General features: G+C 36.3%; 54 protein-coding genes and 1 pseudogene (1 of these 55 running past the window's edge). 33 read left to right on the forward strand and 22 right to left on the reverse strand.

Translation table 11 applies throughout. From position 1 onward, the window contains the following. Positions 1-68: 68 nt before the first annotated feature. The 3 genes from degS to V6255_RS06315 form a co-directional block, all read right to left on the reverse strand. On the reverse strand, positions 69-1133 hold the full coding sequence (gene degS / locus V6255_RS06305) for an outer membrane-stress sensor serine endopeptidase DegS (protein ID WP_341627394.1): 1065 nt from the start codon (positions 1131-1133) through the stop codon (positions 69-71). A 188-nt stretch (positions 1134-1321) separates the two neighbouring features. Then, entirely contained in the window at positions 1322-2731 is a 1410-nt protein-coding gene (gene pykF / locus V6255_RS06310) for a pyruvate kinase PykF (RefSeq protein WP_341627395.1), read from the reverse strand. A 184-nt stretch (positions 2732-2915) separates the two neighbouring features. Next, entirely contained in the window at positions 2916-4271 is a 1356-nt protein-coding gene (locus V6255_RS06315) for a Do family serine endopeptidase (protein WP_341627396.1), read from the reverse strand. A 228-nt stretch (positions 4272-4499) separates the two neighbouring features. On the opposite strand from V6255_RS06315, the gene zapE reads away from it, so the two are divergent. From zapE to V6255_RS06360, 9 genes are all read left to right on the forward strand, one after another. Next, the gene (gene zapE / locus V6255_RS06320) at positions 4500-5609 is read left to right on the forward strand and encodes a cell division protein ZapE (RefSeq protein ID WP_341627397.1); all 1110 of its coding nucleotides are present in this window, start codon (positions 4500-4502) and stop codon (positions 5607-5609) included. A gap of 300 nt (positions 5610-5909) precedes the next feature. Beyond that, positions 5910-6338, forward strand: a complete 429-nt coding sequence (gene rplM / locus V6255_RS06325) for a 50S ribosomal protein L13 (protein WP_025565146.1) — start codon at positions 5910-5912, stop codon at positions 6336-6338. A 15-nt stretch (positions 6339-6353) separates the two neighbouring features. Further along, positions 6354-6743, forward strand: a complete 390-nt coding sequence (rpsI, locus tag V6255_RS06330; RefSeq protein ID WP_025565144.1) for a 30S ribosomal protein S9 — start codon at positions 6354-6356, stop codon at positions 6741-6743. A gap of 111 nt (positions 6744-6854) precedes the next feature. Further along, the gene (gene ftnA / locus V6255_RS06335) at positions 6855-7379 is read left to right on the forward strand and encodes a non-heme ferritin (protein WP_341627398.1); all 525 of its coding nucleotides are present in this window, start codon (positions 6855-6857) and stop codon (positions 7377-7379) included. Positions 7380-7627: 248 nt separating this feature from the next. After that, positions 7628-8218: a ubiquinol-cytochrome c reductase iron-sulfur subunit gene (gene petA, locus V6255_RS06340; RefSeq protein WP_341627399.1), complete on the forward strand. Its 591-nt coding sequence runs from the start codon at positions 7628-7630 to the stop codon at positions 8216-8218. Beyond that, positions 8218-9495 (forward strand): cytochrome b, encoded by a 1278-nt coding sequence (locus V6255_RS06345; protein ID WP_201288002.1) that lies wholly within the window; start codon positions 8218-8220, stop codon positions 9493-9495. The genes petA and V6255_RS06345 overlap by 1 nt, the downstream gene beginning before the upstream one ends. Further along, complete coding sequence (locus tag V6255_RS06350; protein WP_341627400.1) at positions 9495-10232, forward strand: cytochrome c1; 738 nt, start codon at positions 9495-9497, stop codon at positions 10230-10232. Before V6255_RS06345 ends, V6255_RS06350 begins: the two co-directional genes overlap by 1 nt. A 102-nt stretch (positions 10233-10334) precedes the next feature. Continuing rightward, positions 10335-10970 (forward strand): stringent starvation protein SspA, encoded by a 636-nt coding sequence (gene sspA, locus V6255_RS06355; protein WP_025565139.1) that lies wholly within the window; start codon positions 10335-10337, stop codon positions 10968-10970. A 34-nt stretch (positions 10971-11004) separates the two neighbouring features. Next, entirely contained in the window at positions 11005-11421 is a 417-nt protein-coding gene (locus tag V6255_RS06360) for a ClpXP protease specificity-enhancing factor (protein WP_025565138.1), read from the forward strand. A gap of 980 nt (positions 11422-12401) precedes the next feature. Here V6255_RS06360 and V6255_RS06365 read toward each other — a convergent pair. The 9 genes from V6255_RS06365 to miaB all read right to left on the reverse strand — a co-directional run bounded on the left by V6255_RS06365 (position 12402) and on the right by miaB (position 22710). Continuing rightward, entirely contained in the window at positions 12402-13373 is a 972-nt protein-coding gene (locus tag V6255_RS06365) for an alpha-L-glutamate ligase-like protein (RefSeq protein ID WP_137297961.1), read from the reverse strand. Between the two features lie 2 nt (positions 13374-13375). Further along, positions 13376-14914 (reverse strand): inactive transglutaminase family protein, encoded by a 1539-nt coding sequence (locus V6255_RS06370; protein WP_341627401.1) that lies wholly within the window; start codon positions 14912-14914, stop codon positions 13376-13378. Between the two features lie 9 nt (positions 14915-14923). Next, entirely contained in the window at positions 14924-15700 is a 777-nt protein-coding gene (locus V6255_RS06375) for a RimK/LysX family protein (RefSeq protein WP_341627402.1), read from the reverse strand. A 114-nt stretch (positions 15701-15814) separates the two neighbouring features. Then, positions 15815-17185: an MATE family efflux transporter gene (locus V6255_RS06380; protein ID WP_341627403.1), complete on the reverse strand. Its 1371-nt coding sequence runs from the start codon at positions 17183-17185 to the stop codon at positions 15815-15817. A 66-nt stretch (positions 17186-17251) separates the two neighbouring features. Next, on the reverse strand, positions 17252-18853 hold the full coding sequence (gene lnt, locus V6255_RS06385) for an apolipoprotein N-acyltransferase (protein ID WP_341627404.1): 1602 nt from the start codon (positions 18851-18853) through the stop codon (positions 17252-17254). After that, positions 18850-19722, reverse strand: a complete 873-nt coding sequence (gene corC / locus V6255_RS06390; RefSeq protein ID WP_025565077.1) for a CNNM family magnesium/cobalt transport protein CorC — start codon at positions 19720-19722, stop codon at positions 18850-18852. The genes lnt and corC overlap by 4 nt, the downstream gene beginning before the upstream one ends. 9 nt (positions 19723-19731) lie before the next feature. Continuing rightward, positions 19732-20208, reverse strand: coding sequence for an rRNA maturation RNase YbeY (ybeY, locus tag V6255_RS06395; protein ID WP_341627405.1), 477 nt, complete (start codon positions 20206-20208; stop codon positions 19732-19734). Beyond that, positions 20208-21242 (reverse strand): PhoH family protein, encoded by a 1035-nt coding sequence (locus tag V6255_RS06400; protein ID WP_341627406.1) that lies wholly within the window; start codon positions 21240-21242, stop codon positions 20208-20210. The genes ybeY and V6255_RS06400 overlap by 1 nt, the downstream gene beginning before the upstream one ends. Before the next feature lie 46 nt (positions 21243-21288). Next, positions 21289-22710, reverse strand: a complete 1422-nt coding sequence (miaB, locus tag V6255_RS06405) for a tRNA (N6-isopentenyl adenosine(37)-C2)-methylthiotransferase MiaB (RefSeq protein ID WP_025565074.1) — start codon at positions 22708-22710, stop codon at positions 21289-21291. A gap of 225 nt (positions 22711-22935) precedes the next feature. Between miaB and V6255_RS06410 the strand changes: the two genes are divergently transcribed. Then, complete coding sequence (locus tag V6255_RS06410; protein ID WP_341627407.1) at positions 22936-24096, forward strand: FAD-dependent monooxygenase; 1161 nt, start codon at positions 22936-22938, stop codon at positions 24094-24096. Positions 24097-24280: 184 nt separating this feature from the next. On the opposite strand, the gene V6255_RS06415 is transcribed toward V6255_RS06410, so the two are convergent. Beyond that, complete coding sequence (locus V6255_RS06415; RefSeq protein WP_341627469.1) at positions 24281-25966, reverse strand: NAD-dependent malic enzyme; 1686 nt, start codon at positions 25964-25966, stop codon at positions 24281-24283. Positions 25967-26171: 205 nt separating this feature from the next. Continuing rightward, positions 26172-27080 (reverse strand): LysR family transcriptional regulator, encoded by a 909-nt coding sequence (locus V6255_RS06420; RefSeq protein WP_341627408.1) that lies wholly within the window; start codon positions 27078-27080, stop codon positions 26172-26174. Between the two features lie 232 nt (positions 27081-27312). Here V6255_RS06420 and V6255_RS06425 point away from each other — a divergent pair, with 232 nt between their 5' ends. After that, complete coding sequence (locus V6255_RS06425) at positions 27313-27999, forward strand: type 1 glutamine amidotransferase domain-containing protein (protein WP_341627409.1); 687 nt, start codon at positions 27313-27315, stop codon at positions 27997-27999. 205 nt (positions 28000-28204) lie between these two features. Here the strand turns inward: V6255_RS06425 and V6255_RS06430 are convergent, their stop codons facing one another. Continuing rightward, entirely contained in the window at positions 28205-28393 is a 189-nt protein-coding gene (locus tag V6255_RS06430; RefSeq protein ID WP_025565068.1) for a CPXCG motif-containing cysteine-rich protein, read from the reverse strand. Between the two features lie 219 nt (positions 28394-28612). Here V6255_RS06430 and V6255_RS06435 point away from each other — a divergent pair, with 219 nt between their 5' ends. Continuing rightward, the gene (locus V6255_RS06435; protein WP_341627410.1) at positions 28613-29248 is read left to right on the forward strand and encodes a LysE family translocator; all 636 of its coding nucleotides are present in this window, start codon (positions 28613-28615) and stop codon (positions 29246-29248) included. Between the two features lie 801 nt (positions 29249-30049). Then, positions 30050-31351, forward strand: coding sequence for a cellulase family glycosylhydrolase (locus V6255_RS06440; protein ID WP_341627411.1), 1302 nt, complete (start codon positions 30050-30052; stop codon positions 31349-31351). A gap of 146 nt (positions 31352-31497) precedes the next feature. On the opposite strand, the gene V6255_RS06445 is transcribed toward V6255_RS06440, so the two are convergent. Continuing rightward, entirely contained in the window at positions 31498-32130 is a 633-nt protein-coding gene (locus tag V6255_RS06445; protein ID WP_341627412.1) for a putative quinol monooxygenase, read from the reverse strand. A 345-nt stretch (positions 32131-32475) separates the two neighbouring features. On the opposite strand from V6255_RS06445, the gene V6255_RS06450 reads away from it, so the two are divergent. The 11 genes from V6255_RS06450 to thiQ all read left to right on the forward strand — a co-directional run bounded on the left by V6255_RS06450 (position 32476) and on the right by thiQ (position 40136). Then, the gene (locus V6255_RS06450; protein WP_341627413.1) at positions 32476-32838 is read left to right on the forward strand and encodes a DUF1304 domain-containing protein; all 363 of its coding nucleotides are present in this window, start codon (positions 32476-32478) and stop codon (positions 32836-32838) included. An 82-nt stretch (positions 32839-32920) separates the two neighbouring features. Next, positions 32921-33388: a DUF3465 domain-containing protein gene (locus V6255_RS06455; RefSeq protein ID WP_341627414.1), complete on the forward strand. Its 468-nt coding sequence runs from the start codon at positions 32921-32923 to the stop codon at positions 33386-33388. Between the two features lie 97 nt (positions 33389-33485). Further along, on the forward strand, positions 33486-33878 hold the full coding sequence (locus V6255_RS06460; protein ID WP_341627415.1) for a VOC family protein: 393 nt from the start codon (positions 33486-33488) through the stop codon (positions 33876-33878). Positions 33879-33908: 30 nt separating this feature from the next. Continuing rightward, on the forward strand, positions 33909-34313 hold the full coding sequence (locus V6255_RS06465) for a GFA family protein (RefSeq protein ID WP_341627416.1): 405 nt from the start codon (positions 33909-33911) through the stop codon (positions 34311-34313). A 424-nt stretch (positions 34314-34737) separates the two neighbouring features. Beyond that, complete coding sequence (locus V6255_RS06470) at positions 34738-35187, forward strand: hypothetical protein (protein ID WP_341627417.1); 450 nt, start codon at positions 34738-34740, stop codon at positions 35185-35187. A gap of 99 nt (positions 35188-35286) precedes the next feature. Next, positions 35287-35508, forward strand: coding sequence for a hypothetical protein (locus V6255_RS06475; protein WP_341627418.1), 222 nt, complete (start codon positions 35287-35289; stop codon positions 35506-35508). Positions 35509-35510: 2 nt separating this feature from the next. Continuing rightward, positions 35511-36014, forward strand: coding sequence for a superoxide dismutase, Ni (sodN, locus tag V6255_RS06480; protein ID WP_341627419.1), 504 nt, complete (start codon positions 35511-35513; stop codon positions 36012-36014). Between the two features lie 74 nt (positions 36015-36088). After that, a complete protein-coding gene (locus tag V6255_RS06485) occupies positions 36089-36460 on the forward strand; it encodes a S24/S26 family peptidase (RefSeq protein ID WP_341627420.1) in 372 nt (123 codons plus the stop codon). A gap of 301 nt (positions 36461-36761) precedes the next feature. Continuing rightward, positions 36762-37766 (forward strand): thiamine ABC transporter substrate binding subunit, encoded by a 1005-nt coding sequence (gene thiB, locus V6255_RS06490; protein ID WP_341627421.1) that lies wholly within the window; start codon positions 36762-36764, stop codon positions 37764-37766. A 30-nt stretch (positions 37767-37796) separates the two neighbouring features. Then, the gene (gene thiP, locus V6255_RS06495) at positions 37797-39407 is read left to right on the forward strand and encodes a thiamine/thiamine pyrophosphate ABC transporter permease (RefSeq protein WP_341627470.1); all 1611 of its coding nucleotides are present in this window, start codon (positions 37797-37799) and stop codon (positions 39405-39407) included. Between the two features lie 3 nt (positions 39408-39410). Then, positions 39411-40136: a thiamine ABC transporter ATP-binding protein gene (gene thiQ, locus V6255_RS06500; protein ID WP_341627422.1), complete on the forward strand. Its 726-nt coding sequence runs from the start codon at positions 39411-39413 to the stop codon at positions 40134-40136. Positions 40137-40217: 81 nt separating this feature from the next. Here thiQ and cra read toward each other — a convergent pair whose 3' ends face one another. Further along, positions 40218-41198 carry a catabolite repressor/activator gene (gene cra, locus V6255_RS06505; protein WP_025565051.1) on the reverse strand — a complete coding sequence of 327 codons (981 nt, stop codon included), beginning with the start codon at positions 41196-41198 and terminating at the stop codon, positions 40218-40220. Between the two features lie 273 nt (positions 41199-41471). Here cra and fruB point away from each other — a divergent pair, with 273 nt between their 5' ends. The 3 genes from fruB to fruA are packed head-to-tail and all read left to right on the forward strand — an operon-like array spanning position 41472 to position 45404. Beyond that, on the forward strand, positions 41472-42602 hold the full coding sequence (gene fruB / locus V6255_RS06510; protein ID WP_341627423.1) for a fused PTS fructose transporter subunit IIA/HPr protein: 1131 nt from the start codon (positions 41472-41474) through the stop codon (positions 42600-42602). Positions 42603-42605: 3 nt separating this feature from the next. Continuing rightward, positions 42606-43613 carry a 1-phosphofructokinase gene (gene pfkB / locus V6255_RS06515; RefSeq protein WP_341627424.1) on the forward strand — a complete coding sequence of 336 codons (1008 nt, stop codon included), beginning with the start codon at positions 42606-42608 and terminating at the stop codon, positions 43611-43613. A gap of 30 nt (positions 43614-43643) precedes the next feature. Then, entirely contained in the window at positions 43644-45404 is a 1761-nt protein-coding gene (fruA, locus tag V6255_RS06520; RefSeq protein WP_341627425.1) for a PTS fructose transporter subunit IIBC, read from the forward strand. Between the two features lie 172 nt (positions 45405-45576). Here the strand turns inward: fruA and proB are convergent, their stop codons facing one another. Then, a complete protein-coding gene (proB, locus tag V6255_RS06525) occupies positions 45577-46689 on the reverse strand; it encodes a glutamate 5-kinase (RefSeq protein ID WP_341627426.1) in 1113 nt (370 codons plus the stop codon). Between the two features lie 823 nt (positions 46690-47512). Here proB and ahpC point away from each other — a divergent pair. The 4 genes from ahpC to V6255_RS06545 all read left to right on the forward strand — a co-directional run bounded on the left by ahpC (position 47513) and on the right by V6255_RS06545 (position 51513). Beyond that, on the forward strand, positions 47513-48070 hold the full coding sequence (ahpC, locus tag V6255_RS06530) for an alkyl hydroperoxide reductase subunit C (protein ID WP_025565046.1): 558 nt from the start codon (positions 47513-47515) through the stop codon (positions 48068-48070). A gap of 210 nt (positions 48071-48280) precedes the next feature. After that, positions 48281-49876: an alkyl hydroperoxide reductase subunit F gene (ahpF, locus tag V6255_RS06535; protein ID WP_341627427.1), complete on the forward strand. Its 1596-nt coding sequence runs from the start codon at positions 48281-48283 to the stop codon at positions 49874-49876. A 277-nt stretch (positions 49877-50153) separates the two neighbouring features. After that, positions 50154-50978, forward strand: a complete 825-nt coding sequence (locus V6255_RS06540; protein ID WP_341627428.1) for a PEP-CTERM sorting domain-containing protein — start codon at positions 50154-50156, stop codon at positions 50976-50978. A 376-nt stretch (positions 50979-51354) separates the two neighbouring features. Further along, on the forward strand, positions 51355-51513 hold the full coding sequence (locus tag V6255_RS06545; protein ID WP_341627429.1) for a YqaE/Pmp3 family membrane protein: 159 nt from the start codon (positions 51355-51357) through the stop codon (positions 51511-51513). Positions 51514-51578: 65 nt separating this feature from the next. Here V6255_RS06545 and V6255_RS06550 read toward each other — a convergent pair whose 3' ends face one another. Continuing rightward, on the reverse strand, positions 51579-51992 hold the full coding sequence (locus V6255_RS06550; RefSeq protein WP_341627430.1) for a hypothetical protein: 414 nt from the start codon (positions 51990-51992) through the stop codon (positions 51579-51581). A 98-nt stretch (positions 51993-52090) separates the two neighbouring features. Then, positions 52091-52501: a hypothetical protein gene (locus tag V6255_RS06555; protein ID WP_341627431.1), complete on the reverse strand. Its 411-nt coding sequence runs from the start codon at positions 52499-52501 to the stop codon at positions 52091-52093. Between the two features lie 567 nt (positions 52502-53068). Between V6255_RS06555 and V6255_RS06560 the strand changes: the two are divergent. Then, positions 53069-53206: pseudogene (locus tag V6255_RS06560) on the forward strand (excalibur calcium-binding domain-containing protein); the annotation flags it as partial. Positions 53207-53513: 307 nt separating this feature from the next. On the opposite strand, the gene V6255_RS06565 reads toward V6255_RS06560, so the two are convergent. Both V6255_RS06565 and V6255_RS06570 read right to left on the reverse strand, forming a co-directional pair. Continuing rightward, entirely contained in the window at positions 53514-54725 is a 1212-nt protein-coding gene (locus tag V6255_RS06565) for a DEAD/DEAH box helicase (RefSeq protein ID WP_341627432.1), read from the reverse strand. A 321-nt stretch (positions 54726-55046) separates the two neighbouring features. Then, the gene (locus tag V6255_RS06570; protein WP_341627433.1) at positions 55047-56651 is read right to left on the reverse strand and encodes an ABC-F family ATPase; all 1605 of its coding nucleotides are present in this window, start codon (positions 56649-56651) and stop codon (positions 55047-55049) included. Positions 56652-57186: 535 nt separating this feature from the next. Between V6255_RS06570 and V6255_RS06575 the strand changes: the two genes are divergently transcribed. After that, positions 57187-57671, forward strand: partial view of a hypothetical protein gene (locus tag V6255_RS06575; protein WP_341627434.1) — the 5' portion only. The gene runs 181 nt beyond the window's last position; 485 of the gene's 666 nt are visible here — the first part of the coding sequence; its start codon is at positions 57187-57189; its stop codon lies off the right edge, out of view.

The following is a 57671-nucleotide window of genomic DNA, read 5'->3' on the forward strand; positions in this document are numbered from 1 at the left end:
TGATAGCAGAGCATGATTCATTTTTATGTTGAACTTTTTACTATTGATAGCAGAGTATGATTCATTTTTTATTGTTGTAACTCACCTATTTCTACATCAAGTACTTGTTCTTTACCTTGCCTTAATATAGTGATTTTTGTATTGTTTCTAGGTTTAATTTTAGCTATTTTATCCATTGTTACAATTAGGTTGATAGCATCTTCATCGCCTATTTTTAAAATAATATCATTTTTCTGCATACCTGATTTTTGAGCTGGACCACCTTCGGTTATTTTTTTAACTATAATACTATTTTTAGCTTCCAGTCCCCATAAACGAGCCACTAAAGGATCTAAGTTTTCTGCTTCAATACCTAGTGAGCCTCGAATAACTCGTCCATCTTTTATAATACCTTTCATTACATGGGTAACTAAACGATAAGGAATAGCAAAACTGATACCATAGGTAACGTTGCTGGTGCCTGTGTAGAACTCTGAGGTGTTAATACCAACTAATTCGCCACGACTATTAATTAATGCGCCACCAGAGTTACCTTCATTAATAGCTGCGTCTGTCTGTATAAAATCTTGACGACCAGTGCTACTCATCCCACTTCGCCCCAATGCGCTGATCACTCCTTGAGTAATTGTTTGACCAAGGTTATAAGGGTTTCCTATTGCTAATACCAGATCTCCTATTTCAGGAGAGTAATCAGGGTTTTGTGGCATAACAGGGAGATCTTCACCATCAATTTGTAATACGGCTAGGTCAGTAATTATGTCACTGCCGATAATCGTAGCAGTAAATAAGCGTCCATCTTGTAAAGCAATCAGAATTTGATCTGCTTTAGAGATAACATGGTAGTTTGTTAGAATGTAGCCTTTAGCATCAAAAATAATACCTGACCCTAAGCCTGTAGGTTGTAGTTGTTGTTTATTCCCTACACTAGAATCAATATATTGCTGAGAGTAAATGTTAACAACGGAAGGCGCTGATTTTTTGACGGCTTCAGAGTAGCTAATAACCTCTGGTTGATAGCTGGTTTTATTACTTAAACTTTTAAATATAAGTGGACTATAAATAATTATTCCAGCAAGGAATAATCCACACAGAATAGGTTTAATTAAATAATTTGAATAGAGTTTCAGCTTCATATATTTTTATTTATACGTAATGAATACAAAAAAATTGAAGTTCAGTATATAGAAAACTAATGGCTGACGGAAAATTACTTTTTATTTAACCAACATAGCGCAAAAAAAACATCGCCCTAAGACGATGTTTTATAATGTAAAAAACAATAAATTATATAATTATTGTCATTTAAGTGAAGAGGGTAATGTTAAGAAATAACGTGTACAGAAGAGGTATTAGTTGTACCTGAATCTACTAATGCACCCGTTACCATTACTACTTTATCGCCCGCTACTACTAAGCCTTGTTCTTTTGCTATATCCATACCTAACTTGTAGAAGTCTTCCATTGAAGTTTGTTGTTCTACAACTTTAGCTGAAACACCTTTAGTTAACGCTAGTTGTTGGCGTGTTTTAGGGTTACTTGTTAATGCTAGGATAGGCATTGATGGGAAGTACTTACGAAGTGAGCGAGCTGATTTACCAGCACCTGTTGCAACGATAAGTAGCTTAGCACCTAATTGCTCTGCATTTTTTACTGCTCCGCTACATACTGCTTCTGTAATACGAAGATCTGTTTCTTTCTCATCCGTTACTGAGTGTAAAACACTGTCAGTACGCGCACAGATAGAAGCCATGATTTCAACTGCTTCTGCAGGGTATTTACCTTTAGCAGATTCACCTGAAAGCATTACTGCATCAGTACCATCGATGATAGCATTTGCAACATCGCCAGCCTCAGCACGAGTTGGACGAGGGTTTTTGATCATAGAATCAAGCATTTGCGTTGCTGTAATAACAGGCTTACGCGCTTTGTTTGCTTTTTCAATCATCATTTTCTGTGCAAAGATTACTTCTTCAACAGGAATTTCAACACCTAAGTCGCCACGAGCAACCATAATCGCGTCAGAAACCGCTAGGATTTCATCGAAGTTATCAACACCTTCTTGGTTTTCAATTTTAGAGATGATTTGAATCTTTTCGCCACCGTTTGCTTTTAATAGCTCACGAATTTCTAATACGTCTTCTTTCTTACGAATAAATGACGCTGCAATGAAGTCGACATCTTGTTCACAACCAAAGATTAAATCGCCTTTATCTTTCTTAGATAAAGCAGGTAGTTGAACTTTAACACCTGGTAAATTAACACCTTTGTTTTCGCCTAACTCACCCGTGTTCATTACAGTACAAACAACGTTTGTATCTGTGATGCTTTTAACTGTCATTTCGATTAGACCATCGTCTAATAATACAGTGTTACCAATCACTAAGTCTTTTGTTAGATTTTCGTAAGTTACTGCTACGATAGTGTTATCACCAACGATTGTTTGGTCAGTAGAAAGTGTGAATTCTTGACCTGCTGTTAATAATACATCGTTACCGTTCTCTAATTTAACAGTACGGATTTCTGGGCCTTTAGTATCTAGTAGTACCGCAACATTTTTGCCTGTTTCTTCACATACTTCGCGGATACGCGTGATACGAGTTCCATGTTCAACGAAGTCACCATGTGAAAAGTTAAGACGCATTACATTCATGCCGTTCTCAACTAGTTTTGCTAACATTTCTTTAGATTCTGATTTTGGGCCTATCGTACATACTATTTTAGTTTTTCTCACCGTCTTTTCTCCAAGAGTGATTGTGCTTTTTTACTTACTTTTACTTACAAATTTTATTGTAACTTTGATTTTTATAATTTATGGCGTGCATTTTACAAGAAATTATCGAATAAAAAATTATTTATAATCAATAAAGGCTTATTAAACGTATATTTGTGTAAATTTATTACATTTTTATGTGATCTTAGTCGAGTATTATGTAAATGGGGCGGTTATTACGCATGATATTTAAGGCTCTCATGTTTTTAGCTTTCTTAAGTTCAGTCATAAGTTGTTGCTGATTTATAACTTTAGTACGGTTTACTGCAATAATGACATCCCCTTTAACGATGCCTAAACGATCTGCTTCCGAATTTTTTTCTACTTGAGCTACATTGACTCCAGGAATAAGCTGTCCTTTTTCTGCGTCTTTTAATATTGCACCTTCAAATATGATAGTAGGGGAGGGAGTTACTGTTGATGTTGTTGAGTCTTTACCACCTAAAGTAACGATAATTGTTTTTTCTTGATCGTCTTGCATAACATCTAAGGTAACTTTTTTCCCTGCGCTTAACGTACCTATTTTAGCGCGCAATGCAGCAAACGATTTTATATTCGTACCGTTAACGGAAGTGATCACATCTCCTGCTTTTAGCCCTGCTTTATCCGCTGCTGAATTTGGTGTTACTTGATAGATGAATGCGCCATGATTTATCTCTAACTCAAAACTTTTTGCTAACTCAGGTGTTACTTCTCCACCTTTTATACCTAATATTCCACGGCGAATTTCACCAAATTCTAATAATTGTTGTGATAAGTTTTTTACCATATTGGCTGGAATGGCAAAGGCAATTCCAATATTTCCACCATTAGGGCCTAAAATGGCAGTGTTAATACCGATCAGTTCACCTTTTAAGTTTAATAATGCGCCACCTGAATTTCCGCTGTTAATAGCAGCATCGGTTTGGATATAATTTTCTAAGTTTTGTAAGTTAAGTCCACTACGACCGAGTGCACTGACAATACCCGATGTCACAGTTTGTCCTAAACCAAATGGGTTGCCTATCGCAATGGTAAAGTCGCCAACCTGTAATTTATCTGAATCTGCGAATGTGATTTCGACTAAAGGATATTTATTTTTTATTTGCAGTAATGCAACATCACTTTGTGGATCTTGTCCAACTACTGTCGCTTCATATTGACGACCAGAGATAAGACTGATAATTATCTTATCTGCATGTTCAATCACATGATAGTTAGTAATGATGTAACCTTTGTCAGCATCAATTATCACACCTGAACCTAATCCTGAAAAAGGTTGAGACTTAGTTTGTACTGAGGAGTTAGGGGTTAAGAAATCTAATAAATTCTTTGGGTTTTGAGATGATATTTTACTACCTCCTGAAACTGAAATATCTACAACTGCTGGACTGACCTTTTTTATAAGGGGAGCAAGGCTAGGTAAATTATTTCCATCAATTGCAGTTGGTAACACTGCGCTAACATTAATACTGGTCAATATTAGAATTGAAAGCAGTAGGGTTTGTTTAAAACCACTCATTTTAACTCCTTATGCATTATTACAGAATTTATTCATTGTATTAATTTGTTATTCTTCATAAAAGTAAGCCTTTGTATAATAATGACTAAACTTTTTTAAAGTATTTATTTCTGCTGTTTTTCGCGAGATATGCCTCAAAAATTATTTAACATTTTAAATGTCTCTGTATAAAATACTTGTAAATATGTTATATAAAAGATTAATTTACTGATTTATTAAGACATTAATGTGACGCCACTTTCTTTATATCAAGCAGATTTATTAAAACCTACCTTTTTTGCTGACGACGCACAGTTGCAAGCAATTACTATGCTACAACGATTATATGATGAATTGTTAATAAATCAGACTAAAACTCCGCCAAAAAGTTCTCTATTTAAGCGTTTGTTTAATTCAGCGCCTAAATCTAAAAATACCATAAAAGGCCTTTATTTTTATGGTGGAGTTGGACGAGGAAAAACCTACCTTGTTGATCTATTCTTTCATAGCATCCAAGGTAAACGTAAAAAACGCCTGCATTTTCACCACTTCATGTTACAGGTACATAAACAATTAACCTTATTACAAGGACAGGTCGATCCATTAAAGGAAATAGCAAAACAATTTGCCAATGAAACTGACATTATTTGTTTCGATGAATTTTTTGTTGAAGACATAACAGATGCAATGATTTTAGCAGGCATGTTTGAAGCGTTATTTGCTGAAGGAGTTGTATTAGTCGCAACGTCTAATATCCATCCTGATCACCTTTATCGAAATGGTTTACAAAGAGCACGTTTTTTACCTGCGATTGATCTTATTAATCAACATTGTGAAATATTTAACTTAGATGGCGGTAAAGATTATCGTTTAGGTCGTTTAATTGACGCTGAAATTTACCATTACCCTCTTAATCAAGAAGCAACATTACAGATTAAAAATAGTTTTGAAACTTTTTCCTCTGGTGATAAAGAATACGATCAAACAATCACTATTAATGATCGTCCACTCAATATTATTGCTAAGAGTACTGACACACTTAGTATAGAATTCAGTGAATTGTGTGATGGACCGCGTAGCGTGCATGATTATATTGAATTAGCCATCCTATATCGCACTGTATTAGTGTCTAATATTCCACAAATGACTGAGCAACATAATGATTTAAGTAGGCGATTTATTGCAATGGTCGATGAATTTTACGACCGAAATGTTGTTCTAATTATGTCAGCTGAAGTCAGTGTACTGGAATTGTATAAAGGCACTCGTCTTGCCTTTGAGTTTCAACGTTGTGTTTCCCGTCTGCTAGAAATGCAAAGTAAAACTTACTTAAGTAAAGCTCATCATCTCGATATATAATTGTTATCTTCATCTTCTGTTATTTTGTTAACTAACATTACTGGAACACTCAATTACACTGATTGTTAACAACTATTAACAGGCTGTGAGAAACTTGTTCATAAAGTTGCAATAAACAGGTGATCTCTGGCTCAATTTTCTATATAATCTGGCCGCCCACGTTATCCACCTCCCCAGATAGTTATGGTGGATCTGTTTACGCTAGACGTATTCGAAGGGATACGGAAAGGCGAAAAATACATTTTTGATTGCAATTTATGTAATCATATTTTTTTAAATCATTAATTTGGGTATAACTTAATGAAAACTTTTGTTGCAAAACCAGCTGAAGTAAAACGCGACTGGTTCGTAGTTGACGCTGAAGGCAAAACACTAGGTCGTTTAGCTACTGAAATCGCTTTACGTTTACGTGGTAAACACAAAGCTGAATACACACCTCACGTAGATACTGGTGATTACATCATCGTTATCAATGCTGAGAAAGTTACTGTAACTGGTAACAAAGCTAAAGGTAAAATTTACTACCACCACACAGGTTTCATTGGTGGCATTAAAGCAATTAGCTTTGAAGACTTGATCGTACGTGCTCCTGAGCGTGTTATTGAAAAAGCTGTAAATGGTATGTTACCACGTGGACCTTTAGGTCGCGCAATGTACCGTAAATTGAAAGTTTATGCTGGTACTGAGCATCAACATTCTGCACAGCAACCACAAGTTTTAGACATCTAATAGGAATATAAAACAATGGCAAATCAATACTACGGCACAGGTCGTCGCAAAAGCTCTACAGCTCGTGTGTTTATGAAAGCAGGTAGTGGTCAAATCACTATCAACAAACGTAACTTAGATGAATACTTCGGTCGTGAAACTGCATGTATGGTTGTTCGTCAACCATTGGTGTTAGTAGACTCAGCTGAAAAATTCGACCTAAACATCACTGTTAAAGGTGGTGGTACAACTGGTCAATCTGGTGCAATCCGTTTAGGTATCACTCGTGCATTAATGCAGTTTGATGAGACACTACGTTCTGAATTACGTGGTGCAGGCTTCGTAACACGTGATGCTCGTAAAGTTGAACGTAAGAAAGTCGGTTTACATAAAGCACGTAAACGTCCACAGTTCTCTAAACGTTAATTTCGTTTTTACGAATTGTAAAAAAGCCCAGTTTTTACTGGGCTTTTTTTTACTTGTTTTTTAGTGAAGCGCGCTTTAAGGTTAATGAATTAATTATAATAGGAGAAGGTCATGCTAAATAAGACCATGGTTGAAAAGTTGAATGAACAAATTAATTTAGAGTTTTACTCTTCAAATTTGTATTTACAAATGAGTGCTTGGTGTGAAGACAAAGGCTATGAAGGCGCTGCGACTATGTTGCGCAAACATGCAACAGAAGAAATGGATCATATGAACCGTTTATTCACTTATGTTAGTGAAACCGGTGCATTACCTATTCTAGGTTCAATTGATGCTCCACCTGTTGACTTTAATTCATTAAAAGATGTATTTGAAGCAACTTATGAACATGAATGTTTAATTACTAAAGAAATTAATGAATTAACTCATGTTGCATTTACCACACATGATTATTCTACATTCAATTTTTTACAGTGGTATGTAGCAGAACAGCATGAAGAAGAGAAACTATTTAAAGGTATTCTAGATAAAATTTCTTTAGTTGGTGAAGATGGTAAAGCACTGTATTGGATTGATAAAGATCTTGCTGAAATTGCAAAATCTGGAACAACATCAATTATGGATTCAACAGTTTAAACCTACAATATTAATCGGTCTTTTTGACGTAAAGCAATTCTAATGAGAGCATGGTCAATTAAGCCATGCTTTTTTTGTATTTCCCCGTCAAAAGTAATGGTAATGGCTTGTAAATGAGGGATGATTTCTTTAAAATTCAGCCAGTTTTTATGTACATTCGTAATTCATGTTTCAACGGATTGATGTAAACCCCCCAGTTTTGTATTTTTTGAACTGCTTTTTTAGTAGCTCACAATGGAGATGGTTAAATGAGCAATGTGCCTGTTAATTCTGGTCGTCGCAAGTTTCTAACGCTAACAACGGGAGTTGTTGGTGCTGTAGGAGCTGCCGCAGTAGCAGTTCCTTTTGTGAAATCTTGGAGTCCAAGCGAAAAAGCTAAAGCTGCTGGTGCGCCAGTTAGCGTTGATATTAGCAAAATCCAACCAGGTCAATTAATTCGTGTCGAGTGGCGAGGTAAACCTGTATGGGTTGTATCACGAACACAAAAAGTAATTGAAGAACTAGCTACATTAGATAGCAAATTACGCGATCCTGAATCTAAAGAACCTCAACAACCAGGATATGCCACTAATGCAGGCCGTTCTTTAAAACCTGATTTATTCCTTGCTGTTGGTATCTGTACTCATCTAGGTTGTTCACCAACTTATTTACCAGATTCATTTAATGAGCAAGTTGAAGGCGTGGAATCTGGATTTTTCTGTCCATGTCATGGTTCTAAATTTGATATGGCTGGACGCGTATTTCAAAATGTACCGGCACCATTAAATTTAGTGATACCTCCTCATTATTATGTGGATGAAACAAATATCCTAATTGGCGTAGACAAAGGAGATGCCTAATGCTTAAAAAATTAGTGATGGGCGGCATCGATTGGATCGATACTCGTATCCCAATGACGGAAACGTGGAATAAACATCTTGCACAATATCCGACACCCGTTAACTTTAACTTTTGGTACTTTTTTGGTTCTTTAGCAATGTTAGTGCTAGTTAACCAATTATTAACGGGTATCTGGTTAACCATGCATTATAACCCATCTGCTGCAGGTGCATTTGCTTCTGTTGAGTACATCATGCGTGATGTTCCTTATGGTTGGTTATTGCGTTACATGCATTCTACTGGTGCTTCAGCATTCTTTGTTGTTGTTTACTTGCATATGTTCCGCGGCTTAATTTACGGTTCATACCAAAAGCCACGTGAGCTTATTTGGATCTTCGGTATGTTGATCTTCTTAGTGCTAATGGCTGAAGCATTCATGGGTTACTTGCTACCTTGGGGACAAATGTCTTTCTGGGGAGCCCAGGTAATTATTTCACTATTTGGTGCGATTCCTATTATCGGTGATGATTTAACACTATGGATACGTGGTGATTATGTTATCTCTGGTGCAACACTTAATCGTTTCTTTGCATTACATGTGGTGGCGTTGCCATTAGCATTGGTGGCATTGGTCTTTTTACATATTGTTGCTTTACACGAAGTGGGTTCTAATAATCCTGATGGTGTTGAGATTAAACGTAAAAAAGGTTCAGCTACAGAAGAAGAAAAAGGTAAATTTACTTTCCATAAACAATACAGTGGTAAGAAAGATATCGTCGATGCTATTCCTTTCCATCCGTACTTTACGGTGAAAGATATCATGGGTGTTTCGTTCTTCTTGATCTGTTTTTGTGCTGTTCTTTTCTTCATTCCAGAAGGTGGCGGTTACTTGCTTGAAGCGCCTAACTTTGAAGCAGCCAATGGCTTGAAAACACCCGATCACATTGCACCAGTTTGGTATTACACGCCTTACTATGCGATTTTACGTGCGATCCCTGACAAACTAATTGGTGTTGTCTTCTTTGGTGGTTCTATTGCAATTCTGTTCTTATTGCCATGGTTAGATCGTTGTAAAGTAAAATCAATACGTTACCGTAGCTGGAAACATAAGCTAAATATTACACAATTCATTATCTGTTTCATTGTGTTGGGTGTGTTAGGTACTTTAGTTGCAACGCCTTTATATACATTGATTGCTCAAATTGCATCTGTCGGATATTTCGGCTTCTTTATTGCACTGTTTATTTACAGTAAAAATGAAAAAACTAAGCCACTACCAACGAGGTTGAAACACTAATGAAAAAATTATTGATAGCCTTAGTGGCACTTTTACCTAGTTTAGCATTTGCCAGTGGTGCAGCAGTTCATTTAGATAAAGCTAATTATGATTTGTCGGATAAAGCGTCATTACAAAATGGTGCAAAATTATTCATGAACTATTGTTCAGCTTGTCATTCTACAGCACATCAACGTTACCAACGTGTGGCAACTGATTTAGGCATACCAGATCAGTTAATGAAAGATAATCTGATTTTTACAGATAGTAAAATTGGTGAGCTAATGATTAACAGCATGGAGAAAAAAGATGCTGCTAAATGGTTTGGTAACCCACCATTAGATTTGACATTAGAAGCACGTCTACGTGGCCCTGACTGGATATATACATACTTACGCTCTTTCTACAAAGACCCTGGTCGCCCATTTGGTGTGAATAATGTTGTCTTTAAAGATGTAGGTATGCCACATGTCTTAGAAGAGTTACAAGGTATCCCAACTGCTATTACAGAAATTCATGTTGATGACCAAGGTGTTGAACATCTTACGGTTATCGGACTTGAAAGTAGTGGCACCGGTGAGATGTCATCCGATGAGTATGACGAAGCGGTACTAGATCTGGTAAACTTCCTAGTCTATTCAGGAGAGCCGAACAAACTTGAACGTCAAAGCTTAGGTTTTTGGGTAATCGGTTTCTTAATAATCTTATTTATACTGAGTTACTTATTGAAGAAAGAGTACTGGCGCGATATTCACTAAGCACTAATATTATTTCTATCATTTTTTCGGCAATGGCGTCACTGTGACATCATTGCCGTTTGTGTTTTTTAAGCACACATTTTTAACTACTAGGGGTATTCCATGGCTGTAGCTGCAAATAAACGTTCAGTAATGACGTTGTTCTCAGGACCATCTGATTTATATAGTCACCAAACACGTATCGTGTTGGCTGAAAAAGGCGTTAATGTCGACATCACGACTGTTGATGAAGAGAACCCATCTGAGGAGTTAGCTGAATTAACACCAAATAGTGATGTTCCTACATTAGTTGATCGTGAGTTAGTGTTATATAACTCACGCATTATTATGGAATATTTAGATGAGCGTTTTCCTCATCCGCCACTAATGCCTGTATACCCAGTTGAACGTGCTAAAAGCCGTTTATTAATGCAACGTATTGAAAGCGAATGGTACCCATTGGTTGCTATCGTTATGTCTAATGATGTTGCTAAAGCTGAAGCTGCTCGTATTAAATTACGTGCTAAAATTCTTGAAGTTGCACCAGTATTTGATCACTTCTCTTACTTTATGTCTGAAGAGTTTACGATTGTTGATTGTTACATGGCTCCGTTATTATGGCGTCTACCAGAATTAAAAATCGACTTAGGTTACGATAATGTAACAGGTCTAAAAAGCTACATGGTTAAAGTATTTGAACGTGAATCATTCCAAGCTTCAATGACTGAAACTGAGCGTGAAATCCGTATCGGCGGTTAATTCTTCAAATTGGTAGGTAGTTAAAATGTCGGAAATGTTAGTACAACGTCCTTATCTAATGCGCGCTTTCTACAACTGGATAGTTGATAGTGAATGCACGCCTCATGTAATTGTTGATGCAACAAAACCACATGTCGATGTACCACAACAATTTGTTGAAAATGGCAAGATAGTATTAAATATTGCGCCTAGTTCAGTAATTGCTTTTTCTTTAGATGACGAAGCATTATCTTTTAATGCTCGATTCTCTGGTCAACCAATGCAAGTGTACGTTCCTTTATATGCTATTGAAGGAATTTATGCGCGTGAAAATGGTGCAGGTACTATCTTCCCTGAAGAGCCTGCTTATGAAAAGTTTGATATGCCTTTACAGTCTGTCGAAGATAATAAAGAAGCAAAACCAAGCAATAAAGGTTCAGGTAAGAAGCCGACATTAACGGTAGTAAAATAACTGATTAGATTAATAACATGTTTAACTGTTATTAATCTTTAATTAAAAACCGAGTTTTACTCGGTTTTTTTGTTTTTATACCTTATACCAATGGAATTAAATAAGTGATTAGAAATTGCGCAGGAAAAATTAACACTAATAAGGCGTGAGTTGTAGAAGATAGTTGTTCTCACTTCAAAACTCAGAACGCAGTTAGAGGTGATTTTAACCAGCAAGAGTGATCACCTTATTAATTCTTTTGGTATTAGTTAAATGATTCGTGTTGTTTGATGTGAATAAGCGTTGATAACAGCAATATATTGAATCACTTTCTCATTAATTATCGCTGTTTTTATTTATCCTGTTCAATTACCCCTGCGAACTATTCTTTTGAGCTAATCCTCTCAAGTACATAAAGTTAAAAAGCGATATGCAACTTATTTGAAAAGGCGCCATGTCTATTTATGTATTTTAAATAAGGGGCTATTTCGTCAGCTCTATTCAGCATTAAATCTAAATCTTTAATTATACCAATCACACTAATTAAGTTATCTATTTTACTTGTTAAAATAACTTATTTCTTCGTTGTAAATTTCGTAAAGGGAACAACCATTTAGCTCAATTTTCGCCTTGAACTAACTCATTTTTCCTGCGCAAAATTTAGATCACATTATTTAATGTAATCGGTATTATACCAATCACAATAAATAGCTTATCTATTTTATTGGTTAAAACACTCCACTTCGTCGTTGTAAATTTCGTAAAGGGAAAAACATTAAAGAATTAACCTCTTTTGGTTAATTCTCCGATAGGCGATTAACGGAGTTAATCTTGGAAAGGCTCAATTTACGCCTTGAATTGAACTGTTTTTCCAGCGCAAAATTTAGATGACATATTTAATGTAATCGGTATAACTAAAAAATTGAACGCAATAAAAAAGGCCATTACATTCAATGTAATGGCCTTATAAATTTAATTGCTTATTATGACCTTATATTCAGTTAAGAAGCTATTTCAACTAATGGTGTTTCTGCAAAATGTTTCTTACAAAAAGCAACACGTTCTTCTACCGTCATTTGGTCTGCATTGGTTAAACTTTCAATGAGCTTTAAACGCGGCAGAATACCTGTCCCGTTAGCAATTTGAATCGCCAATCCTGGACGAGCATTGAGTTCTAATAACATAGGGCCTAAATCACGGTCGAGTACCATATCGGTACCAAGGTAACCCATACCTGACATTTCATAACAGCTTGCGGCTAGGTAGATTAAACGCTCCCATTTTGGCACGTTAAGCAGTTTTAGCTCTTTATCTGTATCAGGGTGGCGTTCAACAGGTAAATCAAACTGAACCGCATTAACAGCCTTTCCTGTCGCTATATCAATACCTACTCCAACAGCTCCTTGATGTAAATTAGCTTTGCCATCGGAAGCGGCGGTTGATAAACGCATCATTGCCATCACAGGGAAACCTTTAAATACGATCACTCGTACATCAGGCACACCTTCAAAGCTGAAACCATCAAAGGCACTATCAAATTGAATCAAACCTTCTACCACTGCGACATCAGCACTACCTCCAAGACTAAATAGCCCTGCTAAAATATCAGTCACATGACGTTTTATTTCAGCTAAAGTTTCTTCATTGCCATTGGGTTTGTAGTAGCGACCGTTTTTGATTTTAGTAATGACTAAAATACCTTTACCGCCACTGCCTTTAGCTGGCTTGATAACAAAGCCTGCTGTATCTGTTATAAACTGCTCTACGCCTTCAACTTCAGCCTGCATCGAAATAACACCAAGCAGGGCAGGAGTGGTCACATTTGCTTCACGTGCAATGATTTTAGTTTTTAGTTTATTATCCACTAAAGGATATAAGCGGCGGGGATTGTAACGACCAATATAACCACTGTTACGTTGGTTCATCCCCATAATGCCTTTCTTTTTTAACTTAAAAGGACTAGAAAAGAACATGATTATTCCTTGTCTGCTAAAGGTTTGAAACGACGCAATTCTAACAAGCGGTAACCTGTGTAACTACCTAATACCAATACAAAAGACATAACTACAAACTGCAAACCAATGAAGTTAAACATTAAGTGACGAGCGACTTCGTTACTCATTACAAAGTAAGCGAGTACCGCAACAACTAAACTACCACCGCCTTGTGTAAATACTTCTTTTGGACCCTCTTCTTCCCACAGAACAGACATACGTTCAATCGTCCAAGATAAGATGATCATTGGGAAGAACGTCACTTTTAAGCCTTCCGTTAAGCCTAATTTGTAAGATAGGACACCAAATAGTGCGATCAATAAAATAACCATAATGATCACGGTCGATATTCGGGAGACCAGGAGCAAGTTAAGATGCGATAAGTATGATCGAATAAACAAGCCGACCGCGACAAGTAAAATGAAGCCAACTAGTCCAGTAACCAAGCTCGTTTGTATAAAGGCCATTGCTATTAACACCGGCATGAAAGTACCTGATGTTTTTAATCCGATTAATACTCGCATGATCACAACAATCAATACGCCCAGCGGGATCATTAAAATACCTTTAAATAAAGATTGATCTTCAACAGGCAAGCTATGAATTGAGAAGTTAAATAGATGTTCATTATCAGTTTTTTGCAAGATAGCCGCGAGTGCAGGCTGATCTTGTTGGATCATCGAAAAGCTTACTTTTGAGTTAACACCACCAGTTAATTCTAATAAGGCTTTTCCACTTTGGTCCCATAATAATAGATCACTACGATCCACTTCTTTTACTGATGAAGCATCAAATAAACGAGACTCAATTTTACCATCTTTCTCTTGAAAAACTTCAATTAACGGTTGCAAGTGCTGGCGACGACGGCCATCTTCCAATGTTAATGCACCAATTCTTTTTGTTGGGATTTTAGCTTCATTTAAAAGCGTAATGAGGATGTCAGTCTTTGATGCTTTACCCGCTAAGACTAAACTAACATTTTGATTAGGATCGCTTGCATTAAGTTGTTTTAGTACTTCCCGCGTGAAGCTAAATGCATCAGCACTGGTTTTTAAAGCATCCTTGATAATATCTGAACCGGCAGCTAAATCAGCAGCGACACCTGCTGCTCCGTATTCAACTTCATGTAGCTCAGGCATTTCGGTAATCGATTGATCAGTACTTCCATTATCAACCAATAATTGAATATTATAATAAAGGGTTTGAGGACCATTTATTTTGCGAATAGTCCACTGTGCTTGCGGGTTATTATTTTCATATAAGAAAGATAAACCATAACCTGGCGATGCTGCATTTTGACTTATTTGTGTATAACCTGCTTGGCTATTTGGTGTCGTTAATGAAGCTAGTACAGGCTTTCCTGTTGCTTCAAACTCAACTTTAGCATCGATGTTCCATACAGAACGAGTTTCACCTGGCATCCATGGAATATCAAATGCTAAATGACGTTGTACTGTCTGAAATATCCCCAGTAAAAATAACCCGGCGACTAAAGTAAAAAAGAAAATGCGCGCATTCATAAATGTGTCCTATTTTGTATCTTGTGGTTGATATTTTGGGTAAATATAATCTTTACTCACATCGACAACAATGACATCTTGCATAAAACTACGACCAATTAAAACGGCATATTCCATGTGCTGACGATCGGTTAAGGTAAATTCTGAACGATGTGCAACACCGCCAATTCTTACATGTAATTCAACAACAGGGCGTCTATCGTATTCACCTGGTTCGCTTGACTGTAATATTCTTACATAGCGAAGAACACGTGCTTCAATGATTTGTTCTTTTGCATCTGCATTATGTGAAATATTGAATTTAACCCAATTTTTTCCATCACGTTCAAATTCTTGAATATCTAATGCATTGATAGAAGAAGTTGCAGCACCTGTATCGATACGAGCTTTAAAGTTTTCTTTTGCTTTAGTGACATAAATCCATTCAGTTTGACCTAAAATACTTTTATCTGAAGTCGTTTTCTTGGTGTTTGTTTTAGTAACAACATTACTACTTCTTCTTGTTGATTTTACTGCAGTTGCTTTCTGTTTTAATTTTTCATCAAGATCCAGTTTCTCTTGTTGTACTTTTTCTAAATCTGTTTTATTTTTTTCTAATGCTTTTTGTTTTTCTTCTATATCTGCTTTGGATTCTGTTAAAGCAGTTTCTAAATCTGCAATTTTATTTGCTTGTTCTTGAAGCGTTGTTTGTACTTTTTGCGCTTCTTCGTCTGTTGAAATAGAAATACATCCAACGGTCAGAAATAAGGTTGAAAGTGTAATAATGGCCGTTCTCTTAAAAAGCATGAAGGTTCCTTTGATAGACGTTAAAAATTAAAAAATATGGTATCAGTTTGCATTATAAATAGCAGTGATAAATTATGATCATGATTGTTTGTTTATGAATTAAAATACCTTTAATTAAGTAGGTAAAACATTTTTAAGCCAATGTTTTTTATGAACTCGTTGTAATACCATTAATACTTTAATTAATTCTTCTGATAATGCGATAATATAAGCCTCAACTAAAGTGAAGTTATAATATTTCACAGCGATAAAAGTTAATGGTATTCCGACACACCACATGCAAAAAATATCCATGAATGTACTGTAATTGATATCGCCTCCGCTACGTAATACGCCGATAATGCCAATAAAGTTTATTACGCGTATAAATAAAGCACAGGCTAGTACTAATAAAACCTGTGAAGCACTTGCTGTCGCTGACTCTGACAGTGCTGGGAAAAAAGATAATACCGGCTCTCTAAAATAGATAATTAGCGGTACAAATATAAACGCTAAGACAGGTACAAATAAAATAAAAGTCCAAGCTTGTTGCCATGCTCTATCAAATGCCTTTGCACCTAATTCATGCCCGATCATTGTTCCACTCGCAATAGCAACACCAATAAACAGAGCAAAAATAGTTTGTTCAATTGTCGACACCATACTCATTATTGCTAATTCTTGTACGCCAATCATGGCAAATATTAAGGTGTATACAAATACGCCTAATGCCCAGCCGCTATCATGTAATACCATTGGAATAGCTAACTTTAAATAACGGCGTATATCAAGTATAGAAAGCGCTGTTTTAATCTCTTCGATACTTGCAATAACAAACGTTCGTTTTTTTGCAATAAATAACATTAACAATACCATTTGAATCGCTCGGGCTAAAAAAGTTCCCCAAGCACTACCTTCTACTCCCATTGCTGGTACACCCCAGTGTCCAAAAATAAGAATGTAATTAAAGAAAGCATTTAGTGGTAATACTAAAAAGCTAATATTCATCGCTGTTTTGGTGTCACCAGCGGAGCGTAATGCTGTTTCTAATGGCAATACAACGGCAATAAATAGAAAACTATAGGCAGTGATTTTTAAATATTGATCTGCATAATTCAACAACTCAATATCGTTACTCGCCAACCCTGTCACGGTACTGGGCGAAAATACATAAAAAAGAACAAAGGGGAGGGTAATTAACACGCTAATTAAGAGAGAAGTAACTAAGCTGCGGCGTAATCCTGACAGTTCTTTTGCTCCATAATATTGAGCTGCAAGTACACCTCCAGCGTGACTAACACCCACCATCATTAATAGATTAAAGAAAAAGACTTTATTACCTAAGCCTACCGCAGCGATCTCTGCCTCACCTAGCTGGCTCACCATTAAAATATCGACTAAGCCTAAAAAAGAATACAGTAATGATTGCAGAGCAATCGGCAGAGCGATGGTCCAAAGCTTTTTTTGAAAAGTTTTGTTTTGAAAAGTTATTATTTTATTTTTCATAAAACGCCTTAATAAACTTATTTATATCAATAGTCATGAAAGTAATGGTTCATTAAGGCGTTACGATTAAGCAGCTTTTCTTTTAATTAAAACAAATGCTGATATTAATGATAATAGGCAGAAAATAAATAAGGGAGTTTGGCCTACTTGCTGATAAGGCGTTTGCCCATAAGCGGGTTGAACTGCGCGTCGTAATACCGCATCGGTATTGGAAGGTAATCGACCAAGTTCATTGCCAAGGCTGTCATAAATGGCGGTAATACCATTGTTAGTGCTGCGTAGTAGTGGACGGCCAAGTTCAATGGCACGCATTCTCGCTATTTCCAAATGCTGAGCTGGGCCGATTGAATCGCCAAACCAAGCATCATTACTGAGGGTGATGATTAATCCTGTTTTTTCATGAACGTTTTTACGTAATAATTCAGGAAAAGCAATTTCGTAACATAACGCTGGTGCGAGTGTACTGTTTGAAAATTTTAAGTTTTCTTGTATTTCGCCGCCACGTTGAAAGCTCGACATTGGTAAATTAAAATACGGGGCTAAAGGACGTAAAAGATCTTCAAAGGGAACAAATTCACCAATCGGTAATAATTGATGTTTGGCGTAGCGATTAGGGCTAGTTTGCGAGTAACCTTGTCCTGGAGGTAATTTTCCTAACATGATGATGCTATTGTAATAGTCTTTGTTATTAACATCGTAATTAATAATACCTGTTAATAATGCTTTATTTTCTTGTGTAAACTTTAAAGACAAAGATTGTAAGAAGCGTTGCATATCAACTTCAAGGCCAGCGATTGCTGATTCTGGCCAAATAACAAGTTCAGTTTCTGCTGGTTTTTTAGCGGTGATAAGGTCATTTCCGCTGTTATCTTTACTGTTTCTAATCCCTGATAATTCTAAATATTTTAATATAGAAGGGTAGAGCTCGTTTGGCTCCCATTTTTTGTTCTGATCTATATTACCCTGTACCAAAGCCACTTTAATTGCCGGTTGTAATTCAGTAAAAGTAAGTTGTTTTAAGCTATAACCGCTCATTACAACAGCCAGTATTAATAATGATGCAAGCTTTGGTGATTTTTTAAGAGTGAGTAGAGTAAGGCAAGCACAAATAAGCAATATCGCTAGGGTGATACCTTGTACGCCGAGAATAGGGGCGAAACCAACTAATACCGTATCTGCGTGGCTATAGCCTAAATAAGCCCAAGGGAAACCAGTTAGTACCCAGCCTCTTAGCCAGTCAGTTATTAGCCATAAACTAGGCATAATAAGTAGTAATCGAATAACTGATGATTTGGTCGGTATTTTATAAGTAAGCCATAATGCAAGAGATGGAAATAGGGCTAAATAAGCACACAGTAAGACGATTAATAACGCGCTGATAATCAGTGGCATACCACCAAAGAGATCCATGCTGACATAGATCCAATGTAAGGTTGCAACAAACATCGATAAGTTAAAAATGAAACTGACTAGAAATAGCTTTTTATGCTGCTGTTGGACTTTTTTGAGGAGTAGAAAAATGCCAACAAATGATGGATATAAAACCCACCATTGTTGAAAAGGAGCAAAAGCAAATACTTGTATCGCCCCTAAAAAGGCAGCTGTTAATAATTGCGCTGATAAAGAAGACGTTGCTTTATTTAGCAGTTTGCTCAGGTATTTTTTCAATCTTTTTTAAGCTCTTTTTTCAATTCTTTTGGAACACGAACTTGCAGCTGTACTAAGCGACGGTTATCGGCATTAGTGACTTTAAACTTATGTTCATTAATCGTTATCTTTTCGCCACGGCTAGGTAAATGCCCTAGTTCATGCAAAATTAAACCACCAATCGTATCTTGAATATCAATGTTGTAATCAGTTTCGAAGAACTCATTAAAATCAGCTAATGTGGTTAATGCACTCACAGTGTAAGTACGTTTACCTATTTTACGAATTTCATCTTCTTCTTCGTAATCAAATTCATCTTCAATCTCACCAACGATCACTTCTAAAATATCTTCGATAGTGACTAAACCTGATACACCACCATATTCATCAACAACAATCGCCATATGGTAACGTTGACTACGAAATTCTTTTAATAAAGTATCTAGTCGCTTACTTTCAGGCACAACAACCGCTTCACGCAGAATATCTTCGATTTTAAAATCATCAGGATCTGAGCTAAAACCATATTGAATGAGATCTTTTGCTAATAATAAACCAACAACGTGGTCTTTATCTTCAGTAATAACAGGGAAACGAGAGTGAGCTGAGTTAATAATCTCAGGCAATAATTCTTCAACAGGCTGGTGTAGTCCCAATGTCACCATTTGTGAACGCGGGATCATAATATCTCGAACGCGCATTTTAGAAACGTCGATAACACCTTTTATCATTTCTTTGGTTTTTTGATCGATAACTTGACGCTGTTTAGCGCTATCAATCACATCTAATAATTCATCTTGGCTTTTAGGCTCACCTTGAAATAGGTTACCGATTTTATCGAACAGACCTTCTTTAGGCTGTTCGTTACTAGAATGAGAATCTTCCGACATTAATTTTATTTACTCTTTTTCGCTTAAATAAGGGTCACTATAACCTAACTCAATCATGAGCTTGGTTTCAATACTTTCCATCGCTTCGGCTTCATCTTCTTCAATATGGTCGAAACCTAGAAGATGGAGTGTGCCGTGGATTGTCATATGTGCCCAATGTGAAATTAACGGTTTTTGTTGTTCCGTTGCTTCTTTTTCAACCACTTCTTTACAGACTACCAGATCCCCTAACAAAGGCAATGTGATCCCCGGTGGATTCTGAAAAGGAAAAGATAACACATTAGTTGATTTATCTTTTTCTCTGTATTGGTGGTTTAACTGCTGACTTTCTTCATTGTCTACAATACGTATTGTTAGTTCAGCTTCATCACGTAGTTGCTCGCTAGCTGCGATTAAAGTTGCGCTAACCCAAGCTTCAAACTGTGCGAGTTCAGGTAACGCTTGATGGTTTTCACTAGCAAGCTGTAAATCAACGTACAATTCCATTAAGCGTTTCTCGCTTCGCTTTCTGCTATTTCAGCTTTTCTATCAAAAGCATCATAAGCTTTAACAATACGAGCGACTACTGGATGGCGGACTACGTCGTTTGCTAAGAAAAAGTTAAAGCTGATACCGTCATCGACTTCACCCAATACTTCAATTGCATGGCGTAAACCAGACTTTTGATGGCGAGGTAAATCAATTTGCGTAATATCACCGGTAATTACCGCTGTAGAGTTAAAACCAATACGCGTTAAGAACATTTTCATTTGTTCTGTCGTCGTATTTTGGCTTTCATCTAAAATAATAAACGCATCATTTAAAGTACGCCCACGCATATAAGCAAGTGGTGCAATTTCAATGATGTTTTTCTCTATTAACTTTTCAACTTTCTCGAAACCTAACATTTCAAATAAAGCGTCATATAATGGGCGTAAGTACGGATCTACTTTTTGTGATAAATCACCCGGTAAGAAACCTAGTTTTTCACCGGCTTCAACAGCAGGGCGCGTTAATAGGATACGACGCACTTCTTGACGTTCTAATGCTTCTACAGCACAAGCAACGGCTAAGTAAGTTTTACCAGTACCAGCAGGGCCAACACCAAAACTGATATCATTACGTAAAATGTTACTCACGTACTTTGTTTGGTTTTCACCACGTGGTTTAATCACACCACGTTTAGTTTTAATCGTTAGACTTTTAAAACCAACTTCTTCAGACGCTACACTCACTTCCAATAAACGATGTTCACTGATTACGTTTTGCAACGCTAAATGTACATCTTCATCAGATAAACGTGCTGCTTTGCCTTTTATAGACTGAGTCTCAATGTATAAATCATTGATTAACTCGCTACCGGCTTGAGCGTAACGTTCTTCACCCACTATTTGAAAGTGTGCATCTTTATAAATTACTTCAACACCTAAACGACGCTCTATTTGTTTGATGTTGTCGTCAAAAGAACCACATAAAACCGCTAGGCGATCTTTATCTGCAGGTTCTAAATCAAGGTGTAATGTAGTTAATTTTGTGGTCAAATTTAAGGCCTTATTTATTTTGGATAAAAGTCATTCTAAGCAAAAATTATGCTGGAATAAACGTTTCAACACCTAATTTTTTTGCTTTGCTTTTCACAATATCACTTGGGCGAATTGATTCACGTAGATTCATTTCTGATTCACCACGGATAAACTTACCACGAATTGAGTTGGTATGTACTTCTGTAATTTCAACATCAACAAAACCACCAATCGAACGATGGTCTCCTTCGAAGTTTACAATTCGGTTATTCTCAGTACGACCACATAATTCCATGATGTTTTTACGAGAAGGGCCTTCAACTAAAATACGTTGTACAGAACCCACCATACGGCGACCAATTAATTGAGAATGCTGATGTATTCTATCTTGTAATATTGCTAAGCGTTTTTTCTTAGTCTCTAAGGTTACATCATCTGGCATATCTGCTGCCGGCGTACCAGGACGTTGGCTATAAATGAAGCTATAACTGGTATCAAAACCAATATAGTTAATCAGATCCATTGTTTGTTGGAAATCTTCATCGGTTTCATTTGGAAAACCAACGATGAAGTCAGAGCTAATAGTAAGATTAGGACGAACCAATTTTAATGCTGCAATTTTTTCTTTGTATTGCGCTACATTATGGCCACGTTTCATCATGGTTAAAATACGATCTGCACCAGCTTGTACTGGGAGGTGTAAGAAATCTACTAATTCTGGTGTGTCGCGGTAAACATCAATGATTTCATCAGTGAAATCAATCGGATTACTAGTTGTATAACGTAAGCGATCAATACCATCGATAGAAGCAACGTAACGTAGTAATTCAGAGAAACTACATTCTTCACCATCGTGCATATCACCAATGTAAGAGTTTACATTTTGACCTAATAGATTGATTTCACGAACACCTTGCTCTGCAAGTTGTGCAACTTCTAATAGAATATCGTCTAATGGGCGACTAACTTCTTCGCCACGCGTGTAAGGCACAACACAGAAAGTACAGTATTTTGAACAGCCTTCCATAATAGACACAAAGGCGGTTGCGCCTTCAGCTCTAGGCTCTGGCATCGAGTCAAACTTTTCAATTTCAGGGAAACTGACATCGACCACATTACCTTTATTGTCTTTCACGTCTTGAATCATTTTTGGTAAACGGTGTAACGTTTGTGGTCCAAAAACAATATCTACGTAAGGAGCGCGACGACGAATAGCCTTACCTTCTTGGGAAGCAACACAACCGCCAACACCAATAATAATATTAGGATTTTTTTCTTTTAGTTTTCTCCAACGACCTAGTTGGTGGAATACTTTTTCCTGTGCTTTCTCTCGAATAGAACAAGTATTTAATAAAATTACGTCAGCATTTTCAGCTTCATCAACGGAAACATAACCGTTACTTGCACTTAAAAGGTCCGCCATTTTTGATGAGTCATATTCATTCATCTGACAACCCCATGTTTTAACGTGTAATTTCATGCTCATATTCACTGCCTACTATGCTGACTAATTAGTGTGTTTCTTAAAACGAGGTCGCATTTTACGCACATCAAAGCAATCATGCTACTTTTTGTTTGCTCGCTTCCCTATTATTGATGATGATCCAAATATCTTGGTTTTATAACATTAAAATATTAGGTTAATTTTCCCAACAAGGCATCTTTTACGTACAATCATTAAATCGGTGTAAGACAAACAGTTGAGGGTGTAATGACAAAGAGAGAAATGATTGTTGTTGGCGGGGGAATGGTCGGTGCGTTATCTGCATTATTACTTGCCAAACAAGGTGATACATTACACCTAATTGAAAGGTCTTCTTTTACTATGCCAAAGGATGATGATGCCTTTGATCTCCGTGTTTCAGCATTCAGTGCGCAAAGTAAACACTTACTTGAGCAAGCCGGTGTATGGGAAGATATTCCGTCAGACAGACTTTGTGCCTATCAAGGATTACATACTTGGGAGCAAGGTAGCCAGAGACTCATGTTTTCAAGTGATGATATTGGTGCTGAGCAATTAGGTTATATTGCTGAAAACCGTTGGATCCAAGCGGTATTGTGGCAACGTTTAAAACAATTAAATAATGTTCATTTTTATGAATGTTGTGAAGTCACTGATATTGATCAAAATGAACAACAAGTAACAGTGACTCTATCAGACCAACAAGTAATTACGGCAGAATTACTGCTTGCCTGTGATGGTGCAAATTCAGGGGTACGTAATCATTTACAACTGCCAGTGACAAGCTGGGATTATCGCCAACATTGTTTGCTCATTAATATTACTACTGATTGCGCACAGCAAGCCGTTACTTGGCAAGAGTTTAGAGAAACAGGGCCTTGTGCCTTTTTACCACTTGCTGGCAATAATGCCAGTTTAGTGTGGTATCACAGCCCACAAAAAATAAAGCATCTACAAAGCTTAACCAATCAGCAGCTCAAAGACACTATATTAGCTGAATTTCCTAAATTAGACTTTGATTTTAAAGTCGAGGCTAAAGGTGGTTTTCCATTAACTCGTCGTCATGCAAAATATTATTATCAAGGCCGTGTAGTGCTGTTAGGCGATGCAGCACATACTATTAATCCGTTAGCTGGACAGGGCGTTAATTTAGGTTTTAAAGATGTGCAATGTCTTGTTGAGTTGCTAACGCAATGTAGTGATTTACCAATACCTGAAATGCTAAAACGTTATCAATGCCAGAGACGACCTGCCAACTTGTTAATGCAAACGGGTATGGATGTATTTTATAAAGTCAGTAAATCAGATTCTGATGTGATACGTGTATTACGTAAAGGTTTTTTGGGGCTTGCACAGCAATCAGGACAAGTTAAAAATCGTGTGATGCGTTATGCGATGGGCATTAATTAACGAGTGACAAAATGTATAGTCATAGAATATCTGCCATAGACATATAATTGTCACGCATTAAAAAAGCCATGTAGTAACTTAAATTGATCTCGTTAAGTCACTACACGGCTTTTTATTGTGCTTTAAAATAGTAATTTTAAGTGTCTATTTTAGACTGTTTACAGCCTAATTTGTTGTCACTTTATTAGAAAGAAGTACGACGGTAGTTACGGTACTTAGGTAACCAGAAGTTAGCCTCTAAACGACGTTGCATGTTTTCATCGGTAACTGGTAGCGCTAATTTATCTTCAATTGCTTGATGTGCCACTGCACAGGCAATTTTTTCACTGATCTGTTTAATCACTTTTAATGGAGGTAATAACGCGCCCGGTGCTTTCTCATATTCCATTGATGCATCCGCTAAAGCTTGGCTTGCCACCATTAACATATTATCGCTGATACCCGTTGCACGTGCTGCTAATACACCTAAACCAATGCCAGGGAAAATGTAACTATTGTTACATTGAGAAATCTCAAAAGATTGACCTTCGTAAAGTGTATTTGGGAAAGGGCTACCCGTTGCAATAATCGCTTTACCTTTACTCCAATTTGTTATCTCCTGTGGGGTTGCTTCCACGCGAGATGTTGGGTTTGAAAGTGGTAAGACGATTGGGTTTTCAGTATTCTCACATAACGCTTCAATCACGCCTTGTGTGAATAATCCTTTTTGACCACTTACACCGAACAATACGGTTATTTTAGCTTGCTTAGCAACTTGTTCTAAGCCTAGTTTTTGGCTCTTATCCCAACCTACAATGTCAGCTTCTTTTTGTACAAGCGGTGCTTGGAAGCTTTGTAGCTCAGTCATGTTGTCAGTTAATAAACCGTAACGGTCAACCATAAATACTTGTTTACGCGCTTGGTCTTCAGTCAAACCTTCGCGTTGCATTTGTCTAATAATATGTTCTGCAATACCACAACCTGCAGATCCTGCCCCTAAAAAGGCAATATTTTGTTGGCTAAGTTTCTGCCCTTTATTTAAACAAGCCGCAATTAACGTCCCTACTGATACTGCTGCAGTACCTTGAATGTCATCATTAAAACAACATAGTTGATCGCGGTATTTATTTAATAGTGGGGTTGCATTAGTTTGCGCGAAATCTTCAAATTGCAATAACACTTCAGGCCAACGACGTTTAACGGCTTGAATAAATAAGTCGACAAATTCATTGTACTCTTCACCAGTAATACGTGGATTGCGCCATCCCATGTACATTGGGTCATTAAGTAGTTGGCTGTTGTTTGTGCCTACATCTAACAAAATAGGAAGACAATGTGCAGGACTGATACCACCACAAGCTGTGTATAACGCTAATTTACCAATTGGGATACCCATACCACCGATACCTTGATCGCCCAGCCCTAAAATACGCTCACCATCGGTCACTACGATAACTTTTACATTTTGTTTAGTGGCATTTTGTAACATGTCATCAATTTTGTCACGCTCAGGGTAAGAGATAAACAAACCACGTTTACGACGGTATATTTTAGAAAATTTCTCACAAGCTTGGCCAACCGTAGGGGTATAAATTAATGGCATTACTTCTTCGATGTGTTGCTCAATCAAATGATGAAATAATGTTTCATTAGTATCTTGAATATTACGTAAATAGATATGCTTATCTAAGTCACTAGAGAAAGAGGATAATTGTTGATAAGCACGAAGTGACTGCTCTTCAATGGTTTCAATATTGTGAGGCAATAAACCTGTTAAATTAAAATTATCACGTTCTTCAGATGAGAAAGCGCTGCCTTTATTTAATAGTGGGGCTTCTAATAATGCGGGCCCAGCAAAGGGAATATATAGAGGACGTTTGTTCGGCATAATAAAATCTTCTCAGTAAATAAAGGCATCGGATAAGTTGGTTCAAAACTAATTTTTTGATCATTTTTTTGATCGTATTTTTGAGTGTAGCTGTTTGAAAATAGCGTTCGCATCTAATAAATCGCTCACAGTTATTCTATTTTAAGTTTTATCTTATAAAAATACTGTTACTTATTCATTAAATAACGTTAAAGTTTTTCAATTTCTGTTAGCTTAATGTAAGTTTATTTTTTTTAAAGTAATCTTTTAGATAATCGATTAATAATCGCAACTTTTTAGACTCCGCTGCACCTGGAGGAAATACCGCATAAACATCTATGTCGTTTAATTGATAGTCGTTCAACAATTGTACCAAACTACCTGCCTTGATTTTAGGGGCTGCATCATAGGTTGGAATACGACCTAAACCATGACCTCCTTCAACAAAAGCCGTTCTAGCCGCTGCATTATTGGTGCTGATATTACCTTTAAATTTAACACTATAAGATCGATTACCTTTTTTAAGTTCTAATACACTAGCAGCTAATTTATAAACTACCCAATCATGACTCGCTAATTGTGCGGGCGTATTAGGGCGACCGTATTTTAATAAGTATTCAGGTGAGGCACACAAACAAGTGCTTAAGGTCGATAGTTTAGTCGCTTGTAAGCTTGAATCGGCTAAAGCAGCCCCACGAATGGCAATATCAAATCCATCTTTAATAATATTTACTACTTCATCGCTGAGATTTATCTCTAACTGTATATTTGGATAGAGTTGACGAAATGAATTTAACGCTGGAACAATGGTATGTAAACCGACACTCACAGGGCACGCAATTTTAATTAAACCGGTAGGATTATTTTTAAGATTTTCGATTTGTTGATTAGCGGCTAAGGCTTGCTCAACAATCACTCTACAACGCTCATAGTATTGGCTACCTGCCTCAGTTAATGCAATGCTACGTGTAGAGCGGTTAAGTAATTTAATACCCAACTGTGTTTCAAGTTTTTTTATATGGTAGCTGACGACGGCGCGAGATAAACCAACGTGTTTAGCAGCAGCGCTCAAGTTACCTTGTTCAATGACTTGTGCAAAGACCACCATACTTTTTAATTGTTCAAATGACAGTTCCATTAATGCCTCTTTTAGTTTGTGTTGGCGGTATCTCTTTTAAGTCTATGAGCAAACTACTTACCTAATATAAGCCGATATTAATAGTTACATTAGTGATTGTATTAGATGTTGTATCAATAATTGTAACAATGAAGTTCATAAAGTATACATTGTTCAATTCTTAAGTAAGCCTATACTGTTCACATCAGCCGTTAGTTGGCTATCAAACACTCTCAGTATTAAGGGCATTATCATGAGCAAAAAAATATTAATGGTTTTAACATCACACGATAAATTAGGTGATACAGACCATAAAACAGGTTTTTGGGTTGAAGAGTTTGCAGCACCGTATTACGTATTTAAGGATGCTGGTTTCGACATTACATTAGCATCACCATTAGGCGGTCAACCACCGATTGATCCAACAAGTCAATTATCTGACTTTGAAACAGATGCAACTAAACGCTATGACCAAGATGAAGTTGTAAAAGAAGAATTAGCTAATACAGTTGTTTTATCATCGGTTAATGAAAGTGATTACGATTCGGTATTCTACCCTGGTGGTCACGGACCATTATGGGATCTTGCATATAACACCGATTCAATTAAATTAATTGAAAGCTTCCTAGCCGCTAATAAACCTGTTGGCGCAGTATGTCATGCAAGCGCAGTTTTATTAGATATTAAAGATGCTAGCGGTGAGTTTGTTATTAAAGGTAAAGCTGTTGCAGGTTTCACTAATAGTGAAGAAGATGCAGTGCAATTAACTGATATCGTACCTTTCTTAGTAGAAGACGAGTTAATTAAGCGCGGTGCAGATTACCAAAAAGTAGATGATTTTGCTGCATTTGCAGTACAAGATGGCTTGATCATCTCTGGTCAAAACCCAGCAAGCTCTGAGCTGGTGGCTGAAAAATTAGTGGCGCATTTAAACGCTTAATTTTCAACGCTTCTCATGCAAAATTAACGTCGCATTACCTTATTTAGTTTAATGCTTCGCTTTATTGGGAGCCACATGGAATAACTTTACGGAGTTGTTCAGTGTGGCTTTTTTTATGTGTAAATCTTCAGTGTTGGAATGTTATATAAGGCACTCACACTCCAAGTAAATTAACGGCTATAACTATTGCTAATAATCACCATTGCTAATAATCACTACTGACAATTACCTCAAGCTCATCTAGTTCATTCGCCACGACAGAAAAGTTAATGGGTTGGCAGCAAACTTGGCAATCCTCAATGTAATCTTGGTCAGTATCTGACGGATCAAGCAATATAGTGATTGTTTCTCCGCAATACGGACAACTTATATTCTCTTCTTGTAGAAATGCCATTTTTATCCTTTCTTTTTTATTGATATGTCTTTTGTCATAATTTATCTGAAACTTTGTACGTTGTATTTAGTTTTATAATGTAATATCAGAAACAAATATAAAAACCGAATTGAATTAAATGTCTTCATTCACTTATTGAATGTGGGCATTAAACATTTATAAGGCCTTTTTCCTTACTGCCGTCACCTTACTAGCAATCCAAAAAACAGGACGTTAACAATGGATATTTTAAATTATTTACCTGAACTGATCTCAGTGAGTGTTATTGCTATTTTTATGGCGATTAGTCCTGGTGTCGATTTCATTATGATCTCTCGTAATAGTATGTTTCACGGAAGACAAAGTGGATTATATTCAGCATTAGGCATTGGGTTAGCTATTTGGATACACGTTGCTTATTCAATCGCGGGGTTGGCAATTATTATCTCGAAATCGATCGTATTGTTCTCATTGATTAAGTATATGGGGGCGGCTTACTTAATTTATATTGGTTATAAAACGTTTACTTCAAAAAGTAAATTAAGTGCCGAAGGGGTGTCGAGCGAACCTAAGTTGTCTCGTTTTGGTGCCGTAAAGTTAGGCTTTATTACTAATGCGTTAAACCCTAAAACAACATTGTTTTTCCTTAGTTTATTTACACAAGTGGTCAATCCGTCTACGCCTGTATGGGTGCAATTGTTATATGGGTTAATTATCTGCTTAGCGCATGTTGTTTGGTTTAGTATCGTTTCTCTTTTCTTTAGTCACCCTGCACTGGTGAAAAAGTTTAATACCCATAAACAAAAAATAGAGAAAGTAGTGGGTAGTGTGTTAATTGGTTTTGGTGTAAAAGTGGCGATAAGCGGTAATAGCTAGTTTTAGCCATTCTAAGCTATAAATAAACGTTCATATTGCTAACTCATCGTAATAATTTATTGTAAAAATGTATTTTAATAAGCCGTCATTAATATCGGCCTAGTTTCAGGATTGAAATAGGGTCGATATACACCTAATGAGGTTTTGTTGCCTTTGGTAATACTTCTATTATCTAATTAGATTTTTAAAGATAAAATACTTCTTATTTTACTTATCTGAGAAGATTTTTTATCCTATTTTTATTTTAGTATTTCCTCAATGATTGAAACCACCAGCAACTATTTCAGATATGGCACTTTATATCTATTGTCTTTTTTGAATCAACATCTTCGCTAGCTCAAACTTTCCGTTATTTCAAAATATGAAATATTATCTTCGTAATTTTAGGTTTTTTCCTGACTTTTTTATTTATAAAATATCGCGCTAAAAATCATGATTGAACTTTATTTGATCTTTATAGACTTAATCTTTTATATGACATTGATAATCGTTATCAGTTTTTTGATGTGTAAGTTGTAGACATTAGAAAAGTTATATAGAAACTTTGGTTGTTGTTAAGCCTTAGTTTTATTTTTATCTCTGAATTTTAAAGGCAACTATTCAAAGCGAAATTTGCTGTTAAAAGTTTAATTTTACTAATTAGTCTTATCATAAGACTTTATTGATTAGGTACTTTTAAATGATGAATTTTCGGTATTTATTGATGGCAAATATGAGGAGGTTTTGATCAAAAAAGGTGAAAACCAACCTTATATGAGTTCACTTTAAAAATGGATAATAAATTAATTTAAAGGAAATATTATGAATCATGTTTTAAATAACCAAACAAAAGGAGTATTTAAGAGAAGTTACTTATCTTTAGCTTTGTTACTAGGAATGACGACAATGGCCAACGCTGCCGTTGAACCATTAACCGTTACTGGAAACCAAGTGTTAGCAGGTGGAGAAAATACTAGCTTTGCCGGTCTTAGCTTATTTTGGAGCAATACAGGTTGGGGAGGCGAAAATTTTTATACTGCTGATATCGTCAATAGTGCCAAGTTAGAGTTTGGTGCCAATATAATTCGTGCTGCTATTGGGCATAGCACAGATTACAGCGGTAGCTTGAATTATGATTGGGACGCTAATATGGAGCGTCTTGATACCGTTGTTAATGCTGCAATTGCAGAAGACATGTACGTTATTATTGATTTACATAGCCATAATGCACATACAGACCAAACAACGGCGATCGCCTTCTTTGAGGAAGTTGCTGCCAAGTATGGTGATTACGATAATGTTATTTATGAAATTTACAATGAGCCGCTAAGTGTTTCTTGGTCTGATGATATTAAACCTTATGCTGAAACTGTCATTGATAAAATTCGCGAAATAGATCCTGATAATTTGATTGTCGTCGGAACCCCGACATGGTCTCAAGATGTAGATGTGGCTTCTAAAGATCCTATCGATCGTACTAATATTGCTTACACGTTACATTTTTATGCAGGTACTCATGGCGAGTCATACCGAGATAAAGCACAAACGGCTTTAGATAATGGTATTGCTTTATTTGTGACGGAATGGGGAACGGTAAATTCCGATGGCAACGGTGGTGTCAATACATCAGAAACTGATGCTTGGATGACGTTCTTACAAACAAATAATATCAGCCACGCTAATTGGGCTCTGAATGATAAAAATGAAGGTGCATCAATCTTTACCGAAGGCGGTGACTGGGATTCTTTAACTGACTCTGGCATCAAAGTAAAAGAGATCGTTCAAGGTTGGGATAGTAGTACTCGTTCAGCTGACAGTGCAGAAACAACAGAGAGTACTGACACTGATGAGGAAACAACTGATACAATAGACAGTACTGACACTGTAGCAGATAGTACCGACACAGTTGATAGCATTGATACAGTGACGACTGTTAATGTTAATTGTTCTAGTATCAATACTTACCCTGATTGGGTTAAAAAAGACTATTCAGAAGGATCGTACACGCATAATGAATCTGGAGATACGATGCAATACAGTGGTAATGCCTATACTGCTAACTGGTATACGAATAGTATTCCAGGAAGTGACGCATCATGGACAATGACAGGCAGCTGTAGTTAGTCTTTATAAAGTAAGTTTATTCTTTATTGCACTTAAGCTTTAAGTCGTTAAGTGGAAACTGACTTTAGGGAAGCAGGTGATAGTTAAACACTCTGCTTCTCATTAGTCGACTTATCAAAGTGGATTTATGGTTATTTTACATTATTTTAAAGTTCAGTTACAAAACTCATATATTGCTTAATCTCACCTATCACTGCTTTTTCCATTAATTGAGCTGTTTCTATTACGTAAGGCTGACTAAAACGAATGTCCCATAAGTCAGACTCTTTACGCCAATGCTCATATATCACTAATGTATCTTCTTGGTTTTCTACTGTATATAAATCAAAGAGTAGGTTGTCTTGTTCTTGTTGACGAGTTTGCGTTATATGAGCTTCAAACTGAGTTAGTAATTCTGCTTTATAGTCTGTGTCTATTTTTAAAATACAGAACATAATAAATAATTCATCTTCAGTGTTAACTGTTTTAGGATTTTTTTCGAAAAGAGGGGCTGGTGTTGTGCCATTTAAGTAAAATATTTCTGGCGCTTTCTCACTGATTGTTGGTAATGCATCAAGTAATGCTTTTGTGTATTGTTGTGTTGAGTGATGGTCTATTGCACTTTGATTATCGAATCGTTCATAGGCAAAAAATATATTAGGTAAATTCTTATCTTGATATAAGCGCATTTCCAATAAACCGGCTTCATTTTTTGACCCTTGTTTATCATCTTCAAGCAGTGCTTTAAATAATGCGATATGAGTTGGTTTTATATCAAACTTAATGACTTGTACGATCATTTTAATTCCTATTTTTGGCGAGAATACTTTATTTTTATGGATACGGTTAAAGGGACTGTAGTCATAAATAGTCTGTCGTTATTTTTTTGTTGTATTGCTCATTCAATGAAAATTTATTTTGCTTTATGTTAACGAATAGGAAAGAGTGAATAGAACCAATGAATATGGATGATATTATCCATAGTCAGCTTCATTTTGAGCGATAAATTGTCTTATCTTTAACGTGAGGGTACAGATGATTCAATTTAAAAAAATAAAATAATGGTTAATTAATAGCGGTAGTAAAACCATAAAGAAACTAAATTGTTATTTTTAAATTCTATTAACTTATGACAGGATATCACCATGGAAACCTTATCAATCATATTGGTCGCTTTAGTCGCAGTTGAGCATCTATACATATTAATATTAGAGATGTTTTTATGGGATAAACCACGTACACAAAAAGTATTTGGTATTAAAAAAGAAGATATTGAAACGACTAAAGTGATGGCTGCCAACCAAGGCCTTTATAACGGTTTTTTATCTACAGGTTTATTCTGGGGATTACTACACCCTGACTCAGTGATGGGCAGTCAAATTCAAATCTTCTTTGTCTTATGCGTTATTGTTGCAGCCTTATACGGGTCGTTTACCGTTAAAAAATCTATTCTTTTAGTGCAAGGCTTACCTGCTTTATTAGCTTGCACTGCGTTAATGTTAGTTTAATTTCTCGCTGGTGGATTAACCATAAGATGTTTTTAATGATCTGTTCTTAATTAACTGTTTTTAAAAAGAATGAGAGTTTAAAATGAAAAAGATATTAGTCTTTATTGTTATTGGAATTGTGATTGCATTTTATCAGTGGTCATTTAATAACAGCAATGTTTCTGCCTCTGTTAAAGATTCAAAGGTAGTCGCAGATAATAACGTTACTGCTAGCTCCACTAATGAAAGTGCTGAAGTGGCTTATCAAAATAGGCGTAGTGATGTCCAAGTCAATGGATCAGGCACTGTTATTAAGTTATTAAACGATGACAATAAAGGCTCTCGTCATCAGAAATTTATTTTGCGTTTAGGCTCAGGACACACTATTTTAATTGCACATAATATAGATTTAGCACCACGTATTAATTCAATTTCACAGGGTGACCAAGTTGAGTTTTATGGTGAATATGAATGGAATGATCGTGGTGGTGTGGTTCATTGGACACACAGCGACCCTAATGGTTACCATGTTGGTGGTTGGTTAAAACATCAAGGTAGAACTTATCAATAGTGTAAAGCCTGTCATTAATATTGTTTTTTTTATTGTTTATTGGCAATAAAAACATCAAGCTCAATTGTTTAATGTCATTTCAACAATAAGGGATTAAGTGGATACTCAACGTTATGACATTATTTTAAATATTCAAAATTATAATGAATGTGTTGCTTTCTATCGCGATGTTTTAGACCTTAAGGTTATGTTTTCAAAAATAGAAGGTGATTTTAAACTGACTTGTGTAGAATTTGGCTCTGGGTATTTGATGATAGAAACAAAGGGCTTTGCAGAGCCTAATGGAAAATCAATCAAAGCTTGTCCATTTAAATTACGGTTTAATGTGGCGGATATTCATGCCGCAATGAAAAGAATGAAGCATTTCGGAATACCCACTGAATTGATAGAAAGTGAGTGGGGTTCTACAATTAATATTTACGATCCTGATGGTAACCGTATGGGTATTAGAGATGAAACTAGTTTCAACCGTCAAATTAACGTTCAATAAATATTAAATATAAAACTTAAGGTTACTAATATGTCTACAATCTCAGGTAGTTGTTTATGTGGAAAAGTGTCATTTGAAAGTGAAGATGACTTTAAAAAATTCCACCTTTGTCATTGTATTCAATGTCAAAAAGCCACGGGATCGGCTCATGCGTCTAATTTATTTACAGCGCCAAAGAATATTACATGGATAAGTGGTTTAGACTCCGTTAAACGTTTTGATGTACCTGGTCGTGCAATCTCTAGCGCTTTTTGTAATAACTGTGGTAGTAATGTGCCATATATCTCGCGTACTAGGAAAGCATTGGTTGTCCCTGCTGGGAGTTTAAATGGTTCTCCCAATATAGAACCAGACAGTCATATTTTCTGTTCAGAGAAAGCAAGTTGGTATGACAAAGCTGTTAATGCCAAAACATTCGATAAATTCTCTCAATAAACCATCTTTAAAATTCAAATAAAAAGAATCTTATAATAGAGGTTCTTTTTATTCATAAGTTTGAATGCTGAAGCTACCTATTAATTAACGACTTAATCTTTAAATAATTACTGCAGACCTTTAAGAAAATACTCTAATCTGTTGATTATTTTGACTGTACTTTTAAATCATTAATTTTCTTATTATTTATCAATGCTTACCTATCTCTTTATATTTAAAAAAACGGCTACATATTTAGTTAACCATTTAATTCATAGCCGAGTTAGTAGACCTTTTCATAGCCTAATGCATAGCTCAATTCATCGTTTAATACTTAGCACATTAAAATTAATGATAATAATTATCAAATAGGGTGGATTTATCTTTTTAATTAAATAATAATGATTCCTATTACTTTTGGTGTTTGGTTGAAATGGGAAAAATTATGCTGAATTACAATTGGGAATGTTTAACGAAAGAAGCGATTAACGCTTATTCGAATCATGCTTTTGATGATGCTGTTAATTTAAATAAACAAGCATTATCGCTATTAGAAGTTTCATTTGATGATGATTTTAACCGTGATGCGGAATCAACGATTGCTGCGGCCACTGTAAGTTTTTTAAACCTTGCTGAATCTTATACGGTATTAGGCGAGTTTGTATTAGCCAATGCCCAGTATGAAAATGCAATTCACTTTCTTCAAGTTGCGATGATGCGATCAGATGTAAACGACCAACAATACAGCATTATTATACGTACTCTCACTCGTATTCGTTGCGAGTGGCAACTGTTTAGCCAAAGTCATTTCTCTGCATTACCTGTGCAAAATAACCCTTTAATGGAAACATTTTCAAATGTTGTTTCTGCTCCTAAAAAAGCAATACGTCATTAATGCTCCATTCACCTAGTTAAATGTCTTCTAAAACAATATAAATCATTTTTATCACTGCCTTCAAAGAAGGTGTTTTACGTTAAAACCAAGGAAGAAAATATGAAAAAAATATTTAATCATTCAATTATCTTAAGCTTAATGTTGGCTTTCAGCCAAGTAGTTCAAGCACACCCAGGTCATGACCATGCACATTGGGCAAGTAATTCTATTCATCTCCTTACTGTTGCTGCTATTGCTTCAGTGATTGTCGCTGGACTCGTTTATAAACAAGTTATTCGTCGTCGTAAAAACGTTTCTACTATTTCTACTAAAGGAGAATAAGCATGTTACATAGCCTGATTAAAAATATTGATAAAATGCTTAACTTTAAAACAGCACAAGCGCATTGTGATATTCCATGTAAAATTTATGATCCATCAACAGCGCAGCTTGCCGCGTTAAGTTGTGTTCGTTTAATGGACCTAATAAAAGAAGTTGAAGATAAAGGCACATTGAATGTCGCAGACTATGCGCAGGTTGCTCGTTTAGTGAATGAGAAAGAATCTGCTAGCACAGAAGTAAAAGAAGCGATTCGTATTATTTGGGGCGACTACTTTAAAGCACCACAATTTGAACAGTTACCTAATGCACATCAACTTACTCATAGCATTATGTTACAAGCATCAAAATGTAAGCAAAGCATTGATAGAGAAGAAGGTGAGAAGCTAGTCTGTTTAGTCAATGAATTTGCAGCTGCTTTTTGGTTAACTAAAGGTGTAGCAACTTATAGCGCTGCTTGTCCTTACCCTCCAATGTTGGAAACGGTTTACCCTGACTTAAAAGGTTAAATTAAGAGGAGGGGTTTAACCGTATTAAGGACTGTAAGTCTTTTTACTTTATCTAGGCCCCTATTACTTATGTAATGCAATTGGGATTATTTAAGTTCACTGGAGTTGTTATGTTTAGCATGATTAAAGTACAAGGAACAAGTATGGTTCCTCGTTTACAACATGGAGATTTTGTTTTTATTAGTCATTGGCAGCGCTCCTTAAAAGTAGGCGATCTCGTTGTTGTTGATCATGCTTTATATCGATTCATTATTAAGAGAGTTGTCGAGATTGATTGTAATGGATTACTTTGGATTGCTGGCGAAAATGAAAGTAGCTTAAAACCAGAGGAGTTGGGATGGATTATACCCAATAAATTAGTAGGTAAAGTTCTTTTTTGTATTTGTGCGAATAAAAAATTTAGGCCTTTATTAAGAGAGGATAAAACCCATACTAAACCTCGTTAATATTAGACTATTGTAAATGGTTCTTTTAACCATCACTTTTAACTGCTGCTATTTGCTATTTTTTATTATCGATTAATTTTAATTATATATTTTCCTATCATGGTATTTTTATCTGCAAGTAAACTTTTTTTAATAAAAACACTCTATCAGTTCATTCATAGCGACTTAAATAGATCTTTAGATTGCTCATGCAAAAGTAATCTATCACAATACACGCCTGTGAAGTTTTAATAAAACTTACCCTATTCTTATCGGTAGAATGACTGATACTCTTTTCAATAACTATAAAATGGATGACATAGTGAAAAAGAAAATAACTGCTTTAATTACCTTCGCTACATTAATAGCGATGCCTGCTTTGGCTGCTTCGCCCACACCAGAAAAATTAACTGTTTATACCTATAGCTCATTTGCATCTGAATGGGGACCGGGTCCTAAAATTGAGGCTGCATTCGAGAAGTCTTGCCAATGTGACTTGGAGTTCATTGCTTTAGATGACGGTGTCACTATATTGAATCGCTTGCGTTTAGAAGGGAAAAGTAGCGAAGCGGATATTCTATTAGGGCTGGATGATAGCTTGATGGCAACGGCTAAGAAAACCGGACTACTTGATAAACATAATATTGATTTAAGTGCGGTTAATGTAGAGAATGGATGGAAAGATAATACATTTGTTCCTTTTGATTATGGTTATTTCGCTTTTATTTATAATAGTGAAAAATTAAAGAATCCACCTAAAAGCCTTAAAGAGTTAGTTGAACAACGCGATGATCTTAATATTATCTACCAAGATCCGCGCACTTCAACACCAGGTTTAGGTTTAATGTTATGGATGAAGTCAGTCTATGGTGAAAAAGCCAATGAAGCTTGGAAAAACTTAGCAGCCAAAACTGTTACGGTAACTAAAGGCTGGTCTGAAGCATATAACATGTTTTTAAATGGAGAGGCGGATATGGTGTTGTCATATACTACGTCTCCTGCTTATCACATCATTGCTGAAGGCAAAGAACAGTATGTTGCTGCAAGCTTTAGTGAAGGACATTACAGACAAACAGAAGTCGCGGCGATAGTTAAAAGTAGTCAACATAAAAAACTAGCAACACAGTTTATGAATTTTATGTTGAGTGATAGTTTCCAATCTCAAATCGCAACAGGTAACTGGATGTATCCTGTGACTGATGTGTTACTGCCTACTGAGTTTGATCAATTAACCTTACCTGTTAAAACGCTTTCATTTCCAAGTAAAGAAGTCGCTAAAAATCGTAAAGCATGGACGAGAGAATGGTTAATTTCATTAACAGATTAACCATTATCATTATATAGAGAGACTTTGAGTGTGGTAATAAAACAGATAAAACGTGTCCAGATTCCTGGCATTTTACTGTCGATCGGTATTTTTACTTTTGTATTGATGGCAGTGACTGCATTATTAACACACTCTTCTAGTTTAAATATTACTGATATATGGACGGATGCTTATTATCGGCATATTACTGTATTTAGTTTTTATCAGGCCTTTTTATCGACGCTATTAAGTGTCGTGTTAGCTATCCCCATTAGCCATGCGTTATCTCGACGTGAGTTTTGGGGGAAAACCTTATTACTGAAACTATTTGCTACTACCTTAGTCTTGCCCACTTTAGTTGCCGTATTTGGGTTGCTTGCTATTTACGGTAACAGTGGATTATTAGCCTCTTTTTTTGCCTATTTTAACCTTAAATTACCTTTTTCTATTTTTGGGTTAAACGGCATTTTGTTGGCGCATGTCTTTTTTAACTTACCTTTTGCTTGCCGTTTATTTTTACAGGCATTAGGTTCTATTCCAGATAAACAACATCAGTTAGCGATTCATTTAGGATTAAAAAATTGGTATAAATTTCGTTTCGTAGAATGGCCTTATATTCGTGGGCAATTACCACATATTGCAGGGTTGATTTTTATGCTCTGCTTTACCAGTTTTGCGACGGTAATGGCATTGGGCGGCGGTCCTAAATCCACCACCATTGAGCTCGCTATCTATCAGGCTATAAAGTTTGATTTTGACCTTCAAGTTGGGGCATTACTGGCGCTCTGGCAAATTTGTTTATGTGCAGTATTAGCCGTATTTATTCAGAAAATATCAGGCTCTGTATTATTAAGTAGTAACTTCCATAGTACTAAAAATACATTTATACATGACTCAGTATTCTCTCGTTGTTGGGACTTTAGCTGGATAATTTTAACTGGGTTGTTAGTGCTACCGCCGCTATTCATGGTGTTAATATCGGGTATTAATTTCAAATTTTTTGTCGTGTTAAGTGATATTAACTTTTGGTACGCATTTAAAAATTCATTATTGATTGCTTTTTTTGCAGGGCTCATTGCTGTGTGTTGTGCTTTTTTTATTTTATTAGCCAGTCGCCAATGGCGTTTAATAGGGCTTAACGGGCGAGCTGACAAAATTGAAATGTTAGCGACCATTATATTAGTGACGCCGGGGCTTGTGATCAGCACGGGCTTATTTTTGTTGCTACGTGAATTTGGGAGTTTATCTGCAATGTCGCTGTATATTGTGATTGCTGTAAATGCCTTGATGGCATTACCCTTTGCTTTAAAAAGTCTAGCGCAACCTATGTTACAAAATGCTCAAAAATATGAGTTATTGTGTGCTAGCTTAGGTATTTTTTCATTAAATCGATTTTATTGGGTTGAGTGGAAGTCATTGAGAAAACCAATATTACAAGCGTTATGCTTAAGCTTTGTGCTTTCAATAGGGGACTTGAGCGCCATTGCTTTATTTGGTAGTCATTCCTTTAGTACTTTGCCACTATATCTTTTTCAGCTTTTAGGCAGCTATCAAATGGAATCGGCAGCCGTTGTTGCGTTGGTTTTGTTAGTATTAAGTGTTGGTGTCTTCATTGTGGTTGAAAGTGTCTTTAAAGAAAAAGTCGTTAAGGTAAAAGAGTAGACCATGATTGAATTTTCGAAGGTAAATTATAATTACCAACAGCAGCAATTTCATTTTAATTTACAAATCAAGCAAGGTAGCCTAGTTGCTATTTTAGGGCCTAGTGGGACCGGTAAAAGTACCTTATTGAATTTATTAGCGGGGTTTATTTCGCCTATTGAAGGAGATATTAAAATAAATGAACAGTCCATTTTAAAGCAAGCACCTTATCAACGCCCACTCTCTATTTTATTTCAAGATAATAACTTATTCACTCACCTGTCTGCTTATGACAATATCGGTTTAGGCTTACACCCAGGCTTAAAGTTAACAGACCAACAAAAAGAACATCTAAAAACCGTCGCGTTACAAGTTGGTGTAGAGGAATTACTGACGCGTTTTCCTGCAGAGCTGTCTGGTGGTGAACAGCAACGCGTTGCTCTGGCGCGATGTTTTGTACAAAATAAACCGATTTTATTACTTGATGAGCCTTTTTCGGCATTAGATCCGATATTGAGAGTCGCCATGTTAGAACGAGTGCAATCTTTAGCAAAGTCAGAAAATGTAACTGTATTAATGGTGACGCATCATATTGAAGATGCATTAGCTGTCGCTTCTGATTTTATTTTTGTTGATCATGGAAAAGCACTCACTGCTGAAAGCATAGATCAACTTAAAGTGACTCATCCAAACAAGCATTTAGCACATTTTTTAAGTGCGCAGGTAGGTCGTATTCATTCCATTGAATAGCCGCTCTTTTTACAAAACCTATAAGTAGTGCTTTATGAATGTTGTCATAAACCTATTTTATCTTTTTGGGCTTTTGTGTCTTTATTTCCTAATCACAATTTTTCTTGGTATTAGCTCTAATCCAGCTTGATAGCGTTTAGCAGACGCATTCAAACCCAATGCTAATGCACTATCCGCAATCAGTTCGAATTGCTGTGCTAATGAGTTAATTTTAATCGGTAAGAAGTCTAATAAACGGTTATCACCAAAGGTGCCTAGTTTGACCGTTTTCATCAGTTCAGGTTGCTCAATAAGCACATCTAAAATACCTTCTAACATAGTATAAGACGTGACAATAATGGCATCGGGTATCTTGTCTTCTTTTAACCATTGTTTAAAAACAGCTTTACCCGATTCACTATTAAAGTGTTCTCCATAAATTGAAGTACAAGTTATCCCTTGTTTTTTAGCTTGAGCTTCAAACCCTGCATGACGTTGGCGAGAGATATTTAATGTAGGCAAAGCACCAATCAAACCAATCGATTTAATATTCTCTGTAATGACCGACCCCGTTAACTCGTAAGCACCATCAAAATCTTCACTAATAACACATCCAAAATGTTCATCATCTAATGCACGGTCGAGTGCAATAATAGGTGTGCCTTGTTGTTGTATTTTCAGATAATAATCGCTGCCATCAGGTAAAGCACTGGCAACAAAAAGTGCATCAATTCGGCGACTTAATAATGCTTTTACTAAGTTTTTTTCTGTTTCAGGATCGTCATCAGAACAGCCAATAAGAATTTGATATCCGGCCTTACGAGAATTACATTCCAATAATTTAGCCAGTTTTGTATAACTGCTATTTTCAAGATCCGGAATGATCAAACCAAAGGATCGGCTGCTACCAGCACGAAGAGCAGAAGCTGCATGGTCAGGGCTATAGTTATGTTCATTAACCACCGCCATTACCTTCAGTTGGGTTTTTTCACTGATTCTATATTGCTTAGCTTTACCATTAATGACATAGCTTGCAGTGGTTTTTGATACGCCTGCTAATTTGGCAATGTTATCTAATGTCACGGTCAAGATCCTTATTTATGTCGACAAGATCAAATTAATGGAAGTCTATTTTGTTTAGTATTTGCATTGTATGCTGAATCGATTCACTATAAAAGCTGAAACGATTCAGTAACACTTAAAGTTTATAATAATTGAGAGCAATATAACCTATCAATTATTGGTTTATAAATTTAATAAGTACTTGCTGAACTTTTTTTTGAATGATTTGCTGAATCGATTCAGTAAGTTATTAAGTAATTGATAACTCATTAATATAGCGAGAGGTTAAGACCGATGCTGACACTAACTAATAACGATATAACCTTACAACAAAGTGCTGCTGATAAAACCACAGCCATTAAAGCGATTGCTAAGCAACTGACTGATAATGATTTAGTAGCTGATCAATATGTCACAGGTATGCTTAACCGAGAAAAACAAAATTCAACGTTTTTAGGTAATGGTATTGCGATTCCACATGGCACAACAGATACACGAGATTTGGTGAATAAGACCGGTGTTGTTGTACACCATTTCCCTGAAGGTGTGAATTGGGGTGATGGGAATATAGCTTATGTCGCGATTGGTATTGCTGCTAAGTCTGATGAACATTTAGGTATTTTAAAACAATTAACTAAAGTGTTATCTGCTGATAATGTAGAAGACAAATTAAAACAAGCTCGAACCAAAGAAGACATTATTAAGTTATTGAATGGCGAAGTGCAGTTTGAAGCTGATTTTTCACCAGCATTAATACAATTAAACTTCCCTGCGACTGACATGATCCAAATGAGCGCGGTTGCTGGTGGGTTATTAAAAAATAGTGGCAATGTTGAAAATCAATTTGTTGCTGAATTAGTGACTAAAGAAGCTACACACTTAGGTATTGGCTTATGGTTAGTCAGTGGAAATAAAGGCGTTAAACGTTCTGCAATGTCTATTTTAACGACTAACGAAACCTGTGAGTTTAAAGGTTTGCCTGTAAAAGGTCTGATTGCTATTGCGGCATGTAATAGTACACACAGTTCATTGTTAAGCACCATTAGTCAGTTAGTCTTTGGTCAACAACAAACAAAAATATTGACTTCAACTACGGCGGAATTAGTTGAGTTGTTTACAAGTTCAACTCAACAAATGGTTGGTGATGAAGATAACGTAGCGACATTTAAAATTAACAATACGCATGGTTTACATGCTCGTCCAAGTGCGATGTTGGTAGCTGCCGTGAAGCAATATAAATCCACAATTAAAGTTTCAAATATTGATGGCGAAAATAAATTTGTTGATGCTAAAAGTTTAATGAAGGTCATTGGTTTAGGGGTTAAGCATGGCGACTCATTGCAATTTAGCGCTGACGGACCTGATGCTAAAGAAGCATTAGTGGGCATTGGCGAAGCTATTGTTTCTGGCTTGAGTGAGGGATAAACAATGAGCGACCAACAGACTATTATTCATAATCAAGATGCCACTGTTCATAATAAAGTGGTCACTATTACATTAAACCCAGCATTAGATTTAACAGGGAGTTTAGATACCTTAAATATTGGCTCAGTAAGTTTAGCGAATAAAGGTTCACTACATGCCGCAGGCAAAGGCGTTAACGTTGCAAAAGTCCTTTCTGATTTAGGTGCTGAAGTGACGGTAACAGGTTTTTTAGGACGTGATAATGAAGCATTATTTTGCACATTATTTAGTGAAATGAATGCTCAAGATGAGTTTATCCGAGTTGATGGTTCAACCCGTATTAATGTCAAATTAGTTGAGCAAGATGGGCAAGTTAGCGATATTAATTTTCCTGGTGTGGAAGTCTCTGAACAAGCTATCACTGAGTTTGAAACTTGTTTATTTAAGCTAGCTGAAACGCATCAGTTTTTTGTGCTTGCAGGAAGTTTACCTAAGGGTATTTCACCTGAATTGTGTGCAAGTTGGATAGAAAAACTGCATCAACTTGATAAGAAAGTAATCTTTGATAGTAGTCGAGCGGCCTTAGCGGCAGGTTTAGACGCACATCCTTGGTTAATTAAACCGAATGACGAAGAGTTATCTGAATTTGTTGGGCGTGAGTTAGAGACGCCTGAAGCATGCCAACAAGCAGCGCAAGATTTAGCGAGTAAAGGTATTGAAAATATCGTTGTTTCATTAGGGGCTAAGGGTGTGATGTGGTTGAGTAAAGACGACCAAAATGACGCGTTATGGCGCTATGCTCAACCACCTAAAATGAATGTCGTGAGTACGGTTGGGGCCGGCGATACCTTGGTGGCAGGATTTTGTTGGGGGTACATGAAACAGTGGCAAGCAGAGCAGACGCTCTCTTTTGCGACAGCACTCTCCGCTTTAGCTGTGTCGCAAGTCGGTGTCGGTGTACCAAGTGTTCAAGTCGTAACTGATTTACAAAAACAGATCACTCACAGTAACCCTATTTCAACAAACGTATAAACGCGTTAATAACTTATTTAAGGATTGAGTATGAAAAATATAGCCATTGTAACTGCATGCCCAAGCGGCGTTGCAAACAGTATTATTGCGGCTGGTTTATTAAAGCAAGCAAGCGATAAATTAAATATTAATGCTTTAATAGAGTGTCAATCAACAGTCTTACCCGTTGAAGTGTTATCGGCTGCCGATATAGAAGCTGCTGAAGTGATTATTATTGCGTCAAATAGTGATATCGACACAACACGTTTTATAGGTAAAAAAGTGTATCAAGGTGTGATTTCTAATTGTACTGAAAACCCACAAGTCTGGTTAGAGAGCGCTGTTAATGATGCTCAAATACTAACGGTCGATAAAGCAAGCAAAGGGGCTGTTGTTAATATAAGTACAGCTGATAGTACTACTAACGAATCTAGTGCTAAGAAAATTGTCGCTATCACAGCTTGTCCAACTGGGGTTGCTCATACTTTTATGGCTGCTGAAGCATTGGAAGTTGAGGCTAAGCGTCAAGGGCATCGCATTAAAGTTGAAACTCGTGGTTCGGTCGGTGCAAAAAATCAATTAACTGATCAAGATATTGCTGATGCAGATTTAGTGATTATTGCTGCTGATATTGAAGTGTCATTAGACCGGTTTAATGGCAAACGTCTATACAAAACAAGTACTGGTTTAGCACTTAAAAAAACTGAACAAGAGGTGACAAAAGCATTTGCACAAGCGACGGTTTTTCAAGTAACGGGCAACGCAAGTTCTCCTCAAAATGAAGAGAAGAAGGGCGTATATAAACATCTTATGACAGGTGTTTCACATATGCTTCCTGTTGTTATTGCGGGTGGTTTATTGATTGCACTGTCGTTTGTATTCGGTATTGAAGCTTTTAAAGAAAAAGGCACCATCGCAGCAACCTTAATGGATATAGGTGGTGGTGCTGCGTTTGCGTTAATGATTCCAGTATTAGCAGGTTTTATTGCCTTCTCAATTGCTGATCGTCCTGGTTTAGCACCTGGTTTAATCGGTGGTATGTTAGCAAGCCAATTAGGTGCGGGTTTCTTAGGGGGTATTGCGGCAGGTTTCATCGCAGGTTATGCGGCGAAATTTATTGCTGATAAAGTGTCACTTCCACAGTCAATGGAAGCACTTAAACCTATTTTAATCATTCCTTTTGTCGCGAGTTTATTTACTGGCTTAGTGATGATTTATGTTGTCGGTGGTCCCGTTGCAAGCATTATGGCGGCGTTAACTGAGTTCCTAACCAACATGGGGTCAACTAATGCTGTTCTGCTAGGTATCGTGTTGGGTTGTATGATGTGTTTCGACTTAGGTGGTCCAGTGAATAAAGCGGCATACACTTTTGGTGTGGGTCTATTAGCTTCTCAATCATACGGTCCGATGGCTGCGATTATGGCGGCGGGGATGGTACCTGCACTAGGAATGGGATTGGCAACATTCCTTGCGAAGAAAAAATTCATTGATAGCGAACGTGAAGCCGGTAAAGCCTCATTTGTGTTAGGTTTATGTTTTATTTCTGAAGGTGCTATTCCATTTGCAGCAAAAGACCCGATGCGTGTTATCCCTAGTTGTATGGCAGGTGGGGCATTAACAGGTGGTCTTTCAATGTTGTTTGGTGCTCAATTACTTGCGCCGCACGGTGGTTTATTTGTCTTGTTGATTCCTAATGCTATCTCACCGGTCTTACTGTACTTAGTAGCAATTGCAGCTGGAACCGCGGTGACGGGCTTTACTTATGCTTTCTTGAAAAATAAAGAGGAAATGAAAGAAGCTGTTGTTGTTTAATCTGTATTTAAGCAAACTTGACAATAATAAGTTTAGATTTGATAAGCCTAGTTAAAAGTTAAAAGCGGAATAATAAAAAGGGAGTTTACGATATTAATCGTAAACTCCCTTTTTTATAGCGTTACTTTTAGTTTATAACGTTATTTTGAGGTTATAACTTTATTCTAAAATATTACTTATCTTCCTGGTCTAAAACAGCAATATTTTTATCAGATACTAATGGACCTGTCTGATGTAGAAATTCATTATCGTCATCATTGTTATCGTGATCTGAAATAAAGTTCAGCAGACAACTACTGTAATTTGCTTCAGCTTTAGCGAGATGTTTACCATCATCACTGCGTATTAAAATAGTATCACCAGCAGAGAATTCGCCTAATACTTCAACTATTTCATTACTGGTTAATTGATCGCTGTTTTCATCAAGCGGATATTCAAATCCATCTCCAATAACCACTTCACCTTGTGCTCTCGACGTATGCGTCATCCAATGTAAGTCTTCTTCCATTGGTTTTGCATAAGGGGCAAATACAGTACCGGGGTTATTACCAAGTATTAACTGCTCAAATGAACTTTCTTTAAAGCCATTGATAATATAGGTTGTTAGACCGTGAGAAGTGGCTTTCTCAGCAGCTTCTATTTTAGTTTGCATACCGCCAGTACCAACACTGCTGTGTGCGCCACCAGCCATATCATAAATACTCTGGTCGATAGTATTAACGTTTTTAATCATCACTGCATCGTCATGAGTATGCGGGTTTTTATTATATAAACCATCGATGTCAGAACAAATGATCAGCGCATCAGCATCTGCTGCCGCTGCTACCATTGCTGATAAATTATCGTTATCACCTACTTTTAACGCATCTGTCGTTACTACATCGTTTTCATTAACAACGGGTAAAATACCATGTTCAAGTAATGCGAAGATAGTTTCACGAACACTGTCGTATCTTTCTCTATCTTGGAAATCACCATGTGTTAATAAAATTTGTGCTGATGGGAAATCAAAGAATCGATCCCATGCTGCCATCATTTCATTTTGTCCGGCTGCCGCCATTGCTTTTTTAATTGGGAGAGAGGGCTTTTCGATATTACCAAAAAAGTGTGCACCTGCGGCAACTGACCCTGAAGAGACAAGAATAACTTCTATTCCCATATCTCTGCATTGTAATATAAATTTGGCGATATGTAATAAGTAGCGTGAACTACAACCTTTTCTTTCTGGTGCAATTAGTGCGCTACCGACTTTAAGTACAATTCGATTCCATTTATGATTTTTCATATTTTCTCTTTTAACTTTACTGCATTACTCTTTTTTTATGCACAACATTAACCGCAAGAGTAAAAAGCGATTTGCTGTATAAATAACTGTTTTTATTAATTAAGTGTGGGAACTGGTCGATCTAGGAGGGGGAAGGTTTGTTGATATATGATAATTTCTCATGAGAGCCATTACTCTACGTCCTGCCTTACTAAGTTGATTTAAAGATGGTTGATTTAAAGATGAATCACATAAATAAATACAATTATTTATCATGTAATTAACATAGTGTAACATAATTACATTTTTATTTTGATTGTTTTTTGCTCGAATAAAATAGACTGTTTTGATTTGTAAAAGTTCAGTCATTATTTAAGAGGCGCTAAGTGCTTTATTTTAATGCAATCTATGCTTTATTTTTACTCGTATTAGTTTGAATAACAACTTATTTAAAGTGACATATTCTTTATAGATAGTGTTGAATAAATACGGTAATATCAATTTACGTTATTTAATGATCAAAATAATTAACGACTTAAAACAAGTTAACGCCATTTCAAGTATTAATTATTGGCATAATGAACCGTTAATAATAATCGCATCACTATTATGCTTTACCTAAACAGGCACTCGTCTTTAGTCGTGATCTCTATATCTGAAATTAATCACCTACGTATACCTATCTATACACCTTTATCTACATATTCTTATCTATAGTATTTAGCTATTGATCCAATCGAAACTAACAATTTCACCTATTAAGTGATTTGTTACATAATGCTTTCCATGGACTCGCAGAGAGTCTAAATAGTAATTATTTAACTCACTTATTAGGAATAACAAAATGATCAACTCTAAACTTAAACCATTCAACGCAACTGCTTTTAAACAAGGTGAATTCGTAGAGATTTCTGAAAAAGACGTACTAGGTAAATGGTCTATCTTCTTCTTCTACCCAGCTGATTTTACCTTTGTTTGTCCTACTGAATTAGGCGATGTTGCTGACCATTACGAAGAGCTACAAAAACGTGGTGTTGAAGTTTTCTCTGTATCTACTGATACTCACTTCACTCATAAAGCATGGCACGATAGTTCAGACACAATTGGTAAAATCAACTACTTCATGGTTGGTGACCAATCAGGCGCTATCACAAACAACTTCGGTATGATGCGTGAAGGTCAAGGCCTTGCAAACCGTGGTACGTTCTTGATGGATCCAGAAGGTGTTGTACAAGCACTAGAAGTAACTGCTGAAGGTGTTGGCCGTGACGCTGAAGACCTAATGCGTAAAGTTAAAGCTGCACAATATGTTGCTGCTCACCCAGGTGAAGTATGTCCTGCTAAATGGAAAGAAGGCGAAGAAACACTAGCTCCTTCACTAGACCTAGTAGGTAAAATCTAAGTCTAAAAAAACTAAGCAGTTTAATTATTTTAATGACTTAACTGCTTAGTAATAAATAGACCTTGGCCATGTCGCTGAGGTCATTTAAAAATAGATTTTTATAAAGCCTTATTGACGAGAGAGTCGATTTTTAAATTAACCCAAATTGCTCATTACGTTTTTAACTAAGCGTAAATAAACACAGCCAAAAAATATTATAAAGGTACCGTTATGTTAGACCAAAATATGAAAGCTCAATTAAAAGCATACTTAGAAAACTTAAAAACAGAAGTGCAGCTTGTTCTTAGCTTAGACGATAGTGAAACCGCTAAAAAATTACAGGCTTTAGCAACTGATATTGCTTCATTGCACGAAAAAGTAACGGTTATTGAAGATGCTTCGGCAAGTACTCGTCAGCCTATTATGCAAGTAGTTAATCCAACTAAAAATACTGCTATTGGATTTGCTGGTTTACCTATGGGACACGAATTCACATCATTAGTATTAGCGTTACTACATAGTGGCGGACACCCTATGAAGATTGATGCTGAAGTGATTGAACAAGTAAGAAATTTAGAAGGTGAATTTAACTTTGAAGTCTTTATTTCTTTAAGTTGTCAGAATTGTCCTGATGTAGTGCAAGCACTAAACATGATGGCGGCGATTAACCCTAATATTAAAGCAACGATGATTGACGGTGGTGCATTCCAAGCTGAAGTCGCTGAACGTAACATCATGGCAGTACCAAGTGTTTACTTAAATGGTGAAGTTTTTACCCAAGGTCGTATTACACTAACTGAAATCTTAAGCAAAGTTGATACTGGCGCAGCGAAAAAACAAGCTGCGGCATTAAATGAAAAAGAACCGTATGAAGTATTAGTGGTTGGTGGCGGCCCTGCTGGTGCATCAGCTGCAATCTACGCTGCACGTAAAGGTATTCGTACTGGTGTGGTTGCTGAACGTTTTGGTGGACAAGTAATGGATACCATGGCGATTGAAAACTTCATCTCTGTAAAAGAAACACAAGGTCCTAAATTAGCTGCTGCACTTGAAGAACACGTTAAAGAATACGACGTTGATATCATGAACGAGCAACGTGCTGGCGCAGTGGTTGCCGCGGAAAAAACAGAAGATGGTTACATTCATGTTGAACTTGAAAGTGGCGCTATCTTAAAAAGTCGTAGTGTTATTCTTTCAACGGGTGCTCGTTGGAGAAAAATGAACGTACCAGGTGAAGAGGAATACAGCAACAAAGGTGTTGCTTACTGTCCTCACTGTGATGGACCATTATTTAAAGGCAAAAAAGTAGCGGTTATTGGTGGCGGTAACTCAGGTATCGAAGCGGCGATAGACTTAGCGGGCTTAGTTGAGCACGTTACAGTATTAGAGTTTGCAGATACATTACGTGCTGACCAAGTACTAGTAAATAAAGCAAACAGCCTAGGTAACGTAACTATTATCAAAAGTGCGCAAACAACTGAAGTGATTGGTGATGGGACGCGTGTTACTTCGCTTAAATACCTTGACCGTGTCAGTAATGAAGAAAATGAAGTTGAGCTTGCAGGTATTTTTGTTCAAATTGGTTTAGTACCAAACAGTGATTTCTTAAAAGACAGTGGTGTTGCTTTATCACCACGTGGTGAAATCGAAGTGAATGCAAAAGGTGAAACTTCATTACCAGGTGTATTTGCCGCAGGTGACGTAACAACGGTACCTTACAAGCAAATTATTATTGCAATGGGTGAAGGTTCAAAAGCAAGTCTAAGTGCCTTTGACCACTTGATCAGAACACCAGCTCCTGTCGCTAAAGTTGCAGAAGTTGCTTAGTTTATAGTTATAAATAAGTAATACGATTTTTGTTATAGCTCCTCTTTTAGCGAGGGCTAGTATTAGCAGCAGGCCAAACACTTAATGTGTTTGGCCTTTTTTTGTTGTTTTGATATTAGGTAAGTGTCTGAATTTTTTACACTTTAATAGGTGTTTTTTTTATTCTTTATCCTTTTGGGTAAGTAACTTGTTGATATTTAATTGTTATTTTGTTTTGGAATGAACCTTGCTTCTAACGCATTGAAAAATATAACTTTAACTACAAGGAACGTAAAATATGGCTAAACTGTCTATTAATAAATCATACAAAGTCGCTTTTGTTAGTGCATTTTCTTTATTTCTATCTAATGTTCATGCTACTGCAATTGAAGGTGTAGGTACTTATACTTCAGTGGGTAATTATACTAATTGTCCATCATATTGTAATGGCAGTTCTCGCTCTTCTGACTACAACGATGATGAAGGACAAACGGAATCTTATACTAGCCTAGGTGTTAATGGGTACGGAAGTGGTCAAGCGTACTCTTCTTTTGTTAGTGATTCATTTCTGCCATTATTGCGTGTAGAAACGAGTGCTATTGCACACTCGAGTACTAGTGCCACTGCATTTGCAGTACAAAACTTCACTAATACGGGTACTGAAACAAAAACAGTTGATTTGAATGTAAATCTTCATGGCTCAGTTAGTGATAATGAATCAGGTTATGCCAATAATTACTTAGGTGCATCTATTGCTGTCCTCAGTGGTACTTCATTAGATTGGTATCCAAGCTACGCCACGTTAGTGTATGAAATTGGCCAACCATTGTTAAGTCCTATGTCGCTTTATATTAGTGATGGTTTGGATGTAAACGTTTTTGATACTATTAGTTTTGATATAGAAGCTGGTGAAAGTTTTTTTATTGTGTCAAATATGCTTGCTGGAGCTCAAAATGGTTACGCTGATGCATGGAGTACTTTGAGCATGAGCTTTTTAGATGGTTCTAATTTAGAAGCTGCTTTGCAAGTGGCTACCTCCCCAGTTGACGTTCCTGAGCCAGAAACTTTATTCTTGTTAGGCCTTGGGTTAATTGGTTTGCTATTTAAAAAGCAAAATAAGTAAATGTAGATCTGAGAAATAAAAGTTAAGTATTAATAAAGCAAGACTAATGATATTCAATAAGTGAAATAGATCAGTTAATTATACCAATCTAAGTAATTATCTAGTCATTTATGCTTGTTAAAATGAATGCTAGCTTCGTTGTTGATTTTGTAATGAGAATAACGAGTTAATGCAATCAACGCTTTGCTAGCATCTATTTTCCCTAACGCCTGAATAGATCATTTATTTATCCAGATTGGTATTAGTGTTATTGAAATAATATAATTTTAAAGTAGATCTGTTGATATGGTCGAAAATAGGTTAACCAAGACTTATTTCAATGAAAACGATATGATGTGCTTTTTTAAAGATTGTAACTTTTAACTAGGAGAGTACTTTGAATCAATTAATCAATATCCTTATTTGTATTTTTTTACCACCATTAGCTGTACTGTTAAAGTTTGGATTAGGAAAAGACTTTTTTATTAATTTAATATTAAGTATTTTCTTTTGGGTGCCTGGCATCATTCACGCTTTATGGGTAACTACTAAATAACTACTAAGTTGTTTTAACAAGCTCAACAAAAAATGCCCCAGTAGCCTACTATTGGGGCATTTATTTTATTTTATTGTAAATTTAACGTCGGCATCACGTAATAAATAAAGTGCAAAACATGCTGCCCACATTGGCCAAGCGGCAAAGAATAATAGGCTGTTAAATGGGTCTGCATATTTTGCAAACGCAGATAATGTTGAACCACCGTGCATTAAAAAGATAAGACCGTAGGTAAAACGTTTTTTAATACCGGTTACAAAAGCAAGTACTAACAATAGCTGTAATGCACCTAGTAGGTAGGTGATCATGTGGCTAGAGCCACCAATACCATAGAATTTATCAAATACGCCAATTGAATGAGCAGGGTTAACAAACTTGTCCATAGTCCAAATAAACATAACAATAAAAACACCTAGGCGAAGTGCGAGTAAACTATTTTGTAGACGATCTGTTAAAGCTGGTGAAATAGACTGAGACATTGAATTTTCCTTTTAGGTTTTTTTATAGAGAGATTAAAAAAATTAGCTTTATTAATACAAATAAAAAACCCAGCTAAAAAGCTGGGTATTATGATTAATTATTTGATAGTGAATTTCACATCTTCATCACGTAATAGGTAAAGCGCAAAACATGCTGCCAACATTGGCCAAGCAGCAAAGAATAGTAGGTTGTTAAAACCATCTATATATTGATTGTAAGCGGAGAATGTTGATGCAGCATGCATTAGTAATATAATGCCGTAAGTGATGCGTTTTTTAATGCCAGCCAAAAATGAAAGTACTAGGATTAGCTGTAAAGCGCCGAGAATGTAGACAATAGTTGTACTACTTCCTATACCATAAAATATTTCAAACACTTTAGCGGTATGACCAGGATTAACAAACTTGTCCATAGTCCACATAAACATAACGATAAAAACACCTAAGCGCAGTGCAACAAGAGCACACTGAAGACGATTCTTTGTATCTGTTGATAAAGCTTGTGACATGGTTTTTCCTTAAATAAAATATAATAGTTTTAGTGCAGAGATAACAAAGACCGTCATCAAATTCATTTTATTTCACATTTTTTAAAAATATTTTAATTATTTTTTAATAAATCACGGGTTGCCGATAAACTAAGCTACTTAAAACTGCTAAGGGAGCATTTTAAGTAGATAATAGTTGTGAATTTTTTTAAGCCATCTCAATTAGATTAATAATGACTAATAACTTCAAATAATGAAAATACATTAATAAAAAACAAGGCATAAATGAGAAAAATACTAATAATTTGTATCGTGCTAGCGGCTGGTTGGTACGCCAATAAGTTGTATAAAAATAATGAATTGCCTTTTGTACAACCTTCTTCATCAAGTGTCTCGATTGATGATAAAATCAAATGCATCACTAAAGAAGGTCGCATTTTATATGGGAAGGTACCTGACGACGTCGTATGTGAAAGACGAGAATCAGTTAAAGCCTCAATCGTTATACTTTCAAGTGATAAGAAAACCAGCAATAAAGCATCTAACCAAAAAAGTGACAATATTAATTCAGGGTTTCAATATTCAGAATTTCAATGTGATGGTCGAACCTATTGTAGTCAAATGAGGTCAAGAGCCGAAGCTGAGTTTTTTATTAATAACTGTCCAAATACTAAAATGGATGGGGATTATGATGGCATTCCTTGTGAAGGGGGGTCACGTTTCTGATGTTCTTATACCGATTACATTAAGTAAGTGAGCTAAATTTTGCGCAGGAAAAATGAGTTAGTTCAAGGCGGAAATTGAGCTAAATGGTTGTTCCCTTTACGAAATTTACAACGAAGAAATAAGTTATTTTAACAAGTAAAATAGATAACTTAATTAGTGTGATTGGTATTAATATCTGTTTGAACTTACTTTTCAATTGAGCTGTTTGAATTGATACATCTTAAACTAGAAAGCTTAAACGAAAGAAGCCCAGTAAATACTGGGCTTCTTTTATCTATTAAATTACTAAACTATTATGCTTATTGATTTAACGTTTGTTAGATTGGCGACGACGGCCTTTTTGTGCTGTTTTAGGTGCATGGGCTGCATTTGAATCAGGTACAACTAACTTTGGCTCAAAACCTTCAACAACGTCTCGTTTAATGAAATAACCTAAATGGCGTTCGATAGCACATAGGTTTCTGAAGTCATCACGTGAAACTAATGAAATGGCTTCACCTGCTGCACCAGCTCGGCCAGTACGACCAATGCGGTGAACGTAATCTTCAGCTTCATCAGGTAAATCATAGTTAACAACACGTTCTAGATCGTCAATATCAATGCCACGCGCTGCGATACCTGTTGCCACTAAGAACTGAATTTTACCTTCTTTAAAGTCTGCCATTAATTGTTCACGTACCGCTTGGCTTCGTCCACTATGGAAAGATTCCGCTGCTATTTCACGTTTCTCTAATTGGCTTACTAATTTAGCGGCGCCACGTTTAGTTTCAATGAAAATCAACGCTTGTTGCCATTTATTCTCATGAATTAAATGACTTAATAGTGCCGATTTAAATTCTTTATCTACGGTGATCAAGTGTTGTTCAATCTTGGGTACGGTAACATTTTCAGGTGCAATTGAAATTTCAACTGCATCTGTTACAGCCGTTCTTGCTAAAAAGCGTACTTGTTTAGAAAGAGTTGCAGAGAATAATAAATTTTGACGCTCTAACGGTAACTTCTCAACGATTTTATTGATGTCGCTGATAAATCCCATGTCCAACATACGGTCTGCTTCATCTATTACTAGGGTGCTGGTTTCATCGAAATGAATAGAGCGACTCGTGTACATATCTAATAAACGACCTGGCGTTGCGACTAAAATATCAACCCCTTCAATAAGGCGTTGTTTTTGTGGTTCAGCATCGATACCACCGTACATAGCCATTGAGGTAATGCTTAGGTGCTTTGCATAGAGTTGAATATTAGCTTCAACTTGAATGGCTAGCTCTCGTGTAGGTGTTAAAATCATGGCATGAACACGTTTAGGGCGAACTAAAGGCGCATCAATTAATTTTTGTAAGATAGGTAATACAAAACTTGCCGTTTTACCTGTGCCTGTTTGTGCTGCTGCAATCAGGTTTTTACCTTTTAACACAACAGGAATTGCTTTTTCTTGGATGGGTGTTGGCGCTTCGTAACCTTGTTCTGTTACAGCTTGTACAATTGGATCACTTAAACCAAGGGATGAAAATGTCATTTTTTGTCTCTACTTATCAAGTTAAAATGGTATAAAACGGCCACATTTTTACATAATCAAAGTATCAAGCGTATTTCACTGCTTTTGAAAATCAACGGTGAGATGTATGACAGAAATGGAAAAGTGACAGGTTTTATGGGTTTGTTATTAATTACATTACTAGTTTAATAGTTAATTAAATCATTCGTTAATTATACGTTGCTTAATAGTCTATTTAATTTTTATTTTTAAAAATACTGTTTATGTATTTTAAACTTTCCTCTATCAGCGTCTATATTTTTATACACTGATAGAGGCGTTACACATTTGACTCTGTAGAAGTTACGCTAATTTTTTAGCTTCTGCCTGACTTGCTAGGTATTCATTATAAGTACCTTGGAAATCAACCACTTTTGTATCTTTAATATCGATAATACGTGTTGCCAATGAAGAGACAAACTCACGGTCATGGCTTACAAAAATAAGCGTACCTTTGAATTCTTTTAATGCATTGTTTAATGCATCAATTGCTTCTAAGTCCATGTGGTTAGTTGGTTCATCCATTACTAGTACATTAACGTCTTGCATCATTAACTTACCAAATAATAGACGGTTTTTCTCACCACCGGAACAGTTACGTGCTTTTTTGTTCGCATCATCATCGGTAAACAATAAACGACCTAACATACCACGCACGATTAAATCGCTGTGTTTGCTAGTGCGCCATTGACCCATCCAATCCATCAAGGTTAAGTCATTATTAAAATCTTCAGTGCTGTCTTGTGGACAGTAACCGATAGCCGCATTTTCAGACCATTTAACAACACCTTCATTGTGAGCAAGGTCATTCACTAAACAACGCATGAAGGTCGTTTTACCTACACCATTCTCACCAATAATCGCAAGTTTAGCGCCAGCTTCTAAAATAAGATCACCACCACTAAATAATGGACCTTCTTCAAAACCATGGCCTAGGCCTTCTAACACTAATGCTTGACGATGCATTTTTTTACCTTCATCAAAAGAAAGAGAAGGGTGCATACGACTGGTTGCTTTCACATCATCCAGTTTGATTTTATCCATTTTCTTAGCGCGTGAACTTGCTTGTTTTGCTTTAGAGGCATTTGCACCAAAACGGTTTACAAAGTCTTGTAGTTCATCGATTTCAGCACTTTTCTTCGCATTTTCTGCTAATAGTTGTTCACGAATAAGTGAAGATGCTTCAAGGAAATATTCGTAGTTACCTGGGTAAATACGTAATTCACCGTAATCAATGTCTGCCATATGTGTACAAACAGAGTTTAAGAAGTGGCGGTCATGCGAGATGATAACCATAGTACAGCGACGTTTGTTTAGCTCATCAGATAACCAGTTGATAGTGTTAATATCCAAGTTATTGGTTGGCTCATCGAGTAATAATAAGTCAGGGTTTGCAAATAACGCTTGTGCTAATAGCACTCGTAACTTCCAGCCTGGTGCCACTTGCTTCATTAAACCAAAATGAAATTCTTCTTCGATGCCTGCATCTAACAAAATGTCACCTGCACGACTTTCTGCCGTGTAGCCATCCATTTCAGCAAACTCACTTTCAAGCTCACCGACTTTCATGCCGTCTTCTTCAGTCATTTCTGGTAAGCCGTAAATACGGTCACGCTCTTTTTTGATTTCCCATAATGCTTTGTCGCCCATGATAACGGCGTCAATAACGGTGAACTCTTCAAAAGCAAACTGGTCTTGGCTTAATGTACCGACTTTAACACCTGGGTCTAATGATACGTTGCCTGAACTTGGCTCTTGCGCACCCGTTAAAATCTTCATGAACGTTGATTTTCCACAACCATTAGCACCAATTAACCCGTAGCGGTTAAAGTTACCAAATTTAGCAGAGATATTTTCAAATAAAGGCTCTGCGCCAAATTGCATCGTAATGTTTGCGGTAGATATCAAAGTAAAGATTCCATCAGTTTAGAGCAAGCGGTCATTTGCCAATTGGCTATCAACAACGTTGCAGAAATAATAAGGTCGCGAAGTATACAGATTAAGCAATTAAAATGTCGAATTATGTGAGTAAAAGCAGATTATTTTTTGTTTTATTTTTGTACAGGGAAGTTAGGTTACTCTTTTGTGTTTTAGGTTCGTCTGCGCTTATCTTTTCATTTTTATATTGTTTGGCTGTGTTTTCGCCCTGTTGGTGACTTTACTTGTCCTGGGTCACAAGAAACTTCTTGCCCACAACAGGCAAAAGACTGATACCGAATCGCTTTCTGCTGTTGCTGGAAGTTATCAATTGCTTGGGAAAGCTTAACGGTGACCTTATTGTAGTCACGCTGAGTAAGTTTTTATATTTTTTATTTAATCGTTTGATTTAATGTTTTATTACACTAAAGTAACACCTAATTTATCAAATTAAACTATTCCGCCTTTCCACCGTAAATACGGAATAAATCGGGTTAATAAACTGTTATACATCTAAGGAAGCAATGTGGGTAGTTGGAATTTAAAAGTACTTAAAGAACGCTCAATTGCAATCAATGGTGAAGATAAATCAAGTATAGAGAGAATTAACTCTACGAGTAGAGCCATAGATATATTTTGCTACCATCTTGAACAAGCCAAAATCCACAATGATTTAACCATAGGTTCAACACCACGAGAACAAATGGAGTTAGTCATGCCTCCAGAAGAAAAAAGGCTTGAGGTGTGGGAAAGGAAATTAGCAATACAAGCTAATACTCAAGCTTGCATACACACAGCAAGATCAATACATGATCTATTTGCGCAACTTGTAAATGGTTTACTGTTTAAAAATCCGATAGCTGTCCACGATTGTGATGTATATAAAGTAATTCAAAAACTTGAAGAAGGTGAGTTAAAGACTACCCTGTTAAACTTGTTAGATTCATTTGAGTTCAAGTATGTAAATGCATTTGTAAATACCATTAAACATCGTAATTTAGTTGATTTTGG

Source organism: Psychromonas arctica (genome assembly GCF_038155225.1).
Classification (GTDB): domain Bacteria; phylum Pseudomonadota; class Gammaproteobacteria; order Enterobacterales; family Psychromonadaceae; genus Psychromonas; species Psychromonas arctica_B.

What these genes read in the sequence shown, in the direction of transcription:
- degS (WP_341627394.1), bottom strand. Translation starts at nt 1,133, where the DNA reads ATGAAGCTGAAACTCTATTCAAATTATTTAATTAAACCTATTCTGTGT.
- V6255_RS06315 (WP_341627396.1), bottom strand. Translation starts at nt 4,271, where the DNA reads ATGAGTGGTTTTAAACAAACCCTACTGCTTTCAATTCTAATATTGACC.
- rplM (WP_025565146.1), top strand. Translation starts at nt 5,910, where the DNA reads ATGAAAACTTTTGTTGCAAAACCAGCTGAAGTAAAACGCGACTGGTTC.
- rpsI (WP_025565144.1), top strand. Translation starts at nt 6,354, where the DNA reads ATGGCAAATCAATACTACGGCACAGGTCGTCGCAAAAGCTCTACAGCT.
- ftnA (WP_341627398.1), top strand. Translation starts at nt 6,855, where the DNA reads ATGCTAAATAAGACCATGGTTGAAAAGTTGAATGAACAAATTAATTTA.
- petA (WP_341627399.1), top strand. Translation starts at nt 7,628, where the DNA reads ATGAGCAATGTGCCTGTTAATTCTGGTCGTCGCAAGTTTCTAACGCTA.
- V6255_RS06345 (WP_201288002.1), top strand. Translation starts at nt 8,218, where the DNA reads ATGCTTAAAAAATTAGTGATGGGCGGCATCGATTGGATCGATACTCGT.
- V6255_RS06350 (WP_341627400.1), top strand. Translation starts at nt 9,495, where the DNA reads ATGAAAAAATTATTGATAGCCTTAGTGGCACTTTTACCTAGTTTAGCA.
- sspA (WP_025565139.1), top strand. Translation starts at nt 10,335, where the DNA reads ATGGCTGTAGCTGCAAATAAACGTTCAGTAATGACGTTGTTCTCAGGA.
- V6255_RS06360 (WP_025565138.1), top strand. Translation starts at nt 11,005, where the DNA reads ATGTTAGTACAACGTCCTTATCTAATGCGCGCTTTCTACAACTGGATA.
- V6255_RS06365 (WP_137297961.1), bottom strand. Translation starts at nt 13,373, where the DNA reads ATGTTCTTTTCTAGTCCTTTTAAGTTAAAAAAGAAAGGCATTATGGGG.
- V6255_RS06370 (WP_341627401.1), bottom strand. Translation starts at nt 14,914, where the DNA reads ATGAATGCGCGCATTTTCTTTTTTACTTTAGTCGCCGGGTTATTTTTA.
- V6255_RS06375 (WP_341627402.1), bottom strand. Translation starts at nt 15,700, where the DNA reads ATGCTTTTTAAGAGAACGGCCATTATTACACTTTCAACCTTATTTCTG.
- V6255_RS06380 (WP_341627403.1), bottom strand. Translation starts at nt 17,185, where the DNA reads ATGAAAAATAAAATAATAACTTTTCAAAACAAAACTTTTCAAAAAAAG.
- corC (WP_025565077.1), bottom strand. Translation starts at nt 19,722, where the DNA reads ATGTCGGAAGATTCTCATTCTAGTAACGAACAGCCTAAAGAAGGTCTG.
- ybeY (WP_341627405.1), bottom strand. Translation starts at nt 20,208, where the DNA reads ATGGAATTGTACGTTGATTTACAGCTTGCTAGTGAAAACCATCAAGCG.
- miaB (WP_025565074.1), bottom strand. Translation starts at nt 22,710, where the DNA reads ATGAGCATGAAATTACACGTTAAAACATGGGGTTGTCAGATGAATGAA.
- V6255_RS06410 (WP_341627407.1), top strand. Translation starts at nt 22,936, where the DNA reads ATGACAAAGAGAGAAATGATTGTTGTTGGCGGGGGAATGGTCGGTGCG.
- V6255_RS06420 (WP_341627408.1), bottom strand. Translation starts at nt 27,080, where the DNA reads ATGGAACTGTCATTTGAACAATTAAAAAGTATGGTGGTCTTTGCACAA.
- V6255_RS06425 (WP_341627409.1), top strand. Translation starts at nt 27,313, where the DNA reads ATGAGCAAAAAAATATTAATGGTTTTAACATCACACGATAAATTAGGT.
- V6255_RS06430 (WP_025565068.1), bottom strand. Translation starts at nt 28,393, where the DNA reads ATGGCATTTCTACAAGAAGAGAATATAAGTTGTCCGTATTGCGGAGAA.
- V6255_RS06435 (WP_341627410.1), top strand. Translation starts at nt 28,613, where the DNA reads ATGGATATTTTAAATTATTTACCTGAACTGATCTCAGTGAGTGTTATT.
- V6255_RS06440 (WP_341627411.1), top strand. Translation starts at nt 30,050, where the DNA reads ATGAATCATGTTTTAAATAACCAAACAAAAGGAGTATTTAAGAGAAGT.
- V6255_RS06445 (WP_341627412.1), bottom strand. Translation starts at nt 32,130, where the DNA reads ATGATCGTACAAGTCATTAAGTTTGATATAAAACCAACTCATATCGCA.
- V6255_RS06450 (WP_341627413.1), top strand. Translation starts at nt 32,476, where the DNA reads ATGGAAACCTTATCAATCATATTGGTCGCTTTAGTCGCAGTTGAGCAT.
- V6255_RS06455 (WP_341627414.1), top strand. Translation starts at nt 32,921, where the DNA reads ATGAAAAAGATATTAGTCTTTATTGTTATTGGAATTGTGATTGCATTT.
- V6255_RS06465 (WP_341627416.1), top strand. Translation starts at nt 33,909, where the DNA reads ATGTCTACAATCTCAGGTAGTTGTTTATGTGGAAAAGTGTCATTTGAA.
- V6255_RS06470 (WP_341627417.1), top strand. Translation starts at nt 34,738, where the DNA reads ATGCTGAATTACAATTGGGAATGTTTAACGAAAGAAGCGATTAACGCT.
- V6255_RS06475 (WP_341627418.1), top strand. Translation starts at nt 35,287, where the DNA reads ATGAAAAAAATATTTAATCATTCAATTATCTTAAGCTTAATGTTGGCT.
- sodN (WP_341627419.1), top strand. Translation starts at nt 35,511, where the DNA reads ATGTTACATAGCCTGATTAAAAATATTGATAAAATGCTTAACTTTAAA.
- V6255_RS06485 (WP_341627420.1), top strand. Translation starts at nt 36,089, where the DNA reads ATGCAATTGGGATTATTTAAGTTCACTGGAGTTGTTATGTTTAGCATG.
- thiQ (WP_341627422.1), top strand. Translation starts at nt 39,411, where the DNA reads ATGATTGAATTTTCGAAGGTAAATTATAATTACCAACAGCAGCAATTT.
- fruB (WP_341627423.1), top strand. Translation starts at nt 41,472, where the DNA reads ATGCTGACACTAACTAATAACGATATAACCTTACAACAAAGTGCTGCT.
- pfkB (WP_341627424.1), top strand. Translation starts at nt 42,606, where the DNA reads ATGAGCGACCAACAGACTATTATTCATAATCAAGATGCCACTGTTCAT.
- fruA (WP_341627425.1), top strand. Translation starts at nt 43,644, where the DNA reads ATGAAAAATATAGCCATTGTAACTGCATGCCCAAGCGGCGTTGCAAAC.
- proB (WP_341627426.1), bottom strand. Translation starts at nt 46,689, where the DNA reads ATGAAAAATCATAAATGGAATCGAATTGTACTTAAAGTCGGTAGCGCA.
- ahpC (WP_025565046.1), top strand. Translation starts at nt 47,513, where the DNA reads ATGATCAACTCTAAACTTAAACCATTCAACGCAACTGCTTTTAAACAA.
- ahpF (WP_341627427.1), top strand. Translation starts at nt 48,281, where the DNA reads ATGTTAGACCAAAATATGAAAGCTCAATTAAAAGCATACTTAGAAAAC.
- V6255_RS06540 (WP_341627428.1), top strand. Translation starts at nt 50,154, where the DNA reads ATGGCTAAACTGTCTATTAATAAATCATACAAAGTCGCTTTTGTTAGT.
- V6255_RS06550 (WP_341627430.1), bottom strand. Translation starts at nt 51,992, where the DNA reads ATGTCTCAGTCTATTTCACCAGCTTTAACAGATCGTCTACAAAATAGT.
- V6255_RS06555 (WP_341627431.1), bottom strand. Translation starts at nt 52,501, where the DNA reads ATGTCACAAGCTTTATCAACAGATACAAAGAATCGTCTTCAGTGTGCT.
- V6255_RS06565 (WP_341627432.1), bottom strand. Translation starts at nt 54,725, where the DNA reads ATGACATTTTCATCCCTTGGTTTAAGTGATCCAATTGTACAAGCTGTA.